The sequence below is a fragment of the Pseudomonas sp. Z5-35 genome (assembly GCF_051131945.1).
GTDB classification, from domain to species: Bacteria; Pseudomonadota; Gammaproteobacteria; order Pseudomonadales; family Pseudomonadaceae; genus Aquipseudomonas; species Aquipseudomonas marvdashtae.
In genome coordinates this window covers 3,458,624-3,514,363 of the sequence record NZ_CP071640.1, presented here as the reverse complement: position 1 = coordinate 3,514,363, position 55,740 = coordinate 3,458,624, and the positions used below count along the sequence as shown (strand labels likewise).

Sequence of the window (55,740 nt, the reverse complement as noted above, 5' to 3'; positions counted from 1 at the left end):
ACGTCTGACCTCGTAGCTGATATCAGCCCAAAAAAAGCAGCCGGCGATCACTGATCGCCGGCTGCTTTTTTTTCGCTTGAACGGTGATTACCAGCGACCATAGTGGCCGCGTGGTGGACCGTAGTAGTAGCCCCGTGGCGGTCCGTAATACACCGGTGCCGGGCGGTAGTAGATCGGCTGTTCCACGTACACCGGTTGCGGCTGGTAATAAACCGGGGGCGGCTGTTGCACATAGACCGGCTGCGGCTGCACGTAAACCGGTTGCTGGACGTACACCGGCCGGTCACGGCTGATCAGCGCCGAACCAACGATGGCCGAGCCGACGATGGCGCCGAACACTGCGGGCCCCTCCCAACCACCGCGACCATGGGCGGATGCCTGGCCGGTGACCGCGAGAGCCCCCACGAGCAGGGCGATGATGGGGAGCTTGCGTTTCATGGCGATTCCTCGTTCCGGCCCCGGCGCCTGTGGTCTGCAACAGACCCAAGTAGGGGCGCGGGGATACTGGCTATGACCGCGATTTTTCCAGGATTTTGAACGTCGTTGGGTAAATGTTGTGTAAGGTTTGTGGCGGTTTTTTTTACAGACTGCCGAGTCGCCGCGCTGCGCCCGGTGTCTGATCATCGAAATAAACTGTCGGGACGGTGATCCCACCTGTCCGAAAGTGGTATCAAGGAGACGAGCATGCAGATCAATCCCAACAAAGACACCCAACTGTGCATGTCGCTATCGGGGCGCCCAGGCAATTTTGGCCTGCGCTTTCACAATCATCTGTACGAACAACTGGGGCTGAATTTCTATTACAAGGCCTTCAGCAGCCAGGACCTGCCCGGTGCGGTGCGCGGGATTCGTGCCTTGGGTATTCGTGGCTGCGGCGTATCGATGCCGTTCAAGGAGGCGTGCATTGCCTTGGTCGACGAATTGGACCCTTCCGCCGCAGCGATCCAGTCCATCAACACCATCGTCAATACCGATGGGCACTTGAAGGCCTACAACACCGACTACATCGCCATCGCTCAGTTGCTGCAAAGTCATGCCGTGCCCAAGGATTCGACCTTTGCGCTGCGCGGCAGCGGCGGCATGGCCAAGGCCGTCGCCGCCGCCTTGCGCGACGGGGGCTACAAGAACGGGTTGATCGTCGCTCGCAACGAAACCACTGGCCGAGCCCTTGCCGAGTCGCTGGGTTACGACTGGCAAGCTGAACTGGCTGACCGACGCCCGCAGATGCTGATCAACGTAACGCCAATCGGCATGAGCGGCGGCCCGGAAGCGGACCACCTGGCGTTCGGCCCCGCGGCAATCGCCGCGGCCGACACCGTGTTCGATGTCGTGGCGATCCCGTCGGAAACGCCGTTGATCGTGCAGGGCCGGGCGCAGGGCAAACGGGTGATCACCGGCCTGGAAGTCATCGCAATCCAGGCCTTGGAGCAGTTCGTGCTGTACACCGGCGTGCGGCCCAATCTGGAACAGTTCGAAAAAGCCGTGGCCTTCGCCCGCTCCGTGTAGGCCTCGTTATTCCAGTCGTGCCAGGCGTTCTTCCAACGCGGCGATCCGCGCTTCGAGTTCTTCGATGCGCTCCAGCGATACGCCGCTGCCAATGCTGCGTTCTGTTGGTTGTGGCGGGCGGCGAGGATGGCCTCGATGTCCGCTGGGTCGCCCATCGCATGCACATAACGGTCTTCGCGCTGGCCGGCCTGGCGTGGCACCAGCAGCGCCAAGCCTCGGGCAATCAGCCGCTCAAGCTGATGCACGACTTGCTCGGCGTCTTCGAAGTCATGCATGCGTCCGCTGCGGGTCAGCAGCTCATTGACCGTTTGCGGGCCGCGCAAGAACAGCAACCCCATCAGGATCACCTGGGCCGGCACCAGCTCCAGCGCTTTGTCGACCCGGTGTTCCCAGCGGTCGGCGCGGCTGCCCATCACCAGTCGGGTGAAGCCTCGACCTTCCAATGCCCGCAGGCTCTGGCCAACCTGGCCCGGATTGAGGTTGGTCACTGGTTCACGACTGGTTTTCTGGTTACAGGCAAGCACCAGCGCGTTGAGCGTGAGGGGATAGGTTTCGGGATTGGTCGCCTGCTTTTCGATCAATGCGCCGAGAATGCGGATTTCCGTGCTATTGAGCCGTGGTTCTTCGGCCTGACTTTGTTCTTCGATGCTCATCGCGCGTTCCCTATGCTGTGGAGGACGCTAGCCTAATCCTTGCGCAATAAAAGACAAGGTGCGTAACAAGCCGTGGCTATAATCGCCCACGTTCGATTCATCTTTCTTCACCACCCGCATGAGACCACCATGACTATTTCCCTATACGCCGCATCCGTCCCGGTTTTCAAGCAGATGCTCAATGCCCTGAGCGATGTCCTGAACAAGGCCGAAGCCCACGCCACCTCAAAAAGCATCGACCCGAACGCTTTCCTGCAAGCGCGCCTGTTCCCGGACATGTTCCCGTTGGTGCGCCAGGTGCAGATCGCCGTGGATTTCGCCAAGGGCGTGTCCGCTCGCCTGGCCGAGATTGAAGTACCGAAATATGACGACAGCGAGACCACTTTCGCTGAGCTGCAAGCGTTGATCGCCAAGGTGCTGGCGTTCATCGATGGCATCAAGCCCGAGCAGATCGACGGCAAGGAAGGCATTGAAATCGTGACCCGTCCGGGCACGCCGAAGGAGAAGCGCTTCAGCGGTCAAACCTACCTGTTGACCTACGGTCTGCCGCAATTCTTCTTCCATGTCACCACCACCTACGCCCTGTTGCGTCACAACGGCGTGGAAGTCGGCAAGCGCGATTACATGGGCGCGTTCTAAACCCGCAAGCATGAAAAAGCCCGGAACGGTGTGGGCCGTTCCGGGTTTTTTTGTGTCTGTCTGTCAGGCAGTACGCTGCGACCGTTCTTCCTCACCCAGGCAAGCCGCCGCGGTGAACAACACGTCCGTCGACGAATTCAGCGCAGTTTCCGCCGAGTCCTGCAGGACACCGATGATGAACCCCACAGCGACCACTTGCATGGCGATTTCGCTGGGGATGCCAAACAGGCTGCAGGCCAGCGGAATGAGCAGCAGTGAACCGCCGGCGACACCGGACGCACCGCAGGCGCAGATGGCGGCGACAACACTCAGCAGCACTGCCGTGGGCAAGTCCACCGCGATACCCAGGGTATGCACGGCCGCCAGCGTCAGCACTGTGATGGTGATGGCGGCACCGGCCATGTTGATGGTCGCGCCCAGCGGGATCGAGACCGAGTAGGTGTCTTCGTGCAAACCGAGGCGTTTGCTCAGTTCCAGGTTCACCGGAATGTTCGCCGCCGAGCTGCGGGTGAAGAACGCGGTGATGCCGCTCTCGCGCAGGCAGGTGAACACCAACGGGTATGGGTTGCGACGCAGCTTCCACAGCACGATGAGCGGGTTAACCACCAGCGCCACGAACAGCATGCAGCCGATCAACACGGTCAGCAGGTGCAAGTAACCGAGCAGGGCGCCAAAGCCGGAAGTGGCCAGGGTCGAGGCCACCAGCCCGAAGATCCCCAGCGGCGCGAAGCGGATGACCAGGCGCACGATCACGGTCACGCCGTTGGACAGGTCATCCAACACGGTGCGCGTGGTTTGCCCGGCGTGGCGGATGGCGACGCCCATGCCGATGGCCCAGGCCAGGATGCCGATGAAGTTGCCCTCCATCAAGGCATGGACCGGATTGTCGACCACGCTGAGCGCCAGGCTTTGCAGCACTTCGCCGATGCCACCTGGTGCAGTGACGGCGACATCTTGCGCGCTGAGTACCAGGTTCGAGGGGAACAGCATGCTGGCAACGACCGCGACCACAGACGCTGCGAAAGTGCCCAACAGATAAAGGAACAGGATCGGCCGGATATGGGTCTGTTGGCCGTGCTTATGGTTGGCGATCGAGGCCATGACCAGCACGAACACCAGGATCGGCGCGACAGCCTTGAGCGCTGAGACGAAGACCTTGCCGATGAATGCCGTGGACGTTGCCAGCTCCGGCGCCAGCCATGCCAGAAAGATACCGGCGACCAGGCCGATGATGATTTGCGTGACCAGGCCGGTGTGTTTGAGGCGGTGCAGAAGAGAAGGGGAGACAGCTGTCATGACGGTATCTCTGATTTTTTGTTTGCAACGGTCAGCCAATCAGGGCAACAAGCGGGCAGGCCACATGAGCGGGACCGAAAAGAAGGTGGAGCGTTTGCAGGGCGCGGACTTTATCACAGCCCGACGAAAAATCTGACGGACCTGTGACGATCCGTCACCTGCATCTTTAAGTGGATTTTTCTGACCGGCACATTCTGTTAGGCTCTGCTTTTCTCACCTTTCAATATCTCCGGCGGGCCCTAGGGCTAGCGCTGGTGTCGTCGTTTTTCTGGAGTCTTGCATGCTGTTGCCAATCTTTCTGTTGTCCGCCGCTGGTTTCACGGTGTTGACCACGGAATTTATCATCGTCGGCCTGCTGCCATCCATTGCCCGTGATCTGCACGTCAGCATCCCCCAGGCGGGGCTGCTGGTGACCTTGTTCGCGTTTACCGTTGCGGCGTTCGGGCCGTTCCTGACGGCCTGGTTCGCCCGTGTCGAGCGGCGCAAATTGTTTATCAGCGTGCTGGTGATGTTCGGCCTGGCCAACACCCTCGCGGCGCTGGCACCCAACATCTGGGTCATGGCCGTTGCCCGGCTGATCCCGGCGCTGGGCCTGCCGGTATTCTGGGCGTTGGCCAGCGAAACGGCGGTAGACATTGTCGGACCGCAGTTCGCCGGACGCGCTATTGCCCGGATCGGATTCGGCATCGTCTGTGCCACGGTATTCGGCATTCCGGTGGGCACGCTGATCGCCGATGCGTTTGGCTGGCGCAGCGCTTTTGGAATCCTGGCTGTTATCGCGTTTGCCAAGGCGCTGCTGCTGTTTATCTACCTGCCAAAAACCAAGCTGCACCTGCACCAGGTGAGCTTTCGCTCGCAGCTCACAATCCTGCGCAGCCCTTTGATGCAGGGGCATGTGCTGTTGTCGGTGCTGGTATTCAGCGGCATGTTCACCGCCTACACCTACCTGGCGGATATTCTCGAGCGGCTGGCCGGCTTCGACGGCACGCTCGTAGGCTGGTGCCTGATGGGCTTTGGCGCCGTGGGCCTGCTGGGCAATTCCATGGGAGGCCGCGCGGTGGACCGACATCCGTTGATCGCGTCGATGGTGTTCTGCCTGTTCATGATCGGCGGTATGGTGGCGCTGGTGCCGAGCATTCATTCGACGCTGGGGCTGGCCGCCGCGCTGGGCATTTGGGGCGTGACCCAGGCGGCTTTGTTCCTCGTCAGCCATGTCCGGTTGATGAAGGCTGCGCCTGAGGCGCCGGCGTTCGCCGCGTCCCTGAACATCGCCGGCGCCAACCTGGGAATCGGCCTGGGCGCGATGGTCGGCGGACGGGTGATCGATACCCTGGGGCTGGGCAATGTCGGTTTCGCCGCGGCCGGGTTCATCCTGGTGTCGATCCTGCTGACGTTATGGCTGATGACGTTCAAACCCCGCGTCAGCTGCGCGCAGTGCTAGCCACTGAACAGCTCGCGGCGTGCCCCTTCGGCGATCGCGACGATGCCCGGATGGCTGACCTTGCGCTCCACGGAAATCGCGTAGAACGACTCGCTCACCGCATCGGTCTGGCCGATGACCTGCACGCCGTACTGCCGCTTCACCTCTTCGGCAATCACGCTGGGGCCGATGAAAATCCCGCTGCCTGACTGACCAAACGCCTGCATCAGCGCGCTGTCGTCAAATTCGCCGACGATACGCGGTTGGATCTGTTGCTCGGCGAACCAACGTTGCAAGCGGCTGCGCACCACCGTCTCCGGCCCGGGAATCAGTAGCGGGGCGTCATGCAAGCTGTGGGGAAAATCCTGCCCATGGCGCTCGGCCAACGCGGCTGTGGCGAAAAAACTGATCCCGCATTCCCCCAGTTTCTGGCTGAAGCCCTTGATGTCCAGGTGCGTCGGCATCGGGCTGTCCGAAATCACCAGGTCCAGGCGTTGAATCGCCAGGTCTGCCAGTAACCGCTCGAGCTTGTCTTCGCGGCAGGTGATGCGCAGTGGGTCGTTCAGCTCCATGGTCGGTGCCAACAGTCGGTAGACGATGGACTTGGGCACCACATCCGCCACCCCGACCCGAAACAACGTTTGCTGCTCGTTGGGCTGGGCGCGCAACATCAATTCCAGTTCGCCGCCCAGCTGGAACATGTGTTCGGCGTAGGGCAGCGTCTGGCGGCCGGCTTCGGTCAGCTCCAACTGGCGCCCGACGCGTCGGAACAACTTGATATTGTAGGTCTGCTCGAACAGGGAAATCTGCCCGCTGATGGTTTGCGGGGTCAGGTTCAGTTGCTCGCAGGCACGCACGATGCTGCCGGTCTTGGCGACCACCCAGAAATAATGCAGCTGGCGGTAATTGAGCATGAGGCGCACCAGTTCGTAAAAACCGAAGTATAACCGCTGAAAATACGAATTTTCCTGAAGTATTTGCGTCTCTAGAATGCCGGGCCATTGGTGAGCCATCTTTAGGCTCCGTCCATTCTCTGAGAGGCACTGTCTTCATGACGTATAAATCCTTGGGCCTGGTAGCCTTGCTATCGTTGTCGTCGGTGGCGCTCGTGGGTTGCGAACAAGCCGAAAAAAGCGCCCAGCACTTGGCAGAGCAGCTGAAGGAACAAGCGGTTGAAACGGCCAAGCAGGCCATCGACGATACTCACAAGGCTGCCGAACAGGCCATCAGCGAGCTCTCCGGCGGGTTGATCAGCCCCAAGGAAGAACCCGAGGACGAAGCTGAAGCAGCCAAACCCTCCACCCAAACCCTTTAACCCGTCTTATCGAGTCAGGACTGCCCCATGGATTATCTGTTACAGCTCGCCGCCAGCCCAACCGCCTGGATTGCCCTGGCAACCCTGGTCGTCATGGAAATTGTGCTCGGCATCGATAACCTGATCTTCATTTCGATTCTGACCAACAAGCTGCCCGAACAACATCGGGCCAAGGCTCGGCGGATCGGTATCGGCATGGCGTTGATCCTGCGCCTGGGCTTGTTGAGCACCATCGCCTTCATCGTGCAGTTGACCGAACCTGTCATCGAGATCCTCGGCCAGGCATTTTCCTGGAAGGACATGATTTTGATCGCGGGCGGCCTCTTCCTGCTGTGGAAGGCTACTACTGAGATCCACCACAGCATGGATCCGGCACCGAATGATCCGAAGTCCGCTACGTCAGGCGTGACCCTTGGGTTTGCCGCCGCGATCGGTCAGATCCTGATGCTCGACCTGGTGTTCTCCATCGACAGCATCATTACGGCGGTGGGCATGACCGAACACTTGCCGATCATGATCATCGCCGTGGTGGTTTCGGTTCTGGTGATGCTGCTGGCCGCCGAGCCACTGGCCAAGTTCATCAACGACAACCCTACCGTGGTGATGCTTGCCCTGGGCTTCTTGATCATGATCGGCATGACGCTGATTGCCGAAGGCTTCGGTGCCCACGTGCCCAAGGGCTACATCTACGCGGCCATGGCCTTCTCGGCAGCGATCGAGGTGTTGAACATGCTGTCCCGTCGGGCCAGGGAAAAGAAGGCCGTCGAGCAAGCCTGAGCCAGATAGACAAAAGCCGCCCGGGATCGAAGGTCCCGGGCGGCTTTTTTATGGACGACGTAAAGGTCAGTGCGCGGTGGCGTGGCGGGCGGTGGTTTTCGGGTTCTGTTGCGCTTGTGGCTGCGGCGCGGGGTGGTGGCGCCGGGCGATCCGCAGCACGCCCCACAACATGGCCGCCGCTACGCTCAGCCAGCCGAATACCAGCATCAGAACAGTCATCATCAGGCTCATCTGGGCCTCCTTCTGCCCGGAACCGGGCAATACACTCTCTGCAATGGACAGTCTAGTCGCTCAAGTGTTACGAGCAGTCGATCAGTGGTGCGCGGCGAAGGATCGGTTCGTTCTATCGCAGTGGTGAAACTGTTGCCTATGGCTATACCCGGGCCGACGCGCGCCTTATGATCGTCGGCCCACGCCCGGCTCAAATGCCGGGTCTGCCTGAACAAGAGAGTCATCATGTCGCCAGTAATTTCATCTTTTCGATCACTGGTATTGGCATTGTCCTGCCTCGCCGCCCTGATGGGGTGCGCCGGCAGCGTGTCGCCGCAGATCAAGCGCCTGCCCGAGCGGGTGGAGCTCAACAGCGTGCCGTTCTTTCGCGGTGAAATGCACCAGGGCGCGCCGCAATCGATGGCGGCTCTGTTGACCTTGCAAGGAACGGTAATTACGCCCGGGCTGCTGGAGAAACCTCTGCAGCTGCCCGGTGGCGAGGCTCGTTTGCAGCAGAACCTGCAAACCCTGGCGCATGAATACGGGTTGGTGGTGTACCCCCTCGATGGTGAACTTGCCGCATTGCTCGAACAGGTGGCGGCGGGCTATCCGGTATTGCTGCGCTACACCAAGGGTTCGGCGTTCTGGTCCGAGCCGCGCTACGCAATCCTCGCAGGTTATAACCGGCAGAAACGCACGGTGCTGCTGCGCTCTGGAATGAATCGGCGCTCGTTGATGAGCTTCGATGCATTCGAGTCGGCTTTCAAAGGTGCTGGGGGCTGGGCCGTACTGATCCAAAAGCCTACGCAACTTCCTGCCAATGTTGATTCGCAACGCTGGTTGAAAGCCGCCGAGGAATTGGCCGGGGCAGGACAGGAGCAGGCAGGGGCGCGGGCGACCAAGGCTCTGGACGCTGCACACTGAATGCGATCCCCGTTCGTCAGCTGTCGGGCACAACCTGGCATGCAACGGGTTCCTATCGTCAGGGCCTGGAAACTCCGGGCCATGACTCAAGGAGGCTGCAATGGCACAGTCGAAAACACCTTCGGGGCCACATTCTTCCGAGCATTCGTCCGGTAATGATGATTTGGGGTTCGATCCGGACTCGCCGGATCTCGACGATCCGCAGGTCGATCCGATAGGGCCGGCGAAGGCGCCCCTGGATGACGAGAAGGAATCGCAGGATGCACCTTCTTCCAGGCCTTACGATCCTTTAGGTGACCTCAAGCCCTGAATGAAAATAGCCCCGACACGTCGGGGCTATTGGGTCGGGGCTATTTGTCTGGGGCTATAGGATTGTTGCGCCACGTCTACTTGGATGCTTCAACCACACCGCTTTGGCGGCTCTTGAGATTCTTCGCGGCTTTGTATTGAAGGGCCACGGCCGGGACGCTGGCGCTTTTGCCTGTCTCGACCCAACTGCGGATGCGGCTTGCATCGGCAAAATGGGTGTATTTGCCGAAGGCGTCAAGAATGACCAATGCCATCGGGCGATTACCCATTTTTGTGACCAGCACCAGGCAATGACCAGCCTGGTTAGTGAAGCCGGTCTTGGTCAGTTGAATGTCCCAGTTGGCCTTGTGGACCAGGTGATCAGTGTTGCGAAAGCCGAGGCTATAGACCGGCTTGCGGAACGTCACGGTCTTTTCCTTGGTGGTGCTCAATTCGCTCAGCAACGGGTATTTGCGCGCCGCGATCAACAGTTTCGTCAGGTCACGGGCGGTCGATACGTTTTGGGTAGACAGGCCAGTGGGCTCGACATAATGGGTGCTGGTCATGCCCAACGCCTTGGCCTTGGCGTTCATCGCCGCAATGAACGCTGCGTAACCGCCGGGATAGTGATGGGCGAGACTGGCGGCGGCGCGGTTTTCCGAGGACATCAGCGCGATCAGCAGCACGTCCCGGCGTGACAGTTCACTGTTGAGCTTGACCCGGGAGAACACGCCCTTCATTTCTGGCGTGTTGGCGATGGTCATCGGAATGTATTCGTTCAGGTTCTGCTTGGCGTCCAGGACAATCAGGCCGGTCATCAGCTTGGTCACCGAAGCAATCGGCACCACGACGTCCGGATTGCTCGAGTAGACGACTTTGTCTGTTTGTAGATCCAGGAGGATTGCGCTGCCGGAGGCGACTTGCAATTTCGAGCTGTCTCGGGGAACCGCAATGGTTTCCTGCGCGCTGACGTTTTGCGTGATGAGAGTGCCTGTGAAAACGAAAAGCAGGCTAATGACCGAAAGACGAATTTTCACGCGAGTAGACTCGATAGAGTTGAAGATGCCGTTGAACAACGGCTTGTTAAAAAGCGCCGCATTTTATGAGTATGGGCGAGGACAGCGCTATATGCCTGTGCCACCGGGACTCGTGAATGAATAAAGTTTAATGGAGGGCGATTCTGGCGAATCGAATCTGAAAAATTTGTAGTTTGGGGAGATAGGGAATCCGCTGTCTGGCGGAGCAGGATCCGGCCACCGGTACACCGCGGAGCGAAGAGGCTCGCTCCACGGGATTGGGCGGGTCGTCCCGTCTGTCAGCTATGCAGCGTCTCGGCCGCGTAAAGGGTGTTCTCCAGCAGGCAGGCGCGGGTCATCGGTCCCACTCCGCCGGGAACCGGAGTGATCCAGCCGGCGCGTGGCAGGGCGGTCTCATAGACCACGTCGCCCACCAGCTTGCCATCGTCCTGGCGGTTGATGCCCACGTCGATGACGATGGCACCTTCCTTGATCCACTCGCCCCGGACCAGGCCAGGCTTGCCGGCGGCGACGACCACCAGGTCGGCGCGGCCGACGTGGCCCGCCAGGTCTTTGGTGAAACGATGGGTCACGGTGACGGTGCAACCGGCCAGCAGCAACTCCATGGCCATCGGGCGACCGACGATATTGGAGGCGCCCACCACCACGGCATCGAGCCCGTAAAGGTCCACGCCGGTGCTTTCCAGCAAGGTCATGATGCCCTTGGGCGTGCAGGGGCGCAGCAAGGGAATGCGCTGGGCGAGGCGCCCGACGTTATAAGGATGGAAACCGTCGACGTCTTTGTCCGGGCGGATACGCTCCAGCAGTTTCGAGGCATCGAGGTGCTCGGGCAGGGGCAACTGAAGCAGCACGCCGTCGATGTTCGGATCGTCATTGAGGCGGTCGATCAACTCGGCCAGCGCTTGCTGAGAGGTTTCGCAAGGCAGGTCGTAGGCCTGGGAAAGGAAGCCGACCTCTTCACAGTCTTTACGCTTGTGCGAGACATAAACCTGAGAGGCAGGATCGCTGCCGACCAGGATTACCGCAAGGCCGGGCGTGCGCAGGCCCTGTTGGCGGCGCTCGGTGACTCGTTGGGCGATCTGCTGGCGCAGGCTGGCGGCGATCGATTTGCCGTCGATAAGTTGTGCAGTCATTGCGCGTGGTTAACCATCGAGAGGGGAAAAAAAGAGAACGCATTCTCGCATGCCGAGGCGTGAGGGCAAAGGCGCTTGGTCTGCAAATTCCCCTAACTCCTTTAATTAAATGAATTTTTTTTAAAAAAGAGTTGACGACCTATCGGGCCGTCTATAACATTCGTCGCACTTGTCGGGCACAGCCTAGCACTGGTTAAGAAGGTCGAGCGGAGTTGGTTGTTTCAATTCGGCGAAACTGAAAGCACTTAGTTTGTAATCGTCCAAGAATACAGATTAAAAAGGCGCCCGTAGCTCAGCTGGATAGAGCATCCGCCTTCTAAGCGGATGGTCGCAGGTTCGAGTCCTGCCGGGTGCGCCAATTAGGCAGCTTTGGCACAAGTAACGCTACAAGGCAATATGGTGGGCGTAGCTCAGTTGGTAGAGCACGGGATTGTGACTCCCGTTGTCGTGGGTTCGATCCCCATCGTCCACCCCATATTCTAGAAAGGCGCCAGATTTAATAGTCTGGCGCCTTTGCTTTAAAAGCTTGATACGCGGATGTGGTGGAATTGGTAGACACACTGGATTTAGGTTCCAGCGCCGCAAGGTGTGAGAGTTCGAGTCTCTCCGTCCGCACCATACAAGTCGCTATTTAATTAGCAGAGAACGGCGCAGAACCTGAAAAGGGCTGCGCCGTTTTTGTTTTCAAGGATCGCGTATGCGCCTCAGCCTGGTTCTGGGCGCGGCTGCGAAGCATCCGATTCGTCGCAAATGTGTTTCGTGATGATGCTCGACTTTCCGTCGGCCTTCCAGCGCGAGCCGTATGCCGGGGTAGAAGGGAAGCGATGCTTCTATATATAGAAGTGCTACCCAGAGCCCTGGCAATGACCGACTGTATTTGCAAACTGGGCGGGGCATGACGCATTGTCCCGCTTCTAAATTCGGCGCTTGTTTCCTGCGCGTTTTCAGTAGGGTGACTTCTTGAGTTTGACCTACTAGAATGCATGCCCTTGATTCTGGGGTCGGAAACGCCCGGCCAACGTCTGTGCAACGAGGAATATCCATGCAAGTTTCTGTTGAAAATACTTCTGCTCTTGAGCGCCGCATGAGCATCACCGTGCCGGCTGAGCGCATCGAGACTCAGGTCAACAAGCGTCTGCAGCAGACTGCCCAAAAGGCCAAAATCCCAGGTTTCCGCCCAGGCAAAGTGCCAATGAGCGTAATCCGCCAGCGCTACGAAGCTGATGCACGCCAGGAAGCCGTGGGCGACGTGATCCAGTCTTCGTTCTACGAAGCTGTCGTCGAGCAGAAGCTGAATCCGGCTGGTGCTCCTTCCGTCGAGCCTAAAGTGCTGGAAAAAGGCAAGGACCTCGAGTTCGTCGCCACGTTCGAAGTGTTCCCGGAGTTCACTGTTGCCGGTTTTGAGTCCATTGCTGTCGAGCGCCTGAGCGCTGACGTTTCAGACGCCGACCTGGACAAGATGCTCGACATCCTGCGCAAGCAGAACACCCGTTTCGAGGCGACCGATCGTGCCGCCCAGAACGAAGACCAGTTGAACATCGATTTCGTCGGCAAGGTCGACGGTGAAGTGTTCGCCGGCGGTTCCGCCAAGGCTACCCAGCTGGTGCTGGGCTCCGGTCGCATGATTCCTGGTTTCGAAGATGGCCTGGTTGGCGCCAAGGCCGGCGAAGAGCGTGTGCTGAACCTGACGTTCCCCGAGGACTACCAGAACCTGGACCTGGCCGGCAAGGCCGCCGAGTTCACCGTGACCGTCAACAGTGTTTCCGAGCCGAAGCTGCCTGAGCTGAACGAAGAGTTCTTCGCCCAGTTCGGTATCAAGGAAACCGGTCTGGAAGGTTTCCGCGCCGAAGTTCGCAAGAACATGGAGCGTGAACTGCGTCAGGCCATCAAGTCGAAGGTCAAGAACCAAGTCATGGACGGTCTGCTGGCCTCCAACCCGATCGAAGTGCCAAAGGCGCTGCTGGACAACGAAGTGAACCGTCTGCGCGTACAGGCCGTTCAGCAGTTCGGTGGCAACATCAAGCCTGACCAGCTGCCGGCCGAGCTGTTCGAAGAACAAGCCAAGCGCCGTGTCGTGCTGGGCCTTATCGTCGCTGAAGTGGTCAAGCAGTTCGAGCTCAAGCCTGACGAAGCGCGCGTTCGTGAGCTGATCCAGGAAATGGCTTCGGCGTATCAAGAGCCTGAGCAAGTGGTGTCCTGGTACTACAAGAACGAGCAGCAGCTGAACGAAGTCCGTTCGGTTGTGCTGGAAGAACAAGTTGTGGATACTGTTCTGCAGAAAGCTAGCGTGACCGACAAAGCGGTCTCTTACGAAGAAGCGGTCAAGCCGGTGGAAGCTCCACAAGCCGATTGATGGTTCCGCAGTAAGAAACACACACCATAAGCCAGCCTTCGCGCTGGCTTATGCGTATTCAAGACATAACTATTTGGGAGTGACTGCGAGACATGTCCCGCAATTCTTTTTATCAGCAGAGCTCTGACATCCAAGCCGCTGGCGGCCTGGTCCCGATGGTTATCGAGCAGTCCGCCCGTGGCGAACGTGCCTATGACATCTATTCGCGTCTGCTCAAGGAACGAGTGATCTTTTTGGTGGGGCCGGTAGAGGATTACATGGCCAACCTGATCTGCGCGCAGCTGTTGTTCCTCGAAGCCGAGAACCCGGACAAAGACATCCATCTCTATATCAACTCGCCAGGCGGTTCGGTGACGGCGGGCATGTCGATCTACGACACCATGCAGTTCATCAAGCCTAACGTTTCGACGACCTGTATCGGTCAAGCGTGCAGCATGGGAGCGTTTTTGCTGACCGCCGGCGCCCAGGGCAAGCGTTACTGCCTGCCGAACTCCCGCGTGATGATTCACCAGCCACTGGGCGGTTTCCAAGGCCAGGCATCGGATATCGAAATCCATGCCAAGGAAATCCTCTTCATCCGCGAGCGTCTCAACACCTTGATGGCCAAGCACAGCGGGCACACGCTTGAAGAAATCGAGCGCGATACCAATCGCGACAATTTCATGAGCGCTGAAGCCGCACGTGAATATGGCCTGATCGATGAAGTGATCAGCCAGCGCCCCGCTTAATATAAGCAGCTCAAAATGAGGTTGATCGGCAAGTCCGATCACCTGCGGGCTTGAAAAAGCCCGCATTTGCCTTCATCTTGTGTTGCAAGCCTATCGGATTTGGATCGATCGAATGACTGACACCCGCAACGGCGAGGACAACGGCAAACTGCTTTATTGCTCCTTCTGTGGCAAAAGCCAGCATGAAGTACGCAAATTGATTGCCGGCCCCTCGGTCTTCATTTGCGACGAGTGCGTCGACCTGTGCAATGACATCATCCGCGAGGAGGTGCAGGAAGCCCAGGCCGAAAGCAGCGCCCATAAGTTGCCTTCGCCTAAAGAAATCAGCGGCATCCTCGACCAGTATGTAATCGGTCAGGAGCGCGCGAAAAAGGTACTGGCCGTAGCGGTGTACAACCACTACAAGCGCCTGAACCAGCGTGACAAAAAGAATGACGACGTCGAACTCGGCAAGAGCAACATCCTGCTGATCGGCCCGACAGGCTCGGGTAAGACCCTGCTTGCCGAAACCCTGGCGCGCTTGCTGAACGTTCCGTTCACCATCGCCGACGCAACCACCCTCACCGAGGCGGGTTATGTAGGTGAGGACGTCGAGAACATCATTCAGAAGCTGTTGCAGAAATGCGACTATGATGTTGAAAAGGCCCAGATGGGCATTGTCTACATCGACGAAATCGACAAGATTTCCCGCAAGTCCGATAACCCGTCCATCACCCGGGATGTTTCCGGCGAGGGCGTGCAACAGGCCTTGCTCAAGTTGATCGAAGGCACGGTCGCTTCCGTTCCACCCCAGGGTGGTCGCAAGCATCCGCAGCAGGAATTCCTGCAGGTCGATACCCGTAACATCCTGTTCATCTGCGGTGGTGCGTTCTCTGGCCTCGAAAAGGTCATCCAGAACCGCTCTACGCGCGGCGGCATTGGTTTCAACGCCGAAGTGCGCAGCAAGGAAGAGGGTAAGAAGGTGGGTGAGTCCCTGCGTGAAGTCGAGCCTGACGATTTGGTCAAGTTCGGTCTGATCCCGGAATTCGTCGGTCGTCTACCGGTCCTGGCGACGCTGGATGAGTTGGATGAAGCGGCATTGATGCAGATTCTGACCGAGCCGAAGAACGCCCTGACCAAGCAGTATGCCAAGCTGTTCGAAATGGAAGGTGTAGACCTGGAGTTCCGTTCCGACGCGCTGAAATCCGTCGCCAAGCGAGCCCTGGAGCGTAAGACCGGTGCCCGTGGGTTGCGCTCGATTCTGGAAGGCGTACTGCTCGACACGATGTACGAAATCCCCTCGCAGTCCGAGGTGAGTAAAGTCGTGATCGACGAAAGCGTGATCGAAGGCAAGTCCAAGCCGCTGTACATCTACGAAAACAGTGAGCCGACTGCCAAGGCTGCACCGGACGTCTGAGTGTCCAGCTGCCGAAATAAAGAAGGGGCCTTCGGGCCCCTTTGCTATTAGCGCGTTTTAGACGTGTCTTAGCGCTTGTTTTTTTTAAAGGCTGCCCCCATCTTGGTTTCAAGCTTACTTCCATCTGTTTACGGCCTTATGGCCGCCGTAGAGGCGAAATCATGAAGACAACCATCGAATTGCCTCTCCTGCCATTGCGCGATGTCGTGGTGTATCCGCACATGGTTATCCCGCTGTTCGTGGGGCGCGAGAAGTCCATCGAAGCCCTCGAGGCCGCGATGACCGGTGATAAGCAGATTCTTCTGATCGCTCAGAGAAACCCTGCCGACGATGATCCCGGCGAAGACGCACTTTATCGCGTAGGTACGATTGCAACGGTTCTGCAGCTGCTCAAGCTCCCTGACGGCACTGTCAAGGTGCTGGTTGAGGGCGAGCAGCGTGGCTCGGTCGAGCGTTTCAGCGAAGTGGACGGTCATTGCCGTGCCGAAGTCTCGTTGATCGATGAAGTCGATGCGCCGGAGCGTGAATCCGAGGTGTTTGTCCGCAGCCTGCTGTCGCAGTTCGAACAGTACGTGCAGTTGGGCAAGAAGGTGCCTGCCGAGGTGCTGTCGTCGCTTAACAGCATCGATGAACCCGGGCGCCTGGTCGATACGATGGCGGCCCACATGGCCCTCAAGATCGAGCAGAAACAGGAAATCCTCGAAATCATCGATCTGTCGGCGCGCGTCGAGCACGTGCTGGCGTTGCTCGACGGAGAGATCGACCTGCTGCAGGTCGAGAAGCGCATTCGCGGTCGCGTCAAGAAGCAGATGGAGCGCAGCCAGCGCGAGTACTACCTGAACGAGCAGATGAAGGCCATTCAGAAAGAGCTCGGCGATGGCGATGAAGGTCACAACGAGATCGAAGAGCTCAAGAAGCGCATCGATGCCGCCGGCCTGCCGAAGGATGCCCTTGCCAAGGCCCAGGCCGAGCTGAACAAGCTCAAGCAAATGTCGCCGATGTCAGCCGAGGCCACCGTGGTGCGCTCCTACATCGATTGGTTGGTCCAGGTGCCGTGGAAAGCCCAGAGCAAGGTGCGCCTCGATCTGGCGCGTGCCGAAGACATCCTGGATGCCGACCATTACGGCCTGGAAGAGGTCAAGGAACGCATCCTTGAATACCTCGCCGTGCAGAAGCGCGTGAAGAAAATCCGTGGTCCGGTCCTGTGCCTGGTCGGTCCTCCGGGGGTGGGTAAAACCTCCCTGGCGGAATCGATTGCCCACGCCACCAACCGTAAATTCGTTCGCATGGCCCTCGGTGGCGTGCGCGACGAAGCCGAAATCCGTGGTCATCGCCGTACCTACATCGGGTCTATGCCGGGAAGATTGATTCAAAAGATGACAAAGGTTGGCGTACGCAACCCATTGTTCCTTTTGGATGAAATCGACAAGATGGGCAGCGATATGCGCGGCGATCCCGCGTCTGCGTTGCTGGAAGTACTCGACCCCGAGCAGAATCACAATTTCAACGACCATTATCTGGAAGTCGATTACGACTTGTCGGATGTGATGTTCCTCTGCACCTCCAACTCCATGAATATCCCGCCAGCGCTGCTGGACCGGATGGAGGTGATTCGTCTTCCTGGCTATACCGAAGACGAGAAGATCAACATTGCCGTGAAATACCTTTCGCCCAAGCAGATCCAGGCCAACGGCTTGAAGAAAGGCGAGCTGGAATTTGACGAGGAAGCGATTCGCGACATCATTCGTTACTACACCCGTGAAGCCGGTGTGCGTGGCCTGGAGCGGCAAATTGCCAAGGTCTGCCGCAAGGCGGTGAAGGAACATGCGCTGGAAAAACGCTTCTCGGTCAAGGTGACGGCGGACTTGCTGGAGCACTTCCTTGGCGTGCGTAAATTCCGCTACGGCCTGGCCGAGCAGCAGGATCAGATAGGTCAGGTGACAGGCCTGGCGTGGACGCAAGTCGGTGGCGAATTGCTCACCATCGAAGCCGCTGTGGTGCCGGGCAAAGGACAACTGATCAAGACCGGTTCCCTCGGTGATGTGATGGTGGAATCGATCACCGCGGCGTTGACGGTTGTCCGCAGCCGCGCGCGTAGCCTGGGCATCCCCTTGGATTTCCACGAGAAACGCGATACGCACATCCACATGCCGGAGGGGGCGACACCCAAGGACGGACCGAGTGCTGGCGTGGGTATGTGCACCGCCCTGGTTTCTGCGTTGACTGGTATTCCGGTGCGCGCGGATGTTGCCATGACAGGCGAAATCACCCTGCGCGGGCAGGTGTTGGCGATCGGTGGCCTGAAGGAAAAACTGCTGGCGGCTCACCGTGGCGGGATCAAGATCGTGATCATTCCGGAAGAGAATGTCCGTGATTTGAAGGAAATTCCTGACAACATCAAGCAGGATCTTCAGATCAAACCGGTTAAATGGATTGACGAGGTCCTGCAAATTGCGCTGCAATACGCGCCGGAGCCCTTGCCGGATGTGGCTCCGGAGATTGTCGCGAAGGAAGAAAAGCGAGAGTCTGACTCTAAGGAAAGAATTAGCACGCATTAATACGCATTTGCCTGGGGGGCTTCCTTGACAGTTTTTTAGAGCCCTTGTTATAAAGCGGCTCTTAAGTGTCTGCAGGCCATTCAGCACTCGTTTTTGCTTTCACCAAAAAAACTTAGAATCATCTCAAAATAGATATAAGGGGACTTAGAGTGAACAAGTCGGAACTGATTGATGCTATCGCTGCATCCGCTGATATCCCGAAAGCTGCTGCTGGCCGTGCGCTGGACGCTGTAATCGAATCCGTCACTGGCGCTCTCAAGGCTGGCGACTCTGTTGTTCTGGTTGGTTTCGGTACGTTCTCCGTTACCGATCGTCCAGCTCGTGTTGGTCGCAACCCGCAGACCGGCAAGACGCTGCAGATCGCTGCTGCCAAAAAGCCAGGCTTCAAAGCTGGTAAAGCACTGAAAGAAGCCGTTAACTAAGGTTTCACTGAGTTTATCCGGGTCGGGGTCATGCCTGGCTTGGCAGCGGAGCGGTAATGCGTCCGGTAACAACCGGGCTGTCACGCCAGGGCTCGCGGGTTCGAGCCCGGTCCGCTCCGCCAGTTACGAGAAGGCGCATCCTCGGATGCGCCTTTCTTCTATCCGGATTCTACCCACGCTCCACGGTTGCCTAAATTTGAAGTTCAACCGTTTCTGGGGGACGCATGCTGCAGAATATCAGGGACAATTCACAAGGCTGGATTGCCAAGACCATCATCGGGATCATCGTCGCATTGATGGCGTTGACCGGTTTCGAAGCCATTTTTCAAGCCACCACCAGCAGTAATGACGCGGCCAAGGTCAATGGCGAAGAAATCAGCCAGAACGAGCTGATCCAAGCAGTGGATATGCAACGCCGTCAGCTCATGCAACAGTTGGGCAAGGATTTCGACGCTTCCTTGCTGGACGAGAAAATGCTGCGCGACTCGGCCCTCAAGGGCCTGATCGATCGCAAGCTGCTGCTGCAAGGCGCTCATGATGCTAAATTCGCTTTCTCCGAAGCCGCGCTGGACCAAGTGATCCTGCAGACGCCTGAGTTCCAGGTCGGCGGCAAATTCAGCCCTGAGCGTTTCGACCAGGTGATCCGTCAGTTGGGTTACGGTCGTTTGCAGTTCCGTCAGATGCTGACGCAGGAAATGCTGATCGGCCAACTGCGCGCCGGTCTGGCTGGCAGTGGCTTTGTCACCGATGCCCAGGTGTTGGCATTTGCCCGGTTGGAGAAGCAGACCCGCGACTTTGCGACGCTATCCATCAAGGCGGACCCATCGGCTGTGAAGCTGACCGATGATGAGGTCAAGGCCTACTACGACCAGCACGCCAAGGAGTTCATGACGCCTGATCAGGTGGTCATCGATTACGTAGAGCTGAAAAAATCCTCTTTCTTCGACCAAGTCACCGTCAAGGACGAGGAGCTGCAATCGGCGTATCAGAAAGAAATCGCCAACCTGTCCGAACAGCGTCGGGCTGCGCACATCCTGATCGAAGTGAACGACAAGGTCACCGAGGCCCAGGCCAAGGCGAAGATCGACGAAATCCAGGCTAGACTGGCCAAGGGTGAGTCGTTTGAAGCCTTGGCGAAGGAATTCTCCCAGGATCCGGGTTCAGCCAACAACGGTGGCGACCTGGGCTTCGCCGGTCCGGGCGTTTACGATCCGGAGTTCGAAAAGGCGCTGTATGCCTTGAACAAGGATCAGGTATCGGCACCGGTACGAACCGATTTCGGCCTGCACCTGATCAAGTTGCTGGGGATCGAAGCACCTGAGGTCCCGAGCTTTGCGAGCCTGAAGGACAAGCTGACCCGCGACCTGAAGACCCAGCAAGTGGAGCAGCGTTTTGTCGAGGCGACCAAACAGTTGGAAGATGCCTCGTTCGAGGCTTCCGACTTGGCACAGCCGGCCCAGGACTTGAAGCTGACCGTTCACACGTCGGCACCGTTCGGTCGTGAAGGCGGTGAAGGGATTGCGGCTAACCGTGCCGTGGTCACCGCTGCGTTCAGCCCGGAAGTGCTGGAGGAGGGTGCCAACAGCACCGCCATCGAGCTGGATCCGGAAACCGTCGTGGTGCTGCGAGCCAAGGAGCACCGCAAGCCTGAGCAACTGCCGCTGGACAAAGTCGCCGGGCCTATTCGCGCCCAGTTGACCAAGGAACATGCCAGCTCGGCTTCCAAGACCCAGGCCGATGAGTTGATTGCCAGCCTGCGCGATGGCAAGACAGCACTGGACAAGCCGATCAACGGCCAGAGCTGGAAGACCTTCGAAGCGGCAACCCGTAGTCAGGACGGTATCGACCCGGCCGTGCTGCAGGCGCTGTTCCGCATGCCCAAGCCCGAGGCGAAGGACAAGCCGACGTTCGCCAGCGTGACCCTGCCTGACGGCAGCCTGACGGTCCTGCGCTTGAACGGTGTGAACGAAGCTGCGGCGCCGACCGAGGAAGAAAAGGCCGAGTACCGCCGCTACCTCGCTTCACGCGTCGGCCAGCAAGACTTCGCGGCCTATCGCAAACAGTTGGAAAACCAGGCGGACATCAAGCGTTTCTGACGGTTCTTGATGCGTTGCCCACCAGACCCCGGCCGAAAGGCCGGGGTCTTTTTTTGTATCCGTGTATTGCCACGACAAGGATGTTCATCGATTCATCGAGATTGAGTCTTTTTCCCGCAGCCAACCCCCCGTAGACTTGTAATCCCTTTGGGCGAGCTACCCACGCTGCCCGGCAGCGTTCTGCTGCACAATACGCCCCGGATTGTTTTCCTCAGGATGTTCAATGTTCAGATCATTTCACATGCGCACCGTTGGGCTGGCCTTGCTGCTGGCGGTTGCCGCCGGTTGTTCCTCCAAGAAAGCCGCCATCTACGAGCATGAAAACTTCGATGATTCGGGCACGTTTTCGCGAACTTATTCAGTGACTGACGTGGCGACCTGTGAAGCAGGGCGTCGTGCGTTGCTCAGCCAGGGCTACATCATCACCAGCAGCGACCCGAAACTGGTCAGCGGCCACAAGAGCTTCCAGCAAACCGGCGATACCCACATGGAGATCAGCTTCAACCTGGTCTGCGCCGAAGATGGCGGTCCAGGGCATCGGGCGACCCTGTTTGCCAACGCCTTGCAGGACCGCTACGCCCTGAAGAAAACCAACAACTCCGCCAGCTTGGGCGTGGGTGTACTGGGATCGGTGTCGATGCCGATTGGCTCCTCGGACGATTCGATGGTCAAGGTCGCCAGCGAAACGGTGTCGGCAGACAAGTTCTATGAGCGTTTCTTTACGCTGGTGGAGGCGTTCCTGCCTCCGGAAGCGAAGGAAACGAAGAAGTCCGTTGAAAACCTCGTAAAACCCAAGACCGAGCTGGGCATTCCGGAATCAAGGGCCGAGCCGGCCGCGGCGATGCCCGCTCCTGAGCCGGCTGCGCTGCAGGCTCCTCAACCAGCGCTTGCGCCAGTACCTTTGGCCCCGGTCCAAGAAGTTGCGCCGGCGCCTATGGAACCGGCTCCTGCCGTGTCGGAGCCGGTCGCGCCGCCAGTCGAGCCAGCGCCGATCGCCCCTGGCGAGCCGGAGTCCTACGCGCCTTCGTCGACGGAAACCGTCACTCCGCCACCGGCCAGTTCCTTGCCGCCGCCCTCCGAGCCCATCCAGCCACTTCCGGCGTCCTGAGTGGTGGTGGCAGGGTTGTAATCCCTTGCCACACTTCATTCATTAATTTCCTGACGCTGTGCTACGTTTAATTCATGAAGCCTCGGCTTCATGTTTTGTTCATAAAGCAGCTTTATGCTGATTCGAGGCCATCAAGCCCTCGGTTTCAACATTTATGGGAAGGATTCGTAATGGACGATTATCAGGAAGAGCTGCTGGAATATCAGGCCTATGAGCTGGACCCATTGGAGCCAGCCGAAGATGCGACGGAGCTGTAGGCGCGCAAGTTAACTGCAGACCGTACGGCAAGCTGCGCAGCTACGCTCCCTTGCGACTGCGGCGAAACTCTCCCGGCGTCTGGTTGTTCCAGCGCTTGAAGGCGCGTTGAAACGCTTCGGCCGAGGCGAATCCGAGCAAGTAAGCGATTTCTCCGAATGCCAGTTCCGTGTCGCGAATGTACGTCATGGCGAGGTCTCGGCGGGTGTCGTTGAGGATCGCCCTGAATTGCGTACCTTCTTCAGCCAGTTTGCGACGCAACGTCCAGCTCGGCAGCTTCAGGCGTGTCGCCACTTCTTCAAGGCCCGGCTCCCGTCCGCCGCTGAGTAGCGGCCCCAGCAATTGGATGATGCGCTCGCGCAGGGTGCGGGTGCGAGTCAGTTGCTCCAGTTCCCGTTCGCATAATTGGACCAGGTGCCGCCAGGTGCTTGGGCAATGTTGTGGATTGCGCTGGGCAAGACTTTCCAGGCCAAGGCGCAGTTGGTTCTGCTCGGCACCGAACTGGATGTGGCAATCGCCGAAGATCCGATAGGCCTGCGCATAGGCAGGTTCCTGGAATTCGATGTTGATGTGTTCGGCGCGCAGCGCGACATTGCTCACGCTGGACAATTGCTGGAGCCAGCCAGCGATAATGGAATCCACGACGAAGCGGTTGTAGGCGTTATAAGGGCTGATGGAATAGAACCGCAGCCAAGCGCCTCGGGTGTCCTCATGAAAGCTCGACTGCCCACGATAGTTGGAGCCATACAGCGGCTCGAAACGGATCATGCAGCGCGCGGCTTCGCGTACATTCGGCGCCTGGGCCGCAGTGACGCCGGCCAGCCCGGCTTGGCTCAAGCGACTGAGCTGACCCATGCGCAATCCCAGGGCGGGATCTTCGGTCAATTGGATTGCAGCGTGGCCCAGGCGCATGTAGCGCGGAATCGACAAGCGCGCCCCGGGCTCGGCCAGGCGCGCCGCATCGAGGCCGTATTGTTCGAGCAAAGGCTGGGGTTCCTGTCCGTGGCTGGCCACTGCATCAGCGAGGCTGTGGACGAAACCAACGGAGAGGTCGCCCAGGCGCATCGGTTGCCGCTTCATGTTCACAGCCAGAGGTTCAGCAGGCGGGCGCCACGGGATTCGCCATCGGAGAATTGCTCGCCGTTGTGGCTGATGAAGCTCTGGCCGGCGCTGCCGTTGTCCCAGAATTGCCCGCGCAAGAACACGCTGACGCCGCCCCGCGCCTGGCTGATAGGCCGCTGGCTGATCAATGTCAGGCGAAGCCAGGCTTGGCCTTCAGTCAATTCGCCGGGCTTGAGGCTCACTTCGTCCGGAGTGGACAGGCCTTTATAGCCGCTCCATGGCTTGTCCCACGTGTCGCGACCCATGACAAAAGCGGGCACGGCAATCAATTGAGCGCCCTGTTCGTTGAGCTGCCGATAATGAAGCGGGTACCAACTGTCGCTGCCGATCAGTACGCCCAGCCGACCCGCGGGGGTCTCGATCACTCGGCTCGCGTCCGAGTGCTCGGCCTCAAGCACCTCCTGCTGGTCAAACACCGGATGTCGTTGGCGCTGCGGTTGGCCGATCGGCCGGCCATTGCGACCGAACACCAGGCTGCTGTTGTACAGCGCGCCGCGACCGATCTTCAGTTCGCCTTCGCTGACGCTGGGTTCGGGTAGCACGATGGAACCGGCCAGCAGGGTCACGCCGAATTCCTTGGCCAGCCCGCCGAACAGCGTCTGGTAATCATGGGCCATGGTGGCTGCTTTCATGCGCAGGTAGGCGTCGTCCAGGCGACTATCGCCTTTGGCACCCGCCAACGCCCGGATGAAAGCCAGCGGATTGCTGACCGCCAGCCAATGCATGGCTTGCTTGAATGTGGTGGCTTGGTACACCTCGTCTTTCTCACCGCTGACCATTAACCAGGTGCCGATGTGCTCCGGCAGGACCACGATGGTCTTGTCGTTGAGAAACCCTTGGTCGCGAGCCGTCTGCAGATAGGCCGCCAGTTTGCGATGCAGGCGTTCCGGGCTTTGGTAGTCGGTGGGAAACAGTTCAGGCTGGATGCCCAGCAGATTGCCTCGATCCGCCGGGGTGCCTTGGTCGACCGCCAGGTTTATCCGAAGGTCAGACAGGTAATGACCCGTCGGACGATCGGTCGTCCACAGTGCGTAGGTGACCAGGGCGGCAATCAAGGCCAGTGAAAACAGCAGGTACAGAAATTTGCGCATGGGGAACAGTCAGCGGCCGTGTGCAGGTTCGTGATTTTTCGTCAGGAGCTACGGGGCAGGGTACGGTAAAACAAGGGATTAGCGAAGGGCAGGCACTGATTTGTAAGCAACGCGAATAGACGTAAGGGTGTCGGGGAAAACCTCGAACACCCTCTGCGCTGGCACGGCACGCTAGTGATTTTTGGCCTTCCTGATCCGGATCAGAATCAGCAGCAAGATCAACAGCACCGGTGGCGTCATGCCCAGCAGCGCTTCACGGGGCGAGAGGCTGGTCGGGAGTCGTGCACGACTGGTCGGCGCCTTGCGCATTTAGATCATTAACTTGTCACTTACGGTCATTGAGCGCCCGCATCCGGACTCTTACGCTGTGGGCCATGACAGACGCAAGCCGCAGAGCTTGCGCTTTTTTCCGTGATCGTCCGTTGTGGAGTTACCGATGACCGCCTCCCATTACCCGCACCTACTGGCCCCGCTGGACCTGGGCTTTACCACGCTGCGCAACCGTACACTGATGGGCTCGATGCACACTGGTCTCGAAGAGAAGCCCGGCGGCTTCGAACGCATGGCAGCGTATTTTGCCGAGCGCGCCCGGGGTGGGGTGGGCCTGATGGTCACCGGTGGGATCGGGCCGAACGACGAGGGCGGTGTCTACTCTGGCGCGGCCAAGCTGACCACTGAGGAAGAAGCCCTCAAGCACCAGATTGTCACCCGGGCCGTGCACGAGGCTGGCGGCAAGATCTGCATGCAGATTCTCCATGCGGGTCGCTATGCCTACAGCCCCAAGCAGGTCGCTCCGAGCGCGATCCAGGCACCGATCAATCCGTTCAAGCCCAGGGAACTGGACGAAGAGGGCATCGAAAAACAAATTCGCGATTTCGTTACCTGCTCGGTCCTGGCCCAGAAGGCCGAGTACGACGGTGTCGAGATCATGGGCTCGGAAGGCTATTTCATTAATCAATTCCTCGCCGCCCACACCAACCACCGAACCGACCGTTGGGGCGGCAGCTACGAGAACCGCATGCGCCTGCCGGTAGAGATCGTGCGCCGCGTGCGCGAGGCGGTTGGCCCGAACTTCATCATTATCTTCCGCCTGTCGATGCTCGATCTGGTGGAAGGTGGCAGCACCTGGGACGAAATTGTCCAGTTGGCCCAGGCCATCGAAGCGGCCGGTGCGACGATCATCAACACCGGTATCGGTTGGCATGAAGCGCGTATCCCGACCATTGCCACCAAGGTGCCGCGGGCGGCGTTCAGTAAGGTCACGGCCAATCTGCGTGGCTCAGTGGGCATTCCACTGATCACCACCAACCGTATCAATACGCCCGAAGTCGCCGAGCGGATCCTGGCCGAAGGCGACGCCGACATGGTGTCCATGGCGCGGCCCTTCCTCGCCGATCCGGAGTTCGTCAACAAAGCCGCTGCCGGTCGCAGCGATGAAATCAACACCTGCATCGGTTGCAACCAGGCCTGCCTGGACCATACGTTCGGCGGCAAGCTCACCAGTTGCCTGGTGAATCCGCGGGCGTGCCATGAAACCGAACTCAATTACCTGCCGGTGACCCAGGTGAAGAAAATCGCCGTGGTCGGCGCGGGTCCCGCCGGGTTGTCGGCGGCCACCGTGGCGGCCGAGCGTGGGCACCAAGTGACGTTGTTCGATTCGGCCAGCGAAATCGGCGGTCAGTTCAACATCGCCAAGCGCGTGCCGGGCAAGGAAGAATTCTTTGAAACCCTGCGCTACTTCAAGCGCAAATTGCAGACCACCCATGTTGAGTTGTGCCTCGATACCCGCGTCGATGTAGCGCAGCTGTTGGTCGGCGGTTACGACGAGATCATCCTCGCCACCGGCATCGCGCCGCGTACACCGGCTATTCCAGGTGTGGAGCATGCCAAGGTGTTGAGCTATCTGGACGTGATCCTCGAGCGCAAGCCGGTGGGCCACAGTGTCGCGGTGATCGGGGCCGGCGGTATTGGCTTCGACGTGTCGGAGTTCCTGGTTCACCAGGGCGTTGCCACTAGCCAGGACCGTGAAGCGTTCTGGAAGGAATGGGGGATCGACACCCACCTCGAGGCTCGTGGCGGTGTCGCTGGGATCAAGGCCGAACCCCATGCACCGGCGCGCCAGGTATTCCTGCTGCAACGCAAGACCTCCAAGGTCGGCGACGGCCTGGGCAAGACCACCGGCTGGATTCACCGCACGGGCCTGAAAAACAAGCAGGTGCAAATGCTTAACAGCGTCGAGTACCTGAAAATTGACGACGAGGGCTTGCACATCCGCATCGGCGAAACGGGTGAGCCGCAAGTGCTGGCGGTGGACAACGTCGTGATCTGCGCTGGCCAGGATCCGCTGCGCGAATTGCAGGAAGGCCTGGAAGCCGCTGGCCAGAGCGTCCATCTCATCGGCGGTGCCGACGTGGCGGCGGAGCTGGACGCCAAGCGTGCGATCAACCAGGGTTCGCGGTTGGCGGCGCAGCTGTAGCGCTCGGTCCCGATGATTCCTGCGGTAGCGAACAGCTTCGCTCCCGCAGGTGTTTGAATCGAGCTGCTAAGATGCTGGCCTGTTCCCCCTCGGCCTGCTGCGATGTTTCTCCCCGCCCTTGATTGGCAACCTGAACCGCGCCTCGAACCCCTTCACCTGGACTGGCTCGCCCGTGCCAATGTCGAGGTGGCGGTGTTGCGCCTGGACCAGATCGACTCACTGGTCAGCGGCAACAAGTGGTTCAAGCTGCTTCATCATTTGCGCGATGCGCAAGAGGCCGGTGCCGAAGGCGTCATGAGCCTGGGCGGCGCTTATTCCAATCACTTGCATGCACTGGCCGCAGCGGGCGAGCGCTTCGGTTTTGCGACCGTTGGGCTGCTGCGCGGCCATCCCCAGGACACGCCAACGGTGCTCGACCTGAAAGCGTTCGGCATGACGCTGCATTGGTTGGGATACGAAGGATACCGAAGACGGCATGATCCGGATTTCTGGGCGCCCTGGCAGGCGCAATATCCGCGTTTATGGCCGATACCCGAAGGGGGCTATGGGTTGCCTGGCGCCAAAGGCTGCATGACGTGGGTGACCAGCGTCAGCGCTCAGTTGCAAGGGTTGGGTTGGGACGATTACCACGGTTGGTGGTTGCCCTGCGGCACCGGAACGTCGCTGGCGGGCCTGGTGCTGGCTGAAGCCGGCAAGCGTCCCGTCTATGGTGTCCTGGCCGTGCCCGAGGACCATGGGGTGAAGCCCCAGGTCGAAAGAATCGTCGAGGCAGCGGAGCTTGCCGATCCGCTGTATGAACTGCTCGATGGCAGCCGGGGCGGTTTTGCCCGGGTGGATGCCGACCTTATCACCTTCATCGAAACCACCCATGTTATCGAGCTGGAGCCGTTGTACACCGGCAAGGCGTTGATGTTGCTCAAGGCTCGGGTCGAGGCCGGGATGTTTGCACCCGGCACCCGCTTGATCTTCGTTCATACCGGCGGCTTGCAAGGCCGCCGGGGACTTGCGTGACCGGTCGTCAAGGCGAGGCGTCCGGTGGGTTCATGAGCCAGTCGAACAGCAAGCCGACATCTTTGCCGCCTGGCTCCGACGGGTGCGCCGGGGAGGTGCCATCGCTGTTCAATCCCGAACCGGGCATTGCCGGGCACAGTACCGGCCGGTCGGGATCACCCTCGAGAAAACTGACCAATACTTCACTGCCGGCGATCAACGGGGAACGCTCGTCAGGCGCCTGCCACGAGACTGGCAATGTGATTGCTTCTTCGGCGGGACTCCAGAGACACACCTCGACCTGGCCATGCTCATCGGGCCAGGCCGGCTGGCCGGCCGGGCCGAGCACGTAGGCGACGTGATAACCGGGTATGCGCGGCCTCGGGTGCTTCAGGGGTGGCCGGAACACAGTGGACCAGGGTATCGCGGAAAACCGGTTGCGGTAGTTCCGCTCGGGCGGTGTGGCCGGCAGGTTCGTTTCAAGAATGGAAAACTGTCGTCCGCGATGCTGGACCTCGACAATCAGCCATTGGTCATTGAAGGCCGATAGCGGGTGATTGCAGATCTGTGCGATATGACCGCTGCGCAGAGCCGGCTCGATGGAATGGCCGTGTATCTCGCCGTGCCGATAGCGCAACCGCTCCAGGCTACGGCCACCGGCCTGGAAACGATGAAGCTGCGCCGGATCTTCAGGTATTCGTTCGCCGGCCGCGCCTGTGGCCAGGGCCATATGCGGGGGGGCGGCTTCGGTAGGTGCTCGGTCACGGAACCCGGCGGGAGGGCCTGAGGTTATCGACCGATGCCGTTGGTATAGCTGCCTGAGCGTCGAGTGCCTGTCCGCATCCGGGCGCATGAGCAGTTCAACCGCCGGCGCGGGGAAGCTTATGGCGTCCTCGGCAAATACCGCGACATGGCCTCGGGCGTCGTGCTCGAAGTGATAATGAATGCCTTCTTCCTCGCACAACCGCTGTAAAAGCGTCAGGTCGCTTTCCTCATATTGAATACAGAAGGGGCGACTCGGGTAACGCCCGTGCGGCAGCTCAAAACGATAGCTATGGGAAGGCACCGCGTTTTCCTCCAGCAGACGCTGCAAAATCTGTACGACACCGAGCCGATGGAAAACCCGTCGCCGCGGGCCCTGGTCCAGTTGCTGGAGGTAGGGAACCAGCGTCAAGCGGTAGTCGACGTGGTGTGCAGTGTCAGCGGCCAGGCTGACGCTGTGCACAATCCCGTGGACCCCTGACGCTTCACTCAGGCGCAGGAAGGCCGCTTGTCCAAGCAATGCGTCGGGACTGATCGGCGGCACCAGGCCAATCAGGTCGAGGTCGAAGCGGTACGGCCGATTCAAGGCCTCCCGGCCGTTGAGCCTGAGGACTTGCAGGCGCATATCGCTTTCGATGATCGTCAGGCTGAAGGGGTGTTCCGTATCGTTGCGCATTGCAGCCCATACTTGCTGAGAGAGAGGTGCAAAGGGTACGAAACCCCAGCGTGCAACGCTGTCCCCGAATCGCTGTTTCAGAAACGCCCTACAGCACAACGGGGAAATGTCGATTCAACACAGGCCGCGACGGGAGCGATTTTTTGGTCGATCAGCCGGTATAGGCCGTATAAACTTGCGCCACAGCGCCGGCCGGCAGATGTCTCGGCGCGTCAGACAAGAGAGTGAGTAATGGGCGCACAGTGGAAGGTTAAACACAAAGAAGCGGCTGCCAACGCCAAGGGCAAGATCTTCGGCAAATTGGTGAAGGAGATCACCATTGCCGCGCGCAACGGCGCTGATGTCGCGACCAATGCGCACCTGCGATTGGTGGTCGAACAGGCGAAAAAAGCCTCGATGCCCCGCGAGACCCTGGAGCGTGCGATCAAGAAAGGCTCCGGCCAGCTCGGCGAAACCGTGCAGTACCATCGCGTGACCTACGAGGGGTTCGCGCCCCATCAGGTGCCGCTGATCGTCGAGTGCGTGACCGACAACATCAACCGTACCGTCGCGGAGATTCGCGTTGCGTTCCGTAAGGGGCAGCTCGGCGCGTCGGGTTCGGTCGCCTGGGACTTCAACCACGTCGGCATGATCGAGGCCGCCCCGGACAGCCCCGACGCCGATCCGGAAATGGCCGCCATCGAGGCCGGTGCCCAGGATTTCGAGCCGGGTGACGACGGCGCGACGCTGTTCATCACTGAACCTGCCGACCTCGATGCCGTGCAAAAGGCACTGCCGGAGCAGGGCTTCACGGTGTTGTCGGCCAAACTGGGCTATCAGCCGAAAAACCCGGTCAGCGGCCTGACCGACGAGCAGATGGCCGAGGTCGAGGCGTTCCTCGAAGGCCTCGATAACCATGACGATGTGCAGGACATGTTTGTCGGCTTGGCCGGCTAAGCACTACCCGCGTTTTTCTCTGGTGGGGGAGTTTGCTCCCTCGCCACGTTCGCGCAGTAAACCTTCAATCTCATCGAACCCCGGCCGTGCCAGCACCTGCGGCTGGCAGCAGCGCGCCTGCAGGTCCTGCAACTTTGCCAGCTCCTCGGCAGCGAGCGCCGGTTCGATCCGCGCCAGCAATTCTCCCAGCAAAATCCCGAAGGCTCGCACCTCGATGCGCTGCAGTGCGCGGGTCTGTACGTTGTCCGTGGTGGCATGGAAAGACGCCGCGCCGAAGTCTCCGAGCAGGCAGTCGCCCTGGTCATTGCAAAGGATATTGTGCCCGTACAGATCACCATGGGTAATGCCCTGGCGATGCAAGTGAGCCGCCGCCGAAGCAATGCCCCGGACGATGCGCAAAGCCACATCGGCATGCAGGCGCAGCTCATCGTCATAAACGTCGCGGGTACAGGACGTCAGGCTCGGTAGTCCGGCGAGGTTGTAGTAATCGGGGCCGATTAGCGTCATCACCAGCCCGGCCTGTTGCTCGGGATGGCCGTCGATCTGGCCGAGCACCTCGATCAGGTTCGGATGTTGACCGGCTGTGATGCAGGCATGCATTTCATGCAACGGGGAACCGTCACTGGTCATCTGGCCCTTGTACAACTTGACGGCGACGTTTCGCGCGTCCTGGCCGGGCGGTTGCCACAGCGCTTGATGAATCACGCCTGAAGCCCCTTCGCCCAACAAACATTGCAAGCTCAGTTGCGACCAATCGACAGGTGTGGCGCCATGCAAGGCGGCGGCCTCGGCTTGGGCCTCCAATGGATTGCCGGCGTAGGCCAGCCAACTGAGGCTGGGCATCCGCAGCAGCCACGACGGCAGTTCGGCCAGTTGATTGGCGGCGATGCGCAGCAGTTCGAGGCGATCACATTGGGCCAGGCTCTCGGGCAATTGGCGAAGGCGGTTGCCCGCCAGCATCAACTTTTGCAAGTGCGGACGCTGGCCCAGCTCATCCGGCAGTCGGCTGATGCGGTTGTCGGTCAGGATCAGCCAGCGCAGCAGGGGCGGCAAGGCAGCGCCGCTCACGCGTTCGATGCGGTTGGCCTTGAAGCCGATCATGGTCAATGCACTACAGCGACCCAGGCATTCGGGCAGTTCGGTGAAGCGGTTGTCCGAACAGAACAGCACCCGCAGGCGCGTCAGCCGATATAGGTCGTCGGGCAGGGTATCGAGCTGGTTGCCACTGAGGTCGAGGATTTCGAGCGAGTCCGCGAGATTGAAAATTTCCCGGGGGAACTGCGTCATGCCGCAGGATAGCTTCAGCCGGGTGATGCCCGACAGTTGGCCGGTGCGCAATTGGGTGAGGGTGTGCATGGGTGGGGTCGCATAAGGGCCGTGAGGGGAGCACAAATATCGAACTCGGCACCGAACCCGTGGCGAGGGAACAAGCTCCCTTGCCACAGGGATCAAGCGCCGAGTTCGTTGGCGTTGTTGACCCGCATGATAAACAAAAAGATCGGCGCCCGTTGTCCTAGCGTTCGATGCTGCGATTCCACCGGGCATTCCAGGCCGGACGCTGTTCGTTGACCTGATCCCAGTCCACCGCGATCGCGGTTTCCAGGTATTGCTTCATTGCCTCCACTTGGCCACGGGTCTTGTCGGTGGTCGGTGTGTTGGGGTTGGAGGGGATCTGGTCACCTTCTTCAAGGGCGATGGCCTGGGCTTCAGGCGTGAGCAGGAAAGCGGCGAGTTTCTGCGCCAATTCAGGTTCGCTGTTCTGGGCCACGGCGCACTCGGCGACGTTCAGCACCACCGCGCCTTCCTTCGGTTGCGCGTACTCGACCGGCATGCCCTTGAGTTTCAACGCGGTCACCTGGGTCGGCGTCAGCGGGAACAGCGCCGCTTCGTCCGTTTGCAGCATTTCGGAAATTTTCGCCGAGCTGGGGATGTACTCCAGCACATTGCGCCCGATCGTGTTGGGCCAAGCCTTGAAGCCTGGCTCGACGTCGGTTTCGCTGCCGCCCTGGATCCGGTTGAACATCAAGAAACCGTGCAGGCCGAAGGTTGACGAGGCTACGGATTGAAAGACCACTTTGTCCTTGAAGCGCGGGTCGGCCAAATCCATCCACGAAGTCGGCGCTCTCCAGCCTTTTTCCTTGAACAGCCGCGTGTTGTACGCCAGCCCGGTGACCCCAAGGCTTACCGCAACGGCCTGGTCCTTGATACGTCCCTTGGCCGGGATCTGCGCCAGGGGCGGGCTGTCTTCCAGCTTGTCGCACAGGCCCATGGCGATGGCGCGGTACATGATGCCGTCGTCGAGGAACATCACGTGCATCTGCGGGTTGCCTTTGCTTGCCTGGACTTTTGCCAGGATGTCCGCAGAGGTGCCGGGCACGATCACCACTTTGACATTGTTGGCCTTCTCGAAAGCCGGCAAGACCTTGTCGGCATAGAGCCGCTCCATGGTGCCGCCGTTCATGCCCAGGTAGAGCGTCGGCTCGGCCAACGCCTGGGTGACCGGGAGCAGGGCGCCCAGGCAAGCGGAACCCAGCGAGCAGAAACCGAACAGTGCACTGCGTTTGACGTTATTCATTGGCGCGACCTTCCTCTATCAAGCAACGGAGATGGAGTGGAACCGGGTGATGGAAAACGCATCCAGCGACGTGGTTGAGGCGCCGCTGCAGATGATCTCGGTGAGCGCCTGGCCCACCGCGGGGCCGATCTGGAAACCCGCGCCGGCGAAGCCGAACGCATGCAACAGACCGGGTTGGGTGCTGCTGGGGCCGATCACGGGTTGGCGATCGGGCAGGTAGCCTTCGGTGCCGCTCCAGGTGCGAATCGCCTGGGCGCCCTCAAGGAACGGGTAGAGTTCGACAGCCTGGCGCAGGATCTCGACGACGGCGCTCTGGCCGGGGCGGGCACGGGCATCGTCCAAGGCGAAACCCTGGCCCCCGCCCAGTACGCAATTGCCCCGGGCGACCTGGCGCGCATAGATGCCGCCGCCCTCGACGCCGGTGCTGGCGTCCATCACGACGGGCAGCGGCTCGGTGACCAGCATTGCCGGATGACCGGCGTGCATCGGTACTGTTTCGCCGAACTGCGCGGCGAACCGGCTCGCCCAGGCCCCGGCGCAGTTCAGCAGCCACGGCGCGCGCAGTTCAAGGCCGGCGTCGGTTCGCACGGCAAAGCGCTGCCCGTCGTGCGTAACGCTGCTGACCGGGCATTGTTCGTGAACCTGCGCGCCATGCCGGCGGGCGGCCTGGGCAAACGCCGGCGACACCAGGCGTGGGTTGGCGTGTCCGTCGCCAGGGCACAGGGAGGCGCCGACCGCGACGCTGCCGACCCAGGGGAAACGCCTGCGCAGCTCGTCGCGATCCAATAACTGCAAATCCAGGCCGAAGCCATGGCTGCTGGCGGCATAGTCGTGCAATGCGCCTAGATCATCGAGGCTGCGGGCGAGCTTCAGATGGCCGCTGCGCTGATACTCTCCGTCGATGCCAATCAGTTGCGGCAATTGACTCCAGATTTCATGGGCGCGTTGCGACAGCGGCAGCTGGGACAATGGCCGGCCCTGACGTCGCACGCCGCCGTAGTTGACGCCACTCGAATGCGCGCCACAGAAATCCCGCTCCAGCAGCGCCACGCGACGTCCGGCCTTGCTCAGGAACAGTGCCGCCGAGGCGCCGACGATGCCACCGCCGACGATCACCACATCCACTTCGATCATGGCCCGACCTCCAGGCCAAACGGCACTGGCTTGATCGGTGCCTGCGCGCGCAGGCGACCGATCTGATCGACAGTGCGCGCACTTTCACGGGCGATGATTTCCGCTGCCGCGGCACCGCACATCCGTCCCTGGCAACGGCCCATGCCGACCCGGCAATGGGCCTTGACCCGGTTGATCTCCCAATGGCCTTCGCCGACGACCCGACGAATGTCGCCAACGCTGACTTCTTCGCAGCGGCAGATCATCAGATCGTCGGCGGCACCGCTTGCCCAGTCCTCGGGAAAAGCAAACGCGCGCTCCAGGCCTTGACGGAAATGGCCGATGCGTTCGAGCGATTGTTCCAATTGCGCGCAACGTTGCGGGTCGATCCGGTAACCCATGTCTTCGAGCACCGCCAGGGCCGCCCGTTCGCCCGCCATCTCGGCGGCGTCTGCGCCCATGATGCCGGCGCCGTCACCGGCCAGGTAAACTCCCGCCGCGCTGCTGCGACCCGCGTTGTCGCGTTGCGGCAGCCAGGCGCGATTGAGCGGGCTCCAGGAAAATTCGCAGCCCAGCAGATCGGCCAGTTGGGTTTCGCTGCGCAAGCCATGGGCGAAGGCGACCGCATCGCAATCGAGTACGTGCTGGCCTTTTTTGTGTTGCCATTGCAACGACTGCACTCGACGTTCGCCGTTGATGCGCGAAAGGCTCGCGCCTTGGTGCACGGCGACGCCATGGGCCGTCAGCCAGGCGCGGTAGTAAATCCCCTTGGCCAGGGTCGCCGGTTGAGCGAGCAGGCCGGGCAGGGCGCGGGCCTGGGCGTTGAACGGGGAGCTGTCGAGTACCGCGACCACGTTCGCGCCGGCCTTGGCATATTGGTAAGCCACCAGATACAGCAACGGCCCGCTGCCGGCGAACACGATGCGCTCACCGATGGCGCAGCCCTGGAATTTCAGGGCGATCTGCGCCGCGCCCAGGCTGTACACCCCCGGCAGGGTCCAGCCAGGGACCGGCAGGATCCTGTCGGTGGCGCCCGTTGCGACGATCACGCTGGTGTACGCCAGGCGAGCGGCGCGGCCAGCGTGCAAGGTGTCCAGCTGTCCGGCCTCGGCATTCCACACCAAGGTGTCGGGGCGGTAGTCGATCTGTTCGCGCAATTGATCCACGGCTTGGTGAATGGCGCTGGCCTTGTGCGCTTCGAAGCCGTAGAGCTTGGCCGGCGAGCGCTTGAAGTGGGCCGGCTGGCGCCGGTAAATCTGCCCGCCGCCGCGTGCGGCTTCGTCGAGCAGGACCGGGTAGATGCCGTGGCCAACCAGCGTGTGCGCGGCACGGATACCGGCGGGGCCGGCGCCGATGATGGCGATGGGTTTCATACCTGGCGTCCCGGTTCGCGGCTGATCTGCTGGCCGGCTTCGAGCAGGGTCGAGCAGGCGCGCACGCGGCGGCCGTCGCCCAGGCGAACCCAGCAATCCTGGCAGGCGCCCATCAGGCAGAAACCGGCCCGGGGCTCGGCGCTGAAATCACTGCCGCGCAGGTGTTCGCTGCTGGTCAGCACGGCGGTCAACACGGTATCGCCGAGCAGGCCGCTGGCCGGTTCGCCGTCAAGGATGAAGTCCAGAGCCGGGCGGTCGCCTTCGGCCAGTCGTTTCAGCAGCGCCATGGTGCCCTCATTGTTTGCCTACCAGAACCCGGTCCAGGCCGTAGACCCGGTCGAGCAGAATCATGGTCAGCGCGGTGAGCCCGATGACCAGCGCCGACACCGCCGCCATCATCGGGTCGATGGATTCGGTGGCGTAGACGTACATGCGCACCGGCAGGGTTTGCGTGGCCGGCGAGGTGACGAAGATTGACAGCGTGACTTCATCGAAACTGTTGATGAACGCCAGCAGCCAGCCGCCAGCCACGCCCGGCAGGATCATCGGCAACGTGATTTCCCTGAACAGCGTGAAGCGTCCGGCCCCCAGCGATTGCGCCGCCTGTTCGGCGCTACGATCCAAGCCGATGGCGGAGGCCAGCACCAGGCGCAACACATACGGCGTGATCACCAACACATGGGCGAAGATCAACCAGGCGAAACTGCCGTTCACGCCCATCAGTGCGAACAACCGCAGCAGCGCCACTCCCAGCACCAGGTGCGGAATGATGATCGGCGAGAGAAACAACCCGTTGAAAAAATCCCGGCCAGGAAATTCCAGCCGAGTGATTGCCAGCGCTGCCGGCACCGCGATCAAGGTTGCCAGGGAGGCTGCGCAGAACGCCAGGATCAGGCTGTTGTAGAAGGCGTCGACGAAATCCGCGCGCTCGAACACGGCCCGGAACCAGCGCAGGGAAAAGTCCGTGGTGGGCAGGCTCAGGGTGTTTTCCGGGGTGAAGGCGACCAGGCAGACCACCACCAGCGGCGCCAGCATGAATACCACCACCAGGGTGTGAAACAACAGGGCGAAAGGACCGTTCCTGAACATGGTGAATTACCCCAATGATTTCTTGTAGCGGCCTTCGATCATGCGGTTCCACGACAACATGATCAGCAGGTTGAGCAGCAACAGCGCGACGGCAATGGCTGCGCCCATGGGCCAGTTGAGTTCCGACAGGTACTGGTCGTAGATCAGCGTGGCGACCATCTTCAAGCGCCGCCCGCCGAGCAGGCCCGGGATGGCGAAGGAACTGGCGGCGAGGCCGAACACGATCAGCGTGCCGGACAACACGCCGGGCATGATCTGCGGGAGCACCACTTTGCGGATCACCGTGAACTGGCTCGCACCGAGGGAGAGAGCGGCTTGTTCGGCAGCCGGGTCGAGCTTTTGCAGCGAGGTCCAGACCGGAATGATCATGAACGGCAGCATCACGTGCACCAGGGCGATGACCACGGCGAACGGTGTATAAAGAAGTTTCATCGGCGAGCCGCCGAGGGCCTGCAGTGTCTGGTTGACCAGGCCGTCGGCACCGAGCAGCAGGCTCCAGCCGAAGGCCCGCACCACCACCGATATCAGCAGCGGCGTAAGGATCAGGATCAGGAAAATCGAACGCCAAGGCGCGCCCATGCGGCTGAGAATGTAGGCCTCGGGTACGCCGATCACCACGCACAAGACGGTGGTCAGCGCGCTGATCCAGAACGTGCGCAGAAAAATTTCATAGAAATACGGGTCGCCCAGCAGGCTGGTGTAATGCTCGAAGGTGTAGGCCTCGCTGTTGATGCCCGAGCCGTAGTCGAAGACATTGAACGACAACACCAGCGTCAAACCGAGGGGAATCACCAGCAGGCCCAGGTACAAGGCCAGGGCTGGGGCCGACATCAAATAGCCTTGGCGGCCCCGGCGCATCGCGTCGATCAGTCTCATGCCGGCACCTCGTCCACGCTCAGCACCCGCAGCAGCGCAGGATCCCAGTCCAGGCCAACCACGGTGCCTTCGCTCAGTGGGGCCGAGCCGTCGTTGCGGCGCACCACGCTGAGCTCGCCCAGTGGCGTGGAAACGCTGTACAGCCATTGGCTGCCGAGGAAAAAGCGGCTGCTGAGGGTGCCTTGCAGTCGGCCCGAACCGGGGGCGCACAGATCGATTTTTTCCGGACGCAGGCTCAGGGTCAGCTCGCCTTGGCCGATGCTGCTGACCTGCGCGATCCCGGCATTGTCACGCGTACCGGGCAGGAGGTTGGCTTTGCCGACGAACCCGGAAATGAACTCGGTGCGAGGGTGTTCATAAAGGGTGTAGGGCGCGTCGATCTGGGTGATGCGCCCAGCCTGCATCACCACGACCCGGTCGCTGATCGACAGCGCCTCGGACTGGTCGTGCGTCACCATCAAGGTGGTGATGCCGACTTCACGCTGGATGCGGCGGATCTCGAACTGCATTTCTTCGCGCAGGTTGGCGTCAAGGTTGGACAGCGGTTCATCGAGCAGCAGTACCGGCGGTTCGATCACCAACGCCCGGGCCAGTGCCACGCGCTGGCGCTGGCCGCCGGAGAGTTCCCGTGGGTAGCGCTCGGCGTGCAGGTCCAGGCGCACCAGCTTGAGCACCCGATCGACTCGCGACTGCAATTGGTCACCGGGCACTTTGCGCATGCGCAAGCCGAAGGCGACGTTGTCCTTGACGGTCATGTGGGGAAACAGCGCGTAGCTCTGGAACACCACACCCAGGCCCCGGCTGGCGGGTTTGGCGTGGGTGATATCGCGTCCGTCCAGCAGGATACGACCGCTGCTGGCTTCAACGAAGCCGGCGATCATTTGCAAGGTCGTAGTCTTGCCGCAACCGGACGGCCCCAGCAGGGAGACGAACTCGCCTTTTTCCACCGAGAGGTTGGTGGCGACCACGGCGTCGAGGTCGCCATAACGTTTGCTCAAGTTTTCAAGTTGCACGAAAGCCATGACTGCGCTCCACCTGAGATTGTTATGCGTCGCCGCAAGGCGCGCTTTTTTATGGGCAGATACGAAAGGGTGCTGCGGGGTGCGTTGGCGCTCGACCTCAAGTCGGCTGCCGCTGTTGTTCGAATCGCCCCTGTATGGACGCAGAGTAGGACGAAGACTAGGATGGGCTCAATGGACTATTTCACTGAGGCGATGACTATTTTCGTTTTCATTCGGTGAGTAAATTATCTAACGAGAAAATGTATGTCTGATTCCACTGAGCGGAATAATGAAAAAGGTGAAGTCGGAGTCGGCTCGGTCTCCCGGCTGTTTGCCGTGCTGCGCAGCCTCGGGGACACCGTTGAAGGCGGGGAGCGGGTGACGCAGCTGGCCCAGCGCATCGGCCTGTCACAACCGACCACGCACCGCTTGCTGCGCAGCCTGATGGACGAAGGCATGGTCGAGCAGGATACGCGCAGCAAACGTTATCGCCTGAGCCTGGACTTCTTTGCCCTGGCGGCCCGTGCGGGCAACACCGGCAACCTGCGCGAACTGGCCAGGCCTGCCATGTTGCGGCTGTCGGCGTCATTGGGGGATTCGCTGTTTCTGCTGGCGCGCTGCGGCTTCGATGCGATTTGCCTGGATCGCAGTGAAGGGCCGTTTCCGATCCGCACCTTCACCGGCGACATCGGCGGTCGAGTGGCCTTGGGCGTGGGGCAAGGCAGCCTGGCGATCCTGGCGTTCCTGCCGGAGGAGGAACGCGAAACGGTGATCCATTACAACTTGCCACGACTCAAGGATTTTCATTTGTACGACGAAGTCTTCCTGCGCACGGAAGTCGAGAACGTCCGCACGCTGGGTTACGCCGGGCGCAACACCGGAGTGCTGCAGGGGATGGCCGGGGTGGCGGTGCCCATCCTCGATCGTGAAGGCCGGGCCGTTGCAGCGTTGAGCGTGGCGACGATCAGCGACCGGCTCGGGCCGGATCGACTGCCGACGGTGGTGGAGATGCTCAAGCGCGAAGCCGCCGTGATCGGGCCGCGAATCAATCCCTTCGACCCACTGCTGCGCAGGCCTTCGCAGGTGTTCAGGCAGGGATAAGTCGCGGTTTTGAACTCAGAAGTCCAGCGTCTGCTTGAGCTTCTGCGCGGCGGGCGTATCGCTGGGGATGACTATCGCGTAGTTGTACCCCGGCCCGGACCAGTATTGCGCCTGCAATTCGCCGTCGCGCCGGCTGCCACGGGGCAGCAGGAAGTTTTTCGGGCCCGGTGGACGCACGTAGAAGCTGATCTTCTGGCCGCTCGGGTCCTGATAAATCACCATCGCCGCCGCGCCTTGTTCGGTGCTGAGCAATCGTCCGCTGACCGGCTTGAAGCCCGCTGCCGAGAGGTCCGGCAGGCGATTGGCCTGGGTGAAGTAACGGTCGAGCCAGCCCTGCATGCTCTGCTCGTCGCCCGTCTGGTAGTCGGCTGGGAGGATGCCCTGCTGGGCAATCAACCGGTATGCCTGCAAGGCGTCAGCCATAGGCGCGGCGGCGCTCAGCAGGGTCATTTGCCGTGCCTGCCAGCCACCGAATCCGCCCACGCCGACGGCCAGCACCAGCACGGCTGCGCTGGCGAGGTGGCGACGGGCGCGATGTTTCAGGCGTCGACGGATGATCGCCGGGTCCAAGTCGGGATTCGGTGGATATTGCAAGGCTGCGCTCAGGGTCGCGCGCAAGTGTTGCGCGTCCTGTTGCCAGGCCTGCACGCGCTTGGTGGCCGCGGGGTTTGTGGCCAGGTAGGTTTCCACCCGCCGCCGGTCGTCTTCGCTCAATTGATGATCGACGTAGGCGTGCAGGTCGTTGTCGCTGGGGGGCATGCTGATCATTTGAGTATCCGCAGGGCAGGGCGGGCAATTTCGCCTTCGCTGAGTTGACGCAAGTTCTGGCGGGCGCGGGACAGGCGCGACATTACGGTGCCGGTCGGCACGCCGAGAATGTCGGCGACTTGCTGGTAGCTCAAGCCTTCCACCGACACCCACAACAGCAGCGCACGCTGTTCGGTGGGCAGTTGATCGAAAGCCTGGAGTGACGATTGGGCGATGACGCTGCGTTCGGCCGAAGGGTGCGCATCGTCGCGGCCGGTGAAGAATTCCAGCATGCGCGCGTAACGTCGGGAGCGGCGGTGGGCATCGAGGAATTGCCGATAAAGAATCGAAAACAGCCAGGCTCGCAGGTCGCCGTCCGGGCGCTTGTCGTTCCACTTTGACAAGGCCCGTTCCAGGCACGCCTGCACCAGGTCGTCGGCATTGCTGGGATTGCGCGTCAGCGACACGGCAAAGCGTCTCAGCCGTGGGATGAGCAGGCGCAACTGGTCGTCGAGTTCGTTCATGGGCGTGCGGCTTCGTTGGGCAGTCACTGTGTGGGGACTGGAAAGACGATCCAGCCGCGAGATTATTCCAGCGCAGGAAAAATAAATACCGAGCGTGGGAATAAAGCCGTCGGGCTTTCGTCTGACGGGTCCTGTCCATAAACGGCCTTGTGCCATGGAGTCTGCAAATGGTTGACCCTTCCTCCGAACCGAGTCGGCCGCCATTGAGCGGCGCCAGCCTGACACTGCGTCTGACGGGCATTGCGCTGGTCGTTGCCGCGCTGGCCGGGGCGTTTGCCTACGTCAATGGCACCCTCGACCCACAACGCCTGACGCCCAAGGCGTTGGTCAACGTCTTGGAAACGAACAATGGGGTTCATCCGGGCTTTCGGCGCAATCACTCCAAAGGCGTCTGTGTTGCCGGTTATTTTGAAAGCAGCGGCGAGGCGCGCACTTACTCCAGCGCACGGGTGTTCAACGATGCGCGCACGCCGGTGGTCGGCCGTTTTGCATTGCCCAGCGGTAATCCTTACGCACCGGACGGCGGCGTACCGATCCGCAGCCTGGCGCTACGTTTTACCCAGGCCGACGGTCAGCAATGGCGCACGGGTATGAACAGCATGCCGGTGTTTCCGGTGGGAACGCCGCAGGCTTTCTACCAGTTGCAACAGGCTCAATCGCCGGACCCGGCCACCGGGAAACCGGACCCGGCAGCCGTGCCCGCCTTCTTTGCCGCGCACCCTGAGGCAATGCCGTTCCTGCAATGGATCAAGACCGCGAAACCCTCGGCCAGCTATGCCACCGAAACCTATAACGGCATCAACGCGTTCTATCTGGTCAGCCCGAAAGGTGAGCGTCAGGCCGTGCGCTGGGGTGTGGTGCCGATGAGCCAGGACGCTGCGGATGCGACGCCTCCCCAAGGCGCCGATTTCCTGGCCCAGGACCTGACGAAACGCTTGGCGGCCGGACCACTGCGCTGGCAGTTGAACGTTACCTTGGCCAACCCGGGAGATCCGGTCAACGACGCCAGCAAGGTCTGGCCCGATGACCGCAAGGTGATCAATGCCGGCACCTTGGTGCTGGAGCGTGCCCAGGCGCAGGACAACGGCGAATGCCGCGACATCAACTACGACCCGTTGATCTTGCCCAAGGGTATCGAAGGCTCTGACGACCCGCTGCTGGCCGCGCGCTCGGCTGCCTATGCCAGTTCTTATCTGCGACGTACCAGCGAAGTCGGCCAACTGCCCGCCGCCCAGGAGTCCCGCCAATGAACGCCCCCCGACATTTCACAGTGCTGGCCCGGCTGCTGCATTGGCTGATGGCCTTGATGATTATTGCGATGTTGTTCATCGGCGCAGGCATGGTTGCCTCGGTGTCCGAGCGCCATGAATGGCTGGTCCAATTGCACAAACCCCTGGGCATCGCGATTCTGCTGTTGGTGATGGTGCGTCTGGTGGTGCGCTTCACCACACGCACGCCGCCGCTTCCGGCCGATCTGCCGGGTTGGCAGGCGTTGGCGGCCAAGGCTTCGCATGTCTTGCTGTACGCGTTGATGCTGATTCTGCCGCTGTTGGGCTGGAGCATGATTTCGGCAGCGGGAGATCCGGTGATGCTCAGCGAATCGCTTCGCTTGCCTTCCATCCTGCCCGCCGATGCCCAAACCTTTGCGTTGTTGCGCAAGGCCCATGGTTACCTGGCGTATCTACTGTTCCTGACGGTGCTGGTGCATCTGGCGGCGGCGCTTTTTCACGGCTGGGTGCGCCGGGATGAGGTGTTGGACAGCATGTTGCGCGGCAAGAGCTGACGCATGATCCGTGGCGAGGGGGCCCGCTCCCGCGTCACGGGGATTGAATCAGCGCAATTCGTCGACCATGTCCGCAACCGTGCTCAAGACGTCCTTGCCCAGTTGCATCGAGCGCTTGCCGGACCAGCCCGTGTGTGGGTTCGGGTGATCGTCGTGGTCCTTGAACGGCATTTCCAAGGTCAGGGACAAGCAATCGTATTTCTGACCGACAGCGTTGCAGGCCAGGGTCATGTTGGCCTGGCCCGGTTCGTCGCGTGTGTAGCCGTGGGTGGTCTGGAAGTCTTTGGTCTGGCGCTTGAGATGGCTGCGAAAGCGTTCTTCGAGTCCGGCGATGCGTGGCGTATAGCCCGGGTTGCCTTCACAACCGGCGGTGAAAACGTGGGGGATTTCTTCATCGCCATGGACGTCGAGGAACAGATCGACGCCGTATTTTTCCATGTGCTGCTGTACGAAAAATACCTCGGGGCTGGTTTCCGGATTGGCATTCTGCCACGCCCGGTTTAGGTCCTGGCCCTTGGCATTGGTGCGCAGATGACCGTGAAAAGCGCCATCCGGGTTCATGTTCGGCACCAGGTACAAATCGGCCTTGGCCAGCAACCGGTTCAGTTGCGCATCGTCCTGATGCTGGAGGCGTTCGATGACGCCCTCCATGAACCACTCGGCCATGTGCTCGCCGGGATGCTGTTGGGCAATGATCCAGACCTTCAGCCGGCCTTCGGTACCGCTGCCTTTGCGCAGTAATTGAATATCCCGACCTTCGACGCTTTTATCCGTCGCCAACAGCTCGGTGCCGGCCTTGTGCAGGGCCTGTTCGATCAGCCAGTCGTGACGTCCGCGGCTGTAGGGTTCAAAGTAGGCAAACCAGGCGTGCGGCTGTTCGGCTTCCAGGTGGAAGCGCAGGGCGTCGCCCTCGAATTGGGTAGGAATCCGGAACCAGTTGACGTGATCGTAGGACGCGACCGCCTGATAGCCGGTCCATGCCTGGTTGTAGGCCGATTGACTGGCATTGAGCAGGCGAAAGGAATATTCCTGGCCGACATGCAAGCCGCTGGCCTTGAAGTGGAACCACTGGAAATGCGCGCTGCGGGTGTCGGGCCTGATCTTCAGCAGCGATTGCAACGGGTTGCTGATGTCCACGACCTCAATGTTGCCGCTGTCGAAATTGGCGCTGATGTCAAAGGAGGATTTTGCCACGGTCACGATTCCTGCAGAGGATGTTCATGGCCGTTACTTTACACGCTAGGAAAGGAAAACCGGGACGATTTGCACGTTGGGATGAAGGGGGCGCCCTCCCTGGACGCCAAGCCAGATTAGAGCGTCCTTGATTGATTCTCAAGTGCTGCCTGTCGATCGTTACGCTCATTGCCGTGCAGGGACTTTGTTACTGAATGTTCCTTTGCTACCATCGCCGCCATTGAATTTAGCGACATCTGAAGACTTCATTAGCCTGAAGACCTAAGCCGAAAAATCGGCAAAAAAAAGACCCGGCAAAAAGCCGGGTCAAAAACCGTGATTAGCCTGATGAGGAGATATTCCAGAAGTCCGACCTAAGGTCCTCTGGCCTATCGACTGATCTCGCGACCAGTTGACGCAATAATAATCATTATCATTTGCAAGTCAAATGATTTTATCGCTCCGATTGAAAAATAATTTCTGTGGGCCACGTTCGTGGTGCCATTCCTGACGAGTGCCTATCGGGTAGGGTAACCGTCCAGCGACCGGTCAAGCATGGCCTTGACCAGATCGATCATATGCACCACTGAAAATGCCAGGTCACGGTTCGAACCGGTGAGCTGGCGGGCGGATTCGTTGGCAGTGGCCGCCGCGCAGCGCAGCAGGTCGCAAGCGTGGACCAAGGCTTCTTCGCCGCTGATGTTACGGTTGACGTCGAAGAAACGATGTTCGGCCTGGGCGTCGGTAACACCCGGTTTCAAGTAGTAATCCAAGGCGCGTTGAGCCGCGGGGCAATCCTGGAAAGATGGAAATGTGCTGTCGGTAGGTATTGTGGGCTCGTTTTTGTCGGGCGTTTCCATGGTGTCGAGTTTCTCCGTGCAGGTTTGAAATCCTGAGCCCAGCTTAGTACGCCACGTAATTGTGACGATAATTTAAATACTACAATCTGTGTTTTGATGGACGTGGCCATCCACGTATCGTGCCGCTCATGGATAAATGGATAGAGTTGGTCAAGGCCAAGATGAAGGAGCTGCACATCACGCAGGTGGTGCTTGCAGAACGTTTGGGAATGTCCCAGGGCGGTGTCGGCCATTGGCTGACCAAGCGCCGGCAACCCAGTCTCGAGGACATGAACAGGGTGCTGCAGGAATTGGGGCTGGAGTTCCTTGAGGTGGCAATGGTCATCCGCGAGCCGGATACCTCCACCGATGAGGGCATGGCCCTGGCGCAGAAGTACAACCCGTACTTCCGCTACCCAGTCAGCGACTGGCGCGACATCACTGTCGTTCGCGAAGGTGATGTGGCTGACTACGGACAGTCCCGCTACGAACTGACCGACTACCATGCCCAAGGCGATGCATTCTGGCTGGTGGTGGTGGGAGACGCGATGACCGCGCCGAGCGGGCTGAGTATTCCCGAGGGCATGTCGATCCTGGTCGACCCGGCCATTGAAGCGGCGCCCGGTAAATTGGTCGTCGCTCAATTGCCCGGCAGCAGCGATGCGACCTTTCGCAAATTAATCGAAGAGAGCGGGCAGCGTTACCTGGTTCCGCTCAATCCTACTTACCCGAAAACCCTCTACACCGAGCAATGCCGCATCATCGGCGTGGTCGTGCAAGCCACCATCAGGTTCTGACTGGATCGGCCCGGGAACGGGCCGATGCTTATTCCTCGAGCGCCACCAACGTGCTGCCTTCGCTGACCATTTCACCTTCCTGGCAGTACAGCGCTTTGACGATGCCGGCCTTGGGCGCACGGATGCTGTGCTCCATCTTCATCGCTTCCAGCACCACCAGTTGCGCGCCGGCTTCCACCGCCTGGCCGGCACTCACCAATACCCGAACGATGCTGCCGTTCATCGGCGCGACCAGGCCGCCCTGACTGTGGCTTGCTTCGGCCGCGGCCAATGGGTCATAGGCATCGACTCGATGCAAGTCACCGTTCCACCGCAGGTACAGGCTGTCGCCCTGGCGAATGGCGCGATGGCTGCGACGCAGGCCGTTGTACTCGATGACCAGGTGCTCATCTTTGAGTTCGACGCAACGGGCGGTAACGTCCAATGTCACGGCGCGATCCTGGCCGTCGCAGCTCAAATGCAGAGTGATTTCCCCAGGCAGCCCCAGACGCAGCCCGGCGGTATCGGCCCAGGGGGAATTGACATCATCGGCTCGGACACGTGGCGTCAGGCTCAAGGCGAAGCCCTGGGCCGCTGCGTGCCAGAAGTCGTCGTCCAGTTCGCCAGGTTCTGGCAGTAATTGCGCCTGGTAGCGTGGGATAAATCCGGTGTCCAGTTCCGCCGCCGCGAAAGCGGGGTGACCGATGATGCGACGAAGAAAGCCGATATTGGTTTTCAGCCCGCCAATAGCGAACTCGTCGAGCATCGCCAGCAGCCGCAAGCGCGCCTGTTCGCGGTTCTCGCCCCAGGCGATCAGCTTGCCGAGCATGGGGTCGTAGAACGGCGAAATCTCGTCGCCTTCTTCAACCCCGCTGTCGACCCGCCGGCCTTCTCCTTCGGCGGACTCACGATACAGCGACAAGCGCCCGGTGGCCGGCAAGAAGTCGTTGGTCGGGTCCTCGGCGTACAGCCGTACCTCGATGGCATGGCCGCGCAGCGGCACTTGTTCTTGAGTAATGGGCAGTGGCTCACCCAGGGCGACGCGGATTTGCCAGGCCACCAGGTCCAGCCCGGTGATGGCTTCGGTGACGGGGTGCTCGACCTGCAGCCGGGTGTTCATCTCCATGAAGAAAAACTCGCCCCGCGAATCCAGCAGGAACTCCACCGTGCCCGCCCCGACATAGCCGATTGCCTGGGCGGCCCGCACGGCGGCTTCGCCCATCGCCCTGCGCGTCTGCGCACTCAGCCCGGGGGCCGGCGCCTCCTCCACGACTTTTTGATGCCGACGCTGGATCGAGCAATCGCGTTCGTTCAGGTATAGGCAGTTGCCGTGTTGGTCGGCGAACACCTGGATCTCCACGTGACGCGGCTTGAGCAGGTATTTTTCCACCAGCATCCGCGAATCGCCGAAGGAAGACTGCGCTTCACGCTGGGCCGAGGCCAATGCTTCGGCCAGCTGGCTGACGTCCTCGACGACCTTCATGCCTTTACCGCCGCCGCCTGCGGTAGCCTTGAGCAGTACCGGGTAGCCGATGCGCTCGGCGGCATCACGGAACGTGTCCAGGTCCTGGGCTTCACCGTGATAGCCGGGCACCAGCGGCACGCCAGCGGTTTCCATCAAGGCCTTGGCCGCGGATTTGCTGCCCATGGCGTCGATGGCCGAGGCGGGGGGGCCAAGGAAGATCAGCCCGGCTGTTTCGATAGCCCTGGCAAACCCGGCGTTTTCCGAAAGAAAACCATAGCCTGGATGAATCGCCTGGGCGCCACTGGCCTGGGCCGCGGCGATCAGCTTGTCGATTTGCAGGTAGCTGTCGGCGGCCTTGCTGCCACCCAGGTCGACGCGCAGGTCTGCTTCGCGGCTATGCCGTGCGTCACGGTCGGTGGCGCTGTGCACAGCGACGGTGGTCAGGCCCATGGCCTTGGCGGTGCGCATGACGCGGCAAGCGATCTCACCGCGGTTGGCGACCAGTAGCGTGGTGAGGACAGGGGCGCTCATCAACGCGGCTCCTTGTTGCTTGACTCGGGTTGCCAGTTCGGCGCGCGCTTTTGCAGGAAGGCCCGCAGACCCTCCTGGCCTTCGGCGCTGACGCGTATCCGGGCGATGGCGTTTTCGGTGTAGCGTCGCAATGCCGGAGTGAGCGCGCCGTTGCCGACTTCGCGCAACAGTTCCTTGCTGGCGCGCATCGCCGCCGGGCTGTTTAGAAGCAGGTTGTCGACCCATTGCCCGAGCTGACCGTCCAGTGCTTCGGCCGGGTAACTTTCCGACAATAAACCGATCTCCCTCGCACGTTGTCCGCCGAAGCGTTCCGCCGTCAGGGCATAACGCCGTGCCGCCCGTTCGCCGATGGCTTGCACCACGAACGGGCTGATTACCGCAGGTGCCAAGCCAATGCGCACTTCGGACAGGCAGAACTGCGCTTCGTCGGCGCCGATGGCCATGTCGCAGGCGCTGATCAGACCCAACGCGCCACCAAACGCTGCGCCCTGGACCACGGCGAGCGTCGGGATCTTCAACTTGGCGAGGTTGTACATCAACTCCGCCAGCTCTCGGGCGTCGTCGAGATTGGTGTGGTAGTCAAGTTCGGCGGACTGTTGCATCCAGGCCAGGTCAGCGCCGGCGCTGAAGTGTTTGCCTCGGCCACGGATCAACAGGAAGCGTAGGTTCGAATCGCCGCCGACCTGGTCCAGGGCGAGGATCAACTCACGGATCATTTCGGCGTTGAACGCGTTGTTCTTCGACTCACGGCTGAGCCACAAGGTGGCGAATCCGCGCGGGTCGGTGTGCAGTTCGAGTGTGTTGTACTGGTTCATGGGTGTTTCCCCGGTTACATCCTGAACACGCCGAAGCGGCTCGGTTCGATGGGCGCGTTCAGCGACGCGGACAAGGCCAGGCCCAGCACATCGCGGGTTTGCGCCGGGTCGATGACGCCGTCGTCCCACAGCCGCGCGCTGGAATAGTAGGGATGCCCTTGTTCTTCGTACTGGTCGAGAATCGGTTGCTTGATCTCGGTTTCCTGGGAGGCGCTGAACGACTGGCCGCTGCGTTCGGCCTGCTCACGCTTGACCTGTACCAGCACGCCGGCCGCCTGTTCGGCGCCCATTACGCCGATTCGTGCGTTCGGCCACATCCACAAGAAGCGCGGATCATAGGCGCGCCCGCACATGCCGTAGTTACCGGCACCGAAACTGCCACCGACGATCACGGTGAATTTCGGTACCCGGGCACAGGCCACGGCGGTGACCAGTTTGGCACCGTGCTTGGCGATGCCGCCGGCTTCGTATTTCCGGCCGACCATGAAACCGGTGATGTTTTGCAGGAACAGCAACGGTATCCCGCGCTGACAGGCCAGTTCGATGAAGTGCGCGCCTTTCTGCGCAGCCTCGGCGAACAGGATGCCGTTATTGGCCAGGATCGCGACGGGGTAACCGTGCAAGTGGGCGAAGCCGCACACCAGGGTCGTTCCGAACAGTGCCTTGAATTCATCGAACACCGAACCGTCCACCAGGCGCGCGATGACCTCGCGGACATCGAACGGCTGCTTGGCGTCGGCCGGTACCACGCCGTACAGCTCGTCGCTCGAATACAGCGGGGCGATGGGCGTGCGTTGCTGCACATCGCCAAGCTTGCGCCAATTGAGGTTGGCCACGCTGCGGCGGGCCAGCGCCAGGGCGTGTTCGTCGCTGTCGGCGTAATGGTCGGCGACGCCGGAAATCTTGCAATGCACATCGGCACCGCCCAGGTCCTCGGCGCTGACCACTTCGCCAGTCGCCGCTTTTACCAACGGTGGGCCGGCAAGAAAGATCGTCGCCTGCTGGCGGACCATGATCGCCTCGTCGGCCATCGCCGGCACGTAGGCGCCACCGGCGGTGCAGGAACCCATGACCACGGCAATCTGCGGGATGCCTTGGGCACTCATGTTGGCTTGGTTGAAGAAGATCCGGCCAAAATGCTCGCGGTCCGGGAACACTTCGTCCTGGCGTGGCAGGTTGGCGCCGCCGGAGTCGACCAGGTAAATGCACGGCAGGCGATTTTGCTGGGCGATGGCCTGGGCGCGCAGGTGTTTTTTCACCGTCAACGGATAGTAGGAGCCACCTTTGACCGTCGCATCGTTGGCGACAATCATGCATTCGATGCCTTCCACGCGGCCGATGCCGGCGATCACGCCAGCAGCCGGGACGTCCTCGCCATACACCTCGTAGGCCGCCAACGGACTGATTTCGAGGAAGGATGAACCCGGGTCCAGCAGGCGGTTGATGCGTTCGCGCGGCAGTAGCTTGCCCCGTGAGGTATGCCGTTGCTGCGCCTTCGGGCCGCCGCCTTGCTGGACGTGCGCGAGCAAGGTGCGCAGCGCCTCGACCTGTCCGAGCATGGCATCGCGGTTGGCGATGAATTCCGGCGAGCGTGGATTGAGCTGAGTGTGCAGAATCATGGGCTACTCCGTAGCAGCTTTGAGCTTCAAGTCACAAGCTGCAAGCAAGAGCGCATTCTTCTTGCCGCTTGTAGCTTGCCGCTTGCAACTGACGAAATTCATTTCGTCTCGTTAAACAGTTCGCGACCGATCAGCATCCGACGAATCTCACTGGTGCCGGCACCGATTTCGTACAGCTTGGCGTCCCGCAGCAAACGCCCGGCCGGGAATTCGTTGATATAGCCGTTACCGCCCAGGATCTGGATCGCGTCGAGGGCCATTTGCGTGGCGCGTTCGGCGCTGTAGAGGATCACCCCGGCGGCGTCCTTGCGGGTCGTTTCACCGCGTTCGCAGGCCTGGGCCACCGCATAGAGATACGCGCGACTGGCGTTGAGCTGGGTGTACATGTCGGCGACTTTGCCTTGGATCAGTTGGAATTCGCCAATGCTCTGGCCGAACTGCTTGCGGTCGTGAATGTAGGGCACGATCAGGTCCATACAGGCCTGCATGATGCCAGTAGGGCCGCCGGACAGAACCACGCGTTCGTAGTCGAGACCACTCATGAGGACTTTCACACCGCCGTTGAGCACGCCGAGAATGTTTTCCTCCGGCACCTCGACGTCATCAAAAAACAGCTCGCAGGTGTTGGAGCCGCGCATGCCGAGCTTGTCGAACTTGTTGCTTCGGCTGAAGCCTTTCCAATCGCGCTCGACGATGAAGGCTGTAATGCCATGGGCGCCTTTCTCCAGGTCGGTCTTGGCGTAGATCACGTAGGTGTTGGCGTCGGGGCCGTTGGTGATCCAGGTCTTGCTGCCGTTGAGCACGTAGCGATCGCCGCGTTTGTCGGCCCGCAGTTTCATCGAGACGACGTCGGAGCCGGCGTTCGGTTCGCTCATCGCCAATGCGCCGACGTGTTCGCCGCTGATGAGCTTGGGCAGGTATTTGCTCTTCTGCTCATGGTTGCCGTTACGGTTGATCTGGTTGACGCAAAGATTGGAGTGAGCGCCATAGGAGAGGGCGACCGAGGCCGAGCCGCGGCTGATTTCTTCCATGGCGACCACATGAGCCAGGTAGCCCAGGCCGGCGCCACCGTATTCTTCAGCTACGGTGATGCCCAGCAGGCCCATGTCACCGAATTTTCGCCACATATCGGCGGGAAACAGGTTGTCGATATCGATCTGCGCCGCCCGAGGCGCCAGCTCTGCCTTGACGAAGGATTGCACTTGATCGCGCAACATATCGATGGTTTCGCCGAGGGCAAAATTCAGGGATGGGTAGCTCATGGGGCACCTTTTAGCTTTTTTATCGGTTGTGGAAGGCCGTAGGACCACTCTCACCTTTACGTTAACGTAAGCGTGGGATGAAGAGCTGTCAATGCTCTTTACGTTAACGTCAACTTGGGCCAGAGTAAGTGCGCTTGAATCGCACCGCACACCTATCAAAAACGATAAGAGGGGGCGTCATGGATCAATCCGGTTCGCAATCGCAGCTCAGCTATACCCGAGGCTCTCAAGACAAAGCGCTGTTGGCGCAGACCATCGGCCAGGCGTTCGACCAGGCGGTGGCTCGGTATCAGGATAGCGAGGCGTTGGTGGTTCGCCACCAATCGCTGCGCTACACCTGGCGGCAACTGGGCGAGACCGTCGACGTGCATGCGCGGGCATTGATGGCGTTGGGCCTGAAAGCCGGCGACCGCCTCGGCGTGTGGTCGCCCAACTGCGCGCAGTGGTGTATCAGCCAGTTCGCCAGCGCCAAGCTCGGCGTCATTCTTGTCAACATCAACCCGGCCTATCGCACCTCCGAGCTGGAATACGTGCTGAAACAATCCGGGTGTCAATGGCTGGTGTGTGCCGGCGCGTTCAAGACGTCGGATTATCACGGGATGGTGCAGACGCTGGCGCCGGAGTTGAGTGAACAACCGATCGGTCAACTACGCAGCGAGCAGTTGCCGGATTTGCGCGGCGTGATCAGCCTGGATCCTCAGCCTCCTTCGGGTTTCCTGCCGTGGTCGCAACTCCAAGCGTTGGCCGCTTCGGTATCGGCGCAGCAGCTGGCCGAGTGCGAGGCCAGCTTGCACTACGATCAAGCGGTCAACATCCAGTACACCTCGGGCACCACCGGTTTCCCGAAGGGAGCGACCCTCAGCCATCGCAACATTTTGAACAACGGATATATGGTCGGCGAAAGCCTCGGCCTGAGCGAGAACGATCGCCTGGTTATCCCGGTGCCGCTCTACCACTGTTTTGGCATGGTCATGGGCAACCTGGGCTGCATGACCCATGGCAGCACGATGGTCTACCCCAACGATGCCTTCGATCCGTTGCTGACGCTCACTAGCGTGTGCGAAGAAAAAGCCACCGCGTTGTACGGCGTGCCGACCATGTTCATCGCCATGCTGGATCACCCGCGGCGGGCCGAATTCGACCTGTCCAGCCTGCGCACCGGGATCATGGCCGGGGCCACGTGCCCGATCGAAGTCATGCGGCGGGTCATCAATGAAATGCACATGGCCGAGGTGCAGATTGCCTACGGCATGACGGAAACCAGCCCCGTATCATTGCAGACCAGTCCTACCGACGAGCTGGAACTGCGCGTCACCACCGTAGGCCGTACCCAGCCGCAACTGGAAAGTAAAATCATCGATCAAGAAGGAAACATCGTTCCCCGTGACACCATCGGCGAACTGTGTACCCGCGGCTACAGCGTGATGCTCGGTTACTGGAACAACCCAAAGGGCACTGCCGAGGCGATTGATCAGGATGGCTGGATGCACACCGGCGACCTGGCGACCCTGGATGAGCAGGGGTATGTCTGCATCGTCGGGCGCAACAAGGACATGATCATCCGTGGCGGAGAGAATGTTTACCCCCGTGAGCTGGAAGAGTTCTTCTTCACCCACCCAGCGGTGGCGGACGTGCAAGTGATCGGCATTCCATGCTCACGCTACGGCGAGGAGATTGTTGCCTGGATCAAGTTTCATCCTGGCCACAGCGCCACCGAGCAGGAGCTGCAAGCGTGGTGCAAGGATCGCATTGCTCACTTCAAGACGCCGCGTCACTTCAAGTTTGTGGACGAGTTTCCAATGACGGTGACCGGCAAGATCCAGAAATTCCGCATGCGCGAAATCAGCATCGAAGAACTGCGCAATGTGGAAGGCTGAGCAAAATTCCTTGGGAGCAAGCAAGCTCGCTCCATAAGGAAGACCCAAACGCCAGACAGCACAAAGGGGAGCCGAAGCTCCCCTTTAATTTTGTCGTCGCGTGCTCTTTTTTTATTATTGAGGGGCGGCCTGTTGTTGTTTTTGGTAGCCGTGACCCTTTACCGCTGTTTCTGGCGATCCCCATCCGGGATCAAGAGCAAACGTATTTTTTTGAGCGCTGACCTGCTTTTTCGCCTGGCGATCCAACCGATTCGGGAGCTACCTGAAGGTAGTTTTATTGTTCTCTGCCCGGTTGCGGGTTGCTCCTGGAAGCACCCTGAAAAGCACATCTTCTCCAAAAAAATCTGTTAGCTGCGTCTCTGCCGTGTTGTTCTTGTTATGTCAGAGTCGTTTCGTCTTGTTTTTATTGGGTGTGTCGCTTTGTTTTTATTTTTGTTGTGCAAGATATATAGCAGGTGCCGTGCCAACTTTTAAAAATCCATACAAATCAAGGTTGTACGGTTTTTCGCTGTAAAGCCTGGCGCGCCAAACCTGACAAATTGTTTCCGTGTTACTCGTTTCATCCCCGTTACAAGCGGGGCGGTAACACCTCACTGTGCCAGTCGAGCCTTGGCGACGCGCGAACCGGTCGGGCGACCTAGCACCTCACAAATCTGTCGGCCCGCGGCAATCAAGGCGTCCAGGTTGATACCGGTCTCGATGCCCAAGCCATTGAGCAGGTACAGCACGTCTTCCGTCGCAACGTTACCGCTGGCTCCCTTGGCATAGGGGCAGCCCCCCAAGCCGGCAATGGAGCTGTCGAACACCGCAATGCCCTCCAAAAGGCTGGCGTAGACGTTGGCCATCGCCTGGCCATAGGTGTCGTGGAAATGTCCCGCCAGTTTTTCCCTCGGCACGTGCGCTGAAACCTCTTCGAACATCCTGCGCGTTGCGCCAGCGGTACCGGTGCCGATGGTGTCACCCAAGGACACTTCGTAGCAGCCCATGGCGTATAGCTCCCTGGCAACCCAGGCCACTTGCCCTGGCTGGACCTCGCCCTCGTAAGGGCAGCCCAGCACGCACGACACGTAGCCGCGCACGCTGACGTCGCTGCGTTTCGCCGCTTCCATGATCGGGGTGAAGCGCTCCAGGCTTTCCTTGATGGAGCAATTGATGTTGCGCTGGGAGAACGCTTCGGACGCTGCGGCGAATACCGCCACTTCCTTTACCCCGGCCGCCAGCGCGTCTTCGAAACCGCGCAGGTTCGGTGCCAGGGCGCCGTAGGTGACACCGGGCTTGCGTTGGATTTGCGCAAACACCTCGGCGGAGCCGGCCATCTGCGGCACCCATTTGGGCGAAACGAAACTGCCGGCCTCGATGTAACCAAGGCCGGCAGCGCTCAGTGCATCCACCAGGCGCACCTTGTCGGCGACGCTGATGGGCTGTGCTTCATTCTGCAGCCCGTCGCGGGGGCCGACCTCGATCAGGCGTACAAAGGAGGGAAGGGACATGGCGATTGACCTGTAGTGAAGGGCGATATTTCGCTGCGGCAGCGGGCTTGGCGATGTTATTGGACGGTTTCCTCGCCCTTGATCGTCTGCTCCAGCGCCTGGATGCAGCGTTCTTCGGCGGTGTCGAGTTCCAGCTTCATCTGTTCGATGTCCAGCAGTTGTTGTTCGAGTTGTTCCCGGCGCTCGACGATCTTCGCCAGCATGCTGTGCAACTGCTTCTGATTGCCGCTGCTGGGGTCGTAGAGTTCGATCAACTCACGGCACTCGGCCAAGGAAAACCCGATGCGCTTGCCCCGCAGAATCAGCTTCAGGCTGACTTTATCCCGCGGCGAATAGATGCGCTCCTGGCCACGCCGTTCCGGACTCAACAGGCCTTGTTCTTCATAGAAGCGGATGGCGCGGGTGGTGATGTCCAATTCGCGGGCGAGGTCGGAGATGCTGTAGGTCTGGCTGCTCATGGAAGCGCTCGAAACGATAGGGGTTGGCGCTAAGCTAATGGCAGCTTGACGTTCACGTCAAGCTGCGGGGGCTTGCTCGCAAACGTTTACCCTGGCTATCGCTTCACACCAAGTTGTCGAGCTTCTTCTCATGGGCCGTGACTTGCTGGCACAGCTCGATCATCTGCTCGCGCATCCAACGGTTCGCCGGGTCCTGGTCAGTACTTTCGTGCCAGTAGAGGTGGGTTTCCACCGGCGGTACGTCGTTGACCGGAAGCAGGAAGGCATGCAAATCGTGACGGCGAGAAAAGCGTTCGGGAACCGTCATGACCATGTCGGTCTGCTGAAGCACCTGGGATGCCATCAGATAATGCTGCGAGCGTAGGGCGATCTTGCGCTGGATGCCCATTTTGCCCAAGGCCAGGTCGACATAGCCCAAACCGTTGCGGCGGCTGGAAATGTGCACATGGGTTTGGGACAGGTAATCGTCGAGGCTGATTTTATCTTTGCCCGCCAACGGGTGCCCCTTGCGCATGGCGCAGACGTAGCGATCTTCCATCAGCTTGACGTGCCGCACCTGCGGATCGGTATTGAGCGGCGCGTCGACCGCGAAGTCCAGGCGGCCGGCGGCCAGCTCCTTGGTGGTTTCACGGCGCTTGGAGAGGAAACTTTCGATGGCCACGGTCGGCGCCAGGCGGCGCAGGCGCTGGAACAACGGGGGCAGGATCACGCCTTCGGTGAGGTCGGTCATGCTGATGCGGTAAGTCTTGACGGCCTGCAAAGGGTTGAATATCCGGCTTTCCTGCACCGACACCCGCAGCAGCGACAGGGCGTTGCGCACCGGCCCGATAATGTTCTGCGCCATCGGGGTAGGCACCATGCCTTGGGCGGTGCGCACGAACAGCGGGTCGTTGAAGGTCTCGCGCAAACGCGCCAGGGCATTGGACACGGCCGGCTGAGTGATGCCAACGATCTGCCCGGCGCGGGTCAGGTTGGCTTCGGTGTAGATCGCATCGAAAACAATGAAAAGGTTAAGGTCGACCTTGCTCAGATTCATGGCGCTGCACTCTTATTCTTGGGCTTGTTATGAGGTGCCGGGTGGCAATG

51 protein-coding genes, 3 tRNA genes and 1 pseudogene (1 of these 55 running past the window's edge) are annotated in these 55,740 nt (G+C 60.5%); 26 read left to right on the top strand and 29 right to left on the bottom strand.

All coding sequences use genetic code 11. The annotated features are described in order from the left end of the window. A protein-coding gene (locus J3P95_RS16080; RefSeq protein WP_434557782.1) for a nucleobase:cation symporter-2 family protein crosses the window boundary here: on the top strand, positions 1-8 show its 3' end. The gene continues 1,513 nt to the left of window position 1, outside the view; only the last 8 of its 1,521 coding nucleotides appear in the window; the start codon falls outside the window, past its left edge; it ends in the stop codon at positions 6-8. A gap of 79 nt (positions 9-87) precedes the next feature. Here the strand turns inward: J3P95_RS16080 and J3P95_RS16075 are convergent, their stop codons facing one another. Then, positions 88-438 carry a hypothetical protein gene (locus tag J3P95_RS16075; protein WP_186609776.1) on the bottom strand — a complete coding sequence of 117 codons (351 nt, stop codon included), beginning with the start codon at positions 436-438 and terminating at the stop codon, positions 88-90. A gap of 246 nt (positions 439-684) precedes the next feature. On the opposite strand from J3P95_RS16075, the gene J3P95_RS16070 reads away from it, so the two are divergent. After that, the gene (locus tag J3P95_RS16070) at positions 685-1,506 is read left to right on the top strand and encodes a shikimate 5-dehydrogenase (protein WP_434580563.1); all 822 of its coding nucleotides are present in this window, start codon (positions 685-687) and stop codon (positions 1,504-1,506) included. Positions 1,507-1,512: 6 nt separating this feature from the next. Here J3P95_RS16070 and J3P95_RS16065 read toward each other — a convergent pair. After that, positions 1,513-2,159: pseudogene (locus J3P95_RS16065) on the bottom strand (YceH family protein). Positions 2,160-2,288: 129 nt separating this feature from the next. On the opposite strand from J3P95_RS16065, the gene J3P95_RS16060 reads away from it, so the two are divergent. Beyond that, entirely contained in the window at positions 2,289-2,798 is a 510-nt protein-coding gene (locus J3P95_RS16060) for a DUF1993 domain-containing protein (protein WP_186609773.1), read from the top strand. A gap of 63 nt (positions 2,799-2,861) precedes the next feature. Here J3P95_RS16060 and sstT read toward each other — a convergent pair whose 3' ends face one another. Further along, positions 2,862-4,094, bottom strand: coding sequence for a serine/threonine transporter SstT (gene sstT / locus J3P95_RS16055; RefSeq protein ID WP_434557778.1), 1,233 nt, complete (start codon positions 4,092-4,094; stop codon positions 2,862-2,864). Positions 4,095-4,374: 280 nt separating this feature from the next. Between sstT and J3P95_RS16050 the strand changes: the two genes are divergently transcribed. After that, positions 4,375-5,535, top strand: a complete 1,161-nt coding sequence (locus tag J3P95_RS16050; RefSeq protein WP_434557777.1) for an MFS transporter — start codon at positions 4,375-4,377, stop codon at positions 5,533-5,535. On the opposite strand, the gene nhaR is transcribed toward J3P95_RS16050, so the two are convergent. Next, a complete protein-coding gene (nhaR, locus tag J3P95_RS16045) occupies positions 5,532-6,428 on the bottom strand; it encodes a transcriptional activator NhaR (protein WP_434557776.1) in 897 nt (298 codons plus the stop codon). The genes J3P95_RS16050 and nhaR overlap by 4 nt on opposite strands. 137 nt (positions 6,429-6,565) lie before the next feature. Here nhaR and J3P95_RS16040 point away from each other — a divergent pair, with 137 nt between their 5' ends. After that, on the top strand, positions 6,566-6,829 hold the full coding sequence (locus J3P95_RS16040; protein ID WP_434557775.1) for a hypothetical protein: 264 nt from the start codon (positions 6,566-6,568) through the stop codon (positions 6,827-6,829). A 27-nt stretch (positions 6,830-6,856) separates the two neighbouring features. Beyond that, positions 6,857-7,606, top strand: coding sequence for a TerC family protein (locus tag J3P95_RS16035; RefSeq protein WP_434557774.1), 750 nt, complete (start codon positions 6,857-6,859; stop codon positions 7,604-7,606). 66 nt (positions 7,607-7,672) lie between these two features. Here the strand turns inward: J3P95_RS16035 and J3P95_RS16030 are convergent, their stop codons facing one another. Then, positions 7,673-7,837 carry a hypothetical protein gene (locus J3P95_RS16030; protein WP_434557773.1) on the bottom strand — a complete coding sequence of 55 codons (165 nt, stop codon included), beginning with the start codon at positions 7,835-7,837 and terminating at the stop codon, positions 7,673-7,675. 225 nt (positions 7,838-8,062) lie between these two features. On the opposite strand from J3P95_RS16030, the gene J3P95_RS16025 reads away from it, so the two are divergent. Further along, the gene (locus tag J3P95_RS16025; protein ID WP_434557772.1) at positions 8,063-8,740 is read left to right on the top strand and encodes a peptidase C39 family protein; all 678 of its coding nucleotides are present in this window, start codon (positions 8,063-8,065) and stop codon (positions 8,738-8,740) included. Between the two features lie 100 nt (positions 8,741-8,840). Beyond that, positions 8,841-9,050, top strand: a complete 210-nt coding sequence (locus J3P95_RS16020; RefSeq protein ID WP_434557771.1) for a DUF6021 family protein — start codon at positions 8,841-8,843, stop codon at positions 9,048-9,050. Between the two features lie 76 nt (positions 9,051-9,126). On the opposite strand, the gene pbpG is transcribed toward J3P95_RS16020, so the two are convergent. Beyond that, entirely contained in the window at positions 9,127-10,065 is a 939-nt protein-coding gene (gene pbpG / locus J3P95_RS16015; RefSeq protein ID WP_434580566.1) for a D-alanyl-D-alanine endopeptidase, read from the bottom strand. A gap of 278 nt (positions 10,066-10,343) precedes the next feature. After that, positions 10,344-11,198, bottom strand: coding sequence for a bifunctional methylenetetrahydrofolate dehydrogenase/methenyltetrahydrofolate cyclohydrolase FolD (folD, locus tag J3P95_RS16010; RefSeq protein ID WP_434557769.1), 855 nt, complete (start codon positions 11,196-11,198; stop codon positions 10,344-10,346). Positions 11,199-11,479: 281 nt separating this feature from the next. Here folD and J3P95_RS16005 point away from each other — a divergent pair. The 10 genes from J3P95_RS16005 to J3P95_RS15960 all read left to right on the top strand — a co-directional run bounded on the left by J3P95_RS16005 (position 11,480) and on the right by J3P95_RS15960 (position 21,859). Then, positions 11,480-11,556: transfer RNA gene (locus J3P95_RS16005), tRNA-Arg, on the top strand. Positions 11,557-11,597: 41 nt separating this feature from the next. Beyond that, positions 11,598-11,673: transfer RNA gene (locus J3P95_RS16000), tRNA-His, on the top strand. Between the two features lie 58 nt (positions 11,674-11,731). Further along, positions 11,732-11,816, top strand: a tRNA-Leu gene (locus tag J3P95_RS15995). A 424-nt stretch (positions 11,817-12,240) separates the two neighbouring features. Then, a complete protein-coding gene (tig, locus tag J3P95_RS15990; protein ID WP_434580568.1) occupies positions 12,241-13,551 on the top strand; it encodes a trigger factor in 1,311 nt (436 codons plus the stop codon). A 92-nt stretch (positions 13,552-13,643) separates the two neighbouring features. Beyond that, positions 13,644-14,279 carry an ATP-dependent Clp endopeptidase proteolytic subunit ClpP gene (gene clpP / locus J3P95_RS15985; RefSeq protein WP_434557767.1) on the top strand — a complete coding sequence of 212 codons (636 nt, stop codon included), beginning with the start codon at positions 13,644-13,646 and terminating at the stop codon, positions 14,277-14,279. Positions 14,280-14,391: 112 nt separating this feature from the next. Beyond that, the gene (clpX, locus tag J3P95_RS15980) at positions 14,392-15,675 is read left to right on the top strand and encodes an ATP-dependent Clp protease ATP-binding subunit ClpX (protein ID WP_434557766.1); all 1,284 of its coding nucleotides are present in this window, start codon (positions 14,392-14,394) and stop codon (positions 15,673-15,675) included. 161 nt (positions 15,676-15,836) lie between these two features. Next, positions 15,837-18,233, top strand: a complete 2,397-nt coding sequence (gene lon / locus J3P95_RS15975; RefSeq protein ID WP_434557765.1) for an endopeptidase La — start codon at positions 15,837-15,839, stop codon at positions 18,231-18,233. Positions 18,234-18,382: 149 nt separating this feature from the next. Then, complete coding sequence (locus J3P95_RS15970; RefSeq protein ID WP_008077714.1) at positions 18,383-18,655, top strand: HU family DNA-binding protein; 273 nt, start codon at positions 18,383-18,385, stop codon at positions 18,653-18,655. 224 nt (positions 18,656-18,879) lie between these two features. After that, on the top strand, positions 18,880-20,751 hold the full coding sequence (locus tag J3P95_RS15965) for a SurA N-terminal domain-containing protein (RefSeq protein WP_434557764.1): 1,872 nt from the start codon (positions 18,880-18,882) through the stop codon (positions 20,749-20,751). A gap of 223 nt (positions 20,752-20,974) precedes the next feature. Next, a complete protein-coding gene (locus tag J3P95_RS15960) occupies positions 20,975-21,859 on the top strand; it encodes a DUF2242 domain-containing protein (RefSeq protein ID WP_434557763.1) in 885 nt (294 codons plus the stop codon). 297 nt (positions 21,860-22,156) lie between these two features. Here J3P95_RS15960 and J3P95_RS15955 read toward each other — a convergent pair whose 3' ends face one another. Both J3P95_RS15955 and J3P95_RS15950 read right to left on the bottom strand, forming a co-directional pair. Next, on the bottom strand, positions 22,157-23,194 hold the full coding sequence (locus J3P95_RS15955) for an AraC family transcriptional regulator (RefSeq protein ID WP_434557762.1): 1,038 nt from the start codon (positions 23,192-23,194) through the stop codon (positions 22,157-22,159). Between the two features lie 2 nt (positions 23,195-23,196). Then, positions 23,197-24,327, bottom strand: coding sequence for a carbon-nitrogen hydrolase family protein (locus J3P95_RS15950; RefSeq protein WP_434625856.1), 1,131 nt, complete (start codon positions 24,325-24,327; stop codon positions 23,197-23,199). A 436-nt stretch (positions 24,328-24,763) separates the two neighbouring features. Here J3P95_RS15950 and J3P95_RS15945 point away from each other — a divergent pair, with 436 nt between their 5' ends. Together J3P95_RS15945 and J3P95_RS15940 are read left to right on the top strand one after the other, a co-directional pair. After that, on the top strand, positions 24,764-26,803 hold the full coding sequence (locus J3P95_RS15945) for an FAD-dependent oxidoreductase (RefSeq protein ID WP_434580570.1): 2,040 nt from the start codon (positions 24,764-24,766) through the stop codon (positions 26,801-26,803). Between the two features lie 102 nt (positions 26,804-26,905). Continuing rightward, the gene (locus J3P95_RS15940) at positions 26,906-27,814 is read left to right on the top strand and encodes a 1-aminocyclopropane-1-carboxylate deaminase/D-cysteine desulfhydrase (RefSeq protein ID WP_434580571.1); all 909 of its coding nucleotides are present in this window, start codon (positions 26,906-26,908) and stop codon (positions 27,812-27,814) included. A gap of 7 nt (positions 27,815-27,821) precedes the next feature. Here J3P95_RS15940 and J3P95_RS15935 read toward each other — a convergent pair whose 3' ends face one another. Next, positions 27,822-29,231 carry a type VI secretion system Vgr family protein gene (locus J3P95_RS15935; protein WP_434580573.1) on the bottom strand — a complete coding sequence of 470 codons (1,410 nt, stop codon included), beginning with the start codon at positions 29,229-29,231 and terminating at the stop codon, positions 27,822-27,824. A gap of 231 nt (positions 29,232-29,462) precedes the next feature. Here J3P95_RS15935 and J3P95_RS15930 point away from each other — a divergent pair, with 231 nt between their 5' ends. Beyond that, a complete protein-coding gene (locus tag J3P95_RS15930) occupies positions 29,463-30,167 on the top strand; it encodes a YebC/PmpR family DNA-binding transcriptional regulator (RefSeq protein ID WP_434557757.1) in 705 nt (234 codons plus the stop codon). Positions 30,168-30,170: 3 nt separating this feature from the next. Here J3P95_RS15930 and J3P95_RS15925 read toward each other — a convergent pair whose 3' ends face one another. From J3P95_RS15925 to J3P95_RS15890, 8 genes are all read right to left on the bottom strand, one after another. After that, entirely contained in the window at positions 30,171-31,523 is a 1,353-nt protein-coding gene (locus J3P95_RS15925) for a leucine-rich repeat-containing protein kinase family protein (RefSeq protein WP_434580574.1), read from the bottom strand. Between the two features lie 157 nt (positions 31,524-31,680). After that, a complete protein-coding gene (locus J3P95_RS15920; protein ID WP_434580576.1) occupies positions 31,681-32,742 on the bottom strand; it encodes an ABC transporter substrate-binding protein in 1,062 nt (353 codons plus the stop codon). 18 nt (positions 32,743-32,760) lie between these two features. Beyond that, a complete protein-coding gene (locus J3P95_RS15915) occupies positions 32,761-33,876 on the bottom strand; it encodes an NAD(P)/FAD-dependent oxidoreductase (protein ID WP_434580578.1) in 1,116 nt (371 codons plus the stop codon). Continuing rightward, on the bottom strand, positions 33,873-35,228 hold the full coding sequence (locus J3P95_RS15910) for an FAD-dependent oxidoreductase (protein ID WP_434580580.1): 1,356 nt from the start codon (positions 35,226-35,228) through the stop codon (positions 33,873-33,875). Before J3P95_RS15910 ends, J3P95_RS15915 begins: the two co-directional genes overlap by 4 nt. Then, a complete protein-coding gene (locus tag J3P95_RS15905) occupies positions 35,225-35,515 on the bottom strand; it encodes a (2Fe-2S)-binding protein (RefSeq protein WP_434557752.1) in 291 nt (96 codons plus the stop codon). Before J3P95_RS15905 ends, J3P95_RS15910 begins: the two co-directional genes overlap by 4 nt. A 7-nt stretch (positions 35,516-35,522) precedes the next feature. Next, the gene (locus tag J3P95_RS15900; RefSeq protein WP_434557751.1) at positions 35,523-36,317 is read right to left on the bottom strand and encodes an ABC transporter permease; all 795 of its coding nucleotides are present in this window, start codon (positions 36,315-36,317) and stop codon (positions 35,523-35,525) included. A gap of 6 nt (positions 36,318-36,323) precedes the next feature. Further along, positions 36,324-37,193 (bottom strand): ABC transporter permease, encoded by an 870-nt coding sequence (locus J3P95_RS15895; protein WP_434580582.1) that lies wholly within the window; start codon positions 37,191-37,193, stop codon positions 36,324-36,326. Further along, positions 37,190-38,215, bottom strand: coding sequence for an ABC transporter ATP-binding protein (locus tag J3P95_RS15890; protein ID WP_434557749.1), 1,026 nt, complete (start codon positions 38,213-38,215; stop codon positions 37,190-37,192). Before J3P95_RS15890 ends, J3P95_RS15895 begins: the two co-directional genes overlap by 4 nt. 243 nt (positions 38,216-38,458) lie before the next feature. On the opposite strand from J3P95_RS15890, the gene J3P95_RS15885 reads away from it, so the two are divergent. Then, complete coding sequence (locus J3P95_RS15885) at positions 38,459-39,295, top strand: IclR family transcriptional regulator (protein ID WP_434580585.1); 837 nt, start codon at positions 38,459-38,461, stop codon at positions 39,293-39,295. Positions 39,296-39,310: 15 nt separating this feature from the next. On the opposite strand, the gene J3P95_RS15880 is transcribed toward J3P95_RS15885, so the two are convergent. Together J3P95_RS15880 and J3P95_RS15875 are read right to left on the bottom strand one after the other, a co-directional pair. Continuing rightward, the gene (locus tag J3P95_RS15880; protein ID WP_434580586.1) at positions 39,311-40,063 is read right to left on the bottom strand and encodes an anti-sigma factor family protein; all 753 of its coding nucleotides are present in this window, start codon (positions 40,061-40,063) and stop codon (positions 39,311-39,313) included. Beyond that, the gene (locus J3P95_RS15875; protein ID WP_434557746.1) at positions 40,060-40,566 is read right to left on the bottom strand and encodes a sigma-70 family RNA polymerase sigma factor; all 507 of its coding nucleotides are present in this window, start codon (positions 40,564-40,566) and stop codon (positions 40,060-40,062) included. Before J3P95_RS15875 ends, J3P95_RS15880 begins: the two co-directional genes overlap by 4 nt. Positions 40,567-40,733: 167 nt before the next feature. Between J3P95_RS15875 and J3P95_RS15870 the strand changes: the two genes are divergently transcribed. Next, complete coding sequence (locus tag J3P95_RS15870) at positions 40,734-41,816, top strand: catalase family peroxidase (protein WP_434580588.1); 1,083 nt, start codon at positions 40,734-40,736, stop codon at positions 41,814-41,816. Further along, positions 41,813-42,349: a cytochrome b gene (locus tag J3P95_RS15865; RefSeq protein ID WP_434557744.1), complete on the top strand. Its 537-nt coding sequence runs from the start codon at positions 41,813-41,815 to the stop codon at positions 42,347-42,349. Before J3P95_RS15870 ends, J3P95_RS15865 begins: the two co-directional genes overlap by 4 nt. A gap of 48 nt (positions 42,350-42,397) precedes the next feature. On the opposite strand, the gene J3P95_RS15860 is transcribed toward J3P95_RS15865, so the two are convergent. Together J3P95_RS15860 and J3P95_RS15855 are read right to left on the bottom strand one after the other, a co-directional pair. Beyond that, entirely contained in the window at positions 42,398-43,549 is a 1,152-nt protein-coding gene (locus J3P95_RS15860; RefSeq protein ID WP_434557743.1) for a M14 family metallopeptidase, read from the bottom strand. Positions 43,550-44,040: 491 nt separating this feature from the next. Next, the gene (locus J3P95_RS15855; RefSeq protein WP_434557742.1) at positions 44,041-44,382 is read right to left on the bottom strand and encodes a DUF6124 family protein; all 342 of its coding nucleotides are present in this window, start codon (positions 44,380-44,382) and stop codon (positions 44,041-44,043) included. A 128-nt stretch (positions 44,383-44,510) separates the two neighbouring features. Here J3P95_RS15855 and J3P95_RS15850 point away from each other — a divergent pair, with 128 nt between their 5' ends. After that, entirely contained in the window at positions 44,511-45,158 is a 648-nt protein-coding gene (locus J3P95_RS15850) for a LexA family protein (protein WP_434557741.1), read from the top strand. A gap of 28 nt (positions 45,159-45,186) precedes the next feature. Here the strand turns inward: J3P95_RS15850 and J3P95_RS15845 are convergent, their stop codons facing one another. The 4 genes from J3P95_RS15845 to J3P95_RS15830 all read right to left on the bottom strand — a co-directional run bounded on the left by J3P95_RS15845 (position 45,187) and on the right by J3P95_RS15830 (position 50,829). Further along, a complete protein-coding gene (locus J3P95_RS15845) occupies positions 45,187-47,133 on the bottom strand; it encodes an acetyl/propionyl/methylcrotonyl-CoA carboxylase subunit alpha (protein ID WP_434580591.1) in 1,947 nt (648 codons plus the stop codon). Continuing rightward, a complete protein-coding gene (locus J3P95_RS15840) occupies positions 47,133-47,948 on the bottom strand; it encodes a gamma-carboxygeranoyl-CoA hydratase (protein ID WP_434580593.1) in 816 nt (271 codons plus the stop codon). The genes J3P95_RS15845 and J3P95_RS15840 overlap by 1 nt, the downstream gene beginning before the upstream one ends. 14 nt (positions 47,949-47,962) lie before the next feature. Then, positions 47,963-49,567: a carboxyl transferase domain-containing protein gene (locus J3P95_RS15835; protein WP_434580595.1), complete on the bottom strand. Its 1,605-nt coding sequence runs from the start codon at positions 49,565-49,567 to the stop codon at positions 47,963-47,965. Between the two features lie 98 nt (positions 49,568-49,665). Next, positions 49,666-50,829, bottom strand: a complete 1,164-nt coding sequence (locus tag J3P95_RS15830) for an isovaleryl-CoA dehydrogenase (protein WP_434580597.1) — start codon at positions 50,827-50,829, stop codon at positions 49,666-49,668. A gap of 179 nt (positions 50,830-51,008) precedes the next feature. On the opposite strand from J3P95_RS15830, the gene J3P95_RS15825 reads away from it, so the two are divergent. Further along, positions 51,009-52,706, top strand: a complete 1,698-nt coding sequence (locus tag J3P95_RS15825) for an AMP-binding protein (protein ID WP_434580599.1) — start codon at positions 51,009-51,011, stop codon at positions 52,704-52,706. A 590-nt stretch (positions 52,707-53,296) separates the two neighbouring features. Here J3P95_RS15825 and J3P95_RS15820 read toward each other — a convergent pair. The 3 genes from J3P95_RS15820 to J3P95_RS15810 all read right to left on the bottom strand — a co-directional run bounded on the left by J3P95_RS15820 (position 53,297) and on the right by J3P95_RS15810 (position 55,690). Further along, positions 53,297-54,196 carry a hydroxymethylglutaryl-CoA lyase gene (locus J3P95_RS15820; RefSeq protein WP_434557735.1) on the bottom strand — a complete coding sequence of 300 codons (900 nt, stop codon included), beginning with the start codon at positions 54,194-54,196 and terminating at the stop codon, positions 53,297-53,299. A gap of 56 nt (positions 54,197-54,252) precedes the next feature. Next, the gene (locus J3P95_RS15815) at positions 54,253-54,654 is read right to left on the bottom strand and encodes a MerR family transcriptional regulator (RefSeq protein ID WP_434557734.1); all 402 of its coding nucleotides are present in this window, start codon (positions 54,652-54,654) and stop codon (positions 54,253-54,255) included. Positions 54,655-54,757: 103 nt separating this feature from the next. Further along, on the bottom strand, positions 54,758-55,690 hold the full coding sequence (locus tag J3P95_RS15810) for a LysR family transcriptional regulator (RefSeq protein WP_434580601.1): 933 nt from the start codon (positions 55,688-55,690) through the stop codon (positions 54,758-54,760). Positions 55,691-55,740: the final 50 nt, after the last annotated feature.

Excerpts from the sequence above, each read along its gene's own strand:
- J3P95_RS16075 (WP_186609776.1), bottom strand. The coding sequence starts at position 438 with ATGAAACGCAAGCTCCCCATCATCGCCCTGCTCGTGGGGGCTCTCGCG.
- J3P95_RS16070 (WP_434580563.1), top strand. The coding sequence starts at position 685 with ATGCAGATCAATCCCAACAAAGACACCCAACTGTGCATGTCGCTATCG.
- J3P95_RS16060 (WP_186609773.1), top strand. The coding sequence starts at position 2,289 with ATGACTATTTCCCTATACGCCGCATCCGTCCCGGTTTTCAAGCAGATG.
- sstT (WP_434557778.1), bottom strand. The coding sequence starts at position 4,094 with ATGACAGCTGTCTCCCCTTCTCTTCTGCACCGCCTCAAACACACCGGC.
- J3P95_RS16050 (WP_434557777.1), top strand. The coding sequence starts at position 4,375 with ATGCTGTTGCCAATCTTTCTGTTGTCCGCCGCTGGTTTCACGGTGTTG.
- nhaR (WP_434557776.1), bottom strand. The coding sequence starts at position 6,428 with ATGCTCAATTACCGCCAGCTGCATTATTTCTGGGTGGTCGCCAAGACC.
- J3P95_RS16040 (WP_434557775.1), top strand. The coding sequence starts at position 6,566 with ATGACGTATAAATCCTTGGGCCTGGTAGCCTTGCTATCGTTGTCGTCG.
- J3P95_RS16035 (WP_434557774.1), top strand. The coding sequence starts at position 6,857 with ATGGATTATCTGTTACAGCTCGCCGCCAGCCCAACCGCCTGGATTGCC.
- J3P95_RS16030 (WP_434557773.1), bottom strand. The coding sequence starts at position 7,837 with ATGAGCCTGATGATGACTGTTCTGATGCTGGTATTCGGCTGGCTGAGC.
- J3P95_RS16025 (WP_434557772.1), top strand. The coding sequence starts at position 8,063 with ATGTCGCCAGTAATTTCATCTTTTCGATCACTGGTATTGGCATTGTCC.
- J3P95_RS16020 (WP_434557771.1), top strand. The coding sequence starts at position 8,841 with ATGGCACAGTCGAAAACACCTTCGGGGCCACATTCTTCCGAGCATTCG.
- folD (WP_434557769.1), bottom strand. The coding sequence starts at position 11,198 with ATGACTGCACAACTTATCGACGGCAAATCGATCGCCGCCAGCCTGCGC.
- tig (WP_434580568.1), top strand. The coding sequence starts at position 12,241 with ATGCAAGTTTCTGTTGAAAATACTTCTGCTCTTGAGCGCCGCATGAGC.
- clpP (WP_434557767.1), top strand. The coding sequence starts at position 13,644 with ATGTCCCGCAATTCTTTTTATCAGCAGAGCTCTGACATCCAAGCCGCT.
- clpX (WP_434557766.1), top strand. The coding sequence starts at position 14,392 with ATGACTGACACCCGCAACGGCGAGGACAACGGCAAACTGCTTTATTGC.
- lon (WP_434557765.1), top strand. The coding sequence starts at position 15,837 with ATGAAGACAACCATCGAATTGCCTCTCCTGCCATTGCGCGATGTCGTG.
- J3P95_RS15965 (WP_434557764.1), top strand. The coding sequence starts at position 18,880 with ATGCTGCAGAATATCAGGGACAATTCACAAGGCTGGATTGCCAAGACC.
- J3P95_RS15960 (WP_434557763.1), top strand. The coding sequence starts at position 20,975 with ATGTTCAGATCATTTCACATGCGCACCGTTGGGCTGGCCTTGCTGCTG.
- J3P95_RS15955 (WP_434557762.1), bottom strand. The coding sequence starts at position 23,194 with ATGAAGCGGCAACCGATGCGCCTGGGCGACCTCTCCGTTGGTTTCGTC.
- J3P95_RS15950 (WP_434625856.1), bottom strand. The coding sequence starts at position 24,327 with ATGCGCAAATTTCTGTACCTGCTGTTTTCACTGGCCTTGATTGCCGCC.
- J3P95_RS15945 (WP_434580570.1), top strand. The coding sequence starts at position 24,764 with ATGACCGCCTCCCATTACCCGCACCTACTGGCCCCGCTGGACCTGGGC.
- J3P95_RS15940 (WP_434580571.1), top strand. The coding sequence starts at position 26,906 with ATGTTTCTCCCCGCCCTTGATTGGCAACCTGAACCGCGCCTCGAACCC.
- J3P95_RS15935 (WP_434580573.1), bottom strand. The coding sequence starts at position 29,231 with ATGCGCAACGATACGGAACACCCCTTCAGCCTGACGATCATCGAAAGC.
- J3P95_RS15930 (WP_434557757.1), top strand. The coding sequence starts at position 29,463 with ATGGGCGCACAGTGGAAGGTTAAACACAAAGAAGCGGCTGCCAACGCC.
- J3P95_RS15925 (WP_434580574.1), bottom strand. The coding sequence starts at position 31,523 with ATGCACACCCTCACCCAATTGCGCACCGGCCAACTGTCGGGCATCACC.
- J3P95_RS15920 (WP_434580576.1), bottom strand. The coding sequence starts at position 32,742 with ATGAATAACGTCAAACGCAGTGCACTGTTCGGTTTCTGCTCGCTGGGT.
- J3P95_RS15915 (WP_434580578.1), bottom strand. The coding sequence starts at position 33,876 with ATGATCGAAGTGGATGTGGTGATCGTCGGCGGTGGCATCGTCGGCGCC.
- J3P95_RS15910 (WP_434580580.1), bottom strand. The coding sequence starts at position 35,228 with ATGAAACCCATCGCCATCATCGGCGCCGGCCCCGCCGGTATCCGTGCC.
- J3P95_RS15905 (WP_434557752.1), bottom strand. The coding sequence starts at position 35,515 with ATGGCGCTGCTGAAACGACTGGCCGAAGGCGACCGCCCGGCTCTGGAC.
- J3P95_RS15900 (WP_434557751.1), bottom strand. The coding sequence starts at position 36,317 with ATGTTCAGGAACGGTCCTTTCGCCCTGTTGTTTCACACCCTGGTGGTG.
- J3P95_RS15895 (WP_434580582.1), bottom strand. The coding sequence starts at position 37,193 with ATGAGACTGATCGACGCGATGCGCCGGGGCCGCCAAGGCTATTTGATG.
- J3P95_RS15890 (WP_434557749.1), bottom strand. The coding sequence starts at position 38,215 with ATGGCTTTCGTGCAACTTGAAAACTTGAGCAAACGTTATGGCGACCTC.
- J3P95_RS15885 (WP_434580585.1), top strand. The coding sequence starts at position 38,459 with ATGTCTGATTCCACTGAGCGGAATAATGAAAAAGGTGAAGTCGGAGTC.
- J3P95_RS15880 (WP_434580586.1), bottom strand. The coding sequence starts at position 40,063 with ATGATCAGCATGCCCCCCAGCGACAACGACCTGCACGCCTACGTCGAT.
- J3P95_RS15875 (WP_434557746.1), bottom strand. The coding sequence starts at position 40,566 with ATGAACGAACTCGACGACCAGTTGCGCCTGCTCATCCCACGGCTGAGA.
- J3P95_RS15870 (WP_434580588.1), top strand. The coding sequence starts at position 40,734 with ATGGTTGACCCTTCCTCCGAACCGAGTCGGCCGCCATTGAGCGGCGCC.
- J3P95_RS15865 (WP_434557744.1), top strand. The coding sequence starts at position 41,813 with ATGAACGCCCCCCGACATTTCACAGTGCTGGCCCGGCTGCTGCATTGG.
- J3P95_RS15855 (WP_434557742.1), bottom strand. The coding sequence starts at position 44,382 with ATGGAAACGCCCGACAAAAACGAGCCCACAATACCTACCGACAGCACA.
- J3P95_RS15850 (WP_434557741.1), top strand. The coding sequence starts at position 44,511 with ATGGATAAATGGATAGAGTTGGTCAAGGCCAAGATGAAGGAGCTGCAC.
- J3P95_RS15845 (WP_434580591.1), bottom strand. The coding sequence starts at position 47,133 with ATGAGCGCCCCTGTCCTCACCACGCTACTGGTCGCCAACCGCGGTGAG.
- J3P95_RS15840 (WP_434580593.1), bottom strand. The coding sequence starts at position 47,948 with ATGAACCAGTACAACACACTCGAACTGCACACCGACCCGCGCGGATTC.
- J3P95_RS15835 (WP_434580595.1), bottom strand. The coding sequence starts at position 49,567 with ATGATTCTGCACACTCAGCTCAATCCACGCTCGCCGGAATTCATCGCC.
- J3P95_RS15830 (WP_434580597.1), bottom strand. The coding sequence starts at position 50,829 with ATGAGCTACCCATCCCTGAATTTTGCCCTCGGCGAAACCATCGATATG.
- J3P95_RS15825 (WP_434580599.1), top strand. The coding sequence starts at position 51,009 with ATGGATCAATCCGGTTCGCAATCGCAGCTCAGCTATACCCGAGGCTCT.
- J3P95_RS15820 (WP_434557735.1), bottom strand. The coding sequence starts at position 54,196 with ATGTCCCTTCCCTCCTTTGTACGCCTGATCGAGGTCGGCCCCCGCGAC.
- J3P95_RS15815 (WP_434557734.1), bottom strand. The coding sequence starts at position 54,654 with ATGAGCAGCCAGACCTACAGCATCTCCGACCTCGCCCGCGAATTGGAC.
- J3P95_RS15810 (WP_434580601.1), bottom strand. The coding sequence starts at position 55,690 with ATGAATCTGAGCAAGGTCGACCTTAACCTTTTCATTGTTTTCGATGCG.